Genomic DNA, 51,009 nt, shown 5'->3' with positions numbered 1-51,009 from the left:
TACCGTTTTTCACCGAGAAGGTGGGGGGGGGCGTTTTTTTGTTTGCGGCTGGGCGCGGGGTGGGGGGGGGGGGGGGGGGTTTGGTCCCCCCCCCCCCCCCCCCCCCACGACCCCTTCGCAAAACGCCTAATCGGGCACTGTCATCCCGTGAGCAGTCGAGAAGGCCTTCACGGACTTGAGAGCAAGGCGTGCAGGGCGGGCAGGAGGACGCGGTCGGCGGGCAGCCAGTCGAGCGCGTCGAGTTCGCCGGTGGAGATCCACCGGACGTCCTTGTGTTCCACCGCCCGCGGCTCGTCCCCCGCGCTGACCAGCGAAGCGGCGTAGATCCGCAGCAGCTTCCCGTTCGGGAGCGGAACGTCGTCGCCGACCCGGCCCGCGACCGTCACGGCGACGTCGAGCTCCTCCAGGCATTCCCGCGCCAAGGCGACCTCGTCGCTTTCGCCGTCCTCGACCCGCCCGCCGGGCAGCTCCCATTGCCCGGCGTGGTCGGCGGGCCAGGCCCGCTGCTGTGCCAGCAACTGTCCGTTCCGCACGATGGCGGCACCCACGATCACCACACGCTCACCCTACGACCGCGCGCGAAACCCCGTGTTCGCCCTTCGATCACGCGTGTTCCGCCTCCAATCACGCGTGTCCCGTGCCTGGACACGCGAATCACGCCGTCCTGCCGAAGACCTTCACGCGCTGGGCCGAGCCGCCTGCCAGACGATCTGGAACCGCGCCCCGCCATCGGGTGATTCGCCGACCCGCACCCGGCCCCCACGCCGTCGGACGGCCTCCGCGACCATCGCCAGTCCCAGCCCAGTGCCGCCGGAGGACCGCGCCCGCGAATCGGAGACGCGATAGAACCGGTCGAAGACCCGCTCCCGGTGTTCCGGCGCGATACCCGGCCCGTCGTCGTCGACCACCACCCGCACGGTGGACCGCGCCGCGAGCACCGACACCACGATCTGCCCGCGCGCGTAGCGGCACGCGTTGCGCAGCAGGTTGCTCAGCACCAGTTCGACCTCGGCGTGTGTCGCCAGCGCCCAAGCGCTGCCGACCGTGCCGCTCACCCGGATCTCGGGCGCGTCGGCGGGCATCCGCGCGACCGCCGCGCGCACCTCGCTGACCAGCTCGACCGGTTCCGCGGGCGGGACCTCCCCCGCGTCCGACCTCGCCAGCGCCAGCAGCCCGTCGAGCAGCGCGGAAAGCCGTTCGGCCTCTTCGAGGACGTCGGAGAGTGTCTCCTGGGCGAGTTCGGGATCGGGATTGGTGACGGCGACCTCGGCCTGCACGCGGATCGACGCGACCGGCGAACGCAGCTCGTGCGCGGCGTCCCCGGTGAACCGCCGCAGCCGTTCGGCACCCTCTTCCTGCCTGGCCAGCAGGGCGTTGAACTCTTCGGCGAGCGCGCGGAGTTCGTCGTGCGAATCCGGGAGCGGCAGCCGCGCGCCCGGCGGGAGCGCCCGCACCGAGCCGCGCATCCTGGCCACCGGCCGCAGCGCGAACCGCACCAGCAGCCACGTCGCGATCCCGGCGCCCACCGCACCGACGGACGCGACCACGAAAAGCCACAGCCCGCCGGACCGCACAGCGGTCGCGAAGCCGACCAGACCCGCGCCCGCGACGACGAGCCGTTGCTGCCCGTCGGGTGCGGTGACCACGGTGCCCGCCCAGCGCCGGCTGTGGTCACCGCCGGTCGTGACCGGTTCGCCCGCCTTCAGCGCGCGGACCTCCGAGGGGCCGAGACTCGCGGGCGGCAGACCGTCCACCGGACCGCCTCCGGTGTCGAGGACGCGGATGGTGACCGCCGATCCCGACGGCGTCCGCCCCGCGGCGACGTCGGCCTTCGCGGTGTTCAACTCGGCACTCAGTTCGTCGTCGACCGAGCCGATGAGCAGCGGCTGGAGGTTGTCCCCGGCGACCGCCGCCAGCCCGAGCAGGAAACCGAGCGTGACCGCGGCGGCGAGCAGGGTGATCCGGACCTGGAGCGATCGGCGGCGCCACCAGGACGGCGAACCGATCACCCCTGTCCCGCCGGGGCGATCACTTCGTCGAGCTGCGCGTCCGAGGCCAGATAACCGTGCCCGCGCACGGTCCGGACCAGCGTGCCCGCGCCGACCGCGTCGAGTTTGCGGCGCACGTAACCGACGTAGACCTCGACGACATTGCGGGTCGCGGCCTGCTCGTCACCCCAGACGGCGCGCAGCAGCTCGTCCTTCGTGACCACCGTTCCCGCCCGGCCTGCCAGCACCTCCAGCAGCGCGAACTCGCGCGGGCTGAACGCCACTTCGATACCGTCGTAGCGGACCTGCCGCAGGCTCCGGTCGACTTCGAGCGCGCCGATCCGCAGCGGCCCGCGGATCGCTTCCGGCGTCGCCCGCCGCAGCACCGCGCGCACCTGCGCGACCAGGACGACGAACGAGAACGGCTTCACGAGGTAGCCGTCGGCGCCGAGGTCGAGGCCGTCCGCCTGGTCGACCTCACCGTCCTTCGCGGAGATCATCAGCACCGGCGTGGTGACGCCGAGCGCCCGCAGCCGTTCGAGTACGCGGTAACCGGAAAGACCGGGGAGCATGATGTCGAGCAGGACGACGTCGAAGGAGCCCGTCTGCGCCAGGCGCAGGCCGCTGGGTCCGTCGGCCGCCGTGACCACGTCCATGTCCTCGGCGCGCAGTCCCCGCTGCAACGCCTTGCGCACGCCGGGCTCGTCGTCGACCACCAGTACTCGAGGTTTCACGTCACTCATCATTCACGCTTTCACCAGCTCACGCGCGAGCTCTCAGCGCCATCTCAGCTCTCGCGGCGGAGTCTGAGTGGTATCTCAGCGTTTCCGGGGAAGCGTTGTCGCCAAGACCCGAGCACACTCCGGCTCGGGGAAACAGGGAGAGACAGCATGGATCCGAAGAGGAAAACCATCACCGCGGCGGTGGTGGGGACGGCACTGGGGGTCGGCGGGCTCGCCGTCGTCGCGATGCCTGCCACCGCGGGTGACGCGCCCGTCTTGCCGCAGATCAGCGCGGAAGAACTGGTGCAGTCGACGCTCAACGCGAAGCCGTCGGCGTTCGCCGGGAAGGTCAAGGTCGACAACGATCTCGGCCTGCCGCGGGTCGGCAGCACGCTGCCCGGCGCGTCGGCGCTCAGCATCGATTCGGCGCAGGTGTCGACGGACGGAGCGGGCAAGAGCAAGGTGTCGCTCACCGAGGGCTCGAGCCAGCAGACCATCGTCAAGAACGGTGAGACCGTCTGGGAGTACAACTCCAAGGACAACTCCGCCACCAAGATCACCATCCCCGCCGAACTGGCCAGGGAGCACCAGAACAAGGTCGAGGGCCAGGCCGTCGATCCGGCGACCATCGCCTCGGAACTGCTCGGCAAGGTGCGCGAAAGCAGCACCATCGCCGTCGACGGGACGTCGTCCGTGGCGAACCGTTCGGCGTACGAACTGGTGCTGACCCCGAAGCCGACCGAGCGGACGCTCCTGCGTGAGATCCGCGTCGCGATCGACGAGCAGACCCGGATGCCGCTGCGCCTCACGGTGCTGGCCAACAGCACCTCCTCGCCCGCGTTCGAGGTTTCGTTCAGCGAGATCAACTTCGCGAACCAGCCCGCGTCGAACTTCGAGTTCACCCCGCCGAAGGGCGCGAAGGTGACCGAGAAGGCCGCCGAGGTCGACCCGAAGAGCCGTGAGCTCGCCGAGCAGGCGAAGTCACAGGTCAAGGTCGTCGGAGACGGCTGGGACACCGCGATCACCGGCAAGATCCCGGCCGACGCGCTGGCGAAGGCCGGAAACGCCAAGGACGAGCAAGGCCGTCAGGTCGACCCGAAGGCGCTGCTTTCGCGGTTCGCCAAGCCGGTCAGCGGTGCCTGGGGTAACGGCTGGCTGGTGACCACCAAGGTCGGCAGCGGCGTGCTGACCGACGACGGCCGCTACGCCGTCGGCGCGGTGCCGGAGCAGGTCCTCTTCGAGGCTTTGGCCGCGAAGTGACCACCACGTTCGAAGCCGGGACGGACGCCTCTACGGAGGCGTCCGCTCCGGCGGTACCCATGGCGGCCCGCACCAGGGGCCTGCGCAAGGTCTACGGCCGCACGGTGGCCGTGGACCACGTCGATCTCGACGTTCCCGAAGGCGCCGTGCTGGGGATGCTCGGCCCCAACGGATCGGGCAAGACGACGACCATCCGGATGCTGCTCGGTCTCGTGCGGCCCACCGAGGGCGAGGTCGAACTGTTCGGCAAGCGGATGCCCGACGAGGCGGCGCACGCGCTGCCCGACGTCGGCGCGCTGGTCGAAGGGCCGGGTTTCCACCCTTTTCTTTCCGGGCGGGAGAACCTGCTGCGCGTGGCCGCGGCCGAACCGAGGCTGGCTTCGGCCGGGATCCCCGGCGCGGTCGACGCGGCGCTTGAGCGCGTCGGCCTGACCGACGCCGCGAACCGGCGCTACAAGGGGTATTCGCTGGGGATGAAGCAGCGGATGGGGCTGGCGAGCGCGCTGCTCGTGCCGAGGCGGATGGTCGTGCTCGACGAGCCGACCAACGGCCTCGACCCGGCGGGCACCAGGGAGATCCGCCGGATCATCGGCGAACTGCACGCCGACGGTGTCACCGTGCTCGTGTCGTCGCATCTGCTGGCCGAGGTCGAAGCGACCTGCACGCACGTCGCGGTGCTCCAGTCGGGGAACGTGATCGCGCAGGGCGAGCTCGCGGAACTGCTGGAGTCGGGGAACGCGGCGCTGCTGGTGCGGACACCCGACGCCGAGCTCGCGGTGGAAACGTTGCGGGAGAACAGGATCGGCGCCCGGCTCACGCCGGACGGCGTCCGTGTCGATCTCACCGCGGCCGAGGCTCCCGAAGTGCTGCGCCACCTGGTGACGGCCGGGGTGGCCGTGCACGAGGCGGCGAGGGCGCGCACCGGGCTCGAAGACCTGTTCGCCCGGCTGACCCAGCCGGAGTCCACTGTAGACGGTGAGGGGGAGTCGTGACCCACGCTCTTGCCGCGGCCCCCGCGGCGCGGACCGGCCACGACAGCGTCGGCCTGCTCCGGCTGTATCGTGCCGAACTCCGCTGGATCTTCCGGCGCCCGCGCACGCTGGCCGTGCTGGGCCTGCTCGCGTTGATCCCGGTGATCATCGGGCTCGCGCTGACGTTCGTCGACGCTTCGGAAACGAGCGGCGGACGGGACGGCGCGCTGCTCGCTTCCGCGGTCAACAACGGCTTCATCCTGCCGGTCGCGGCACTGACCATGACGCTGGCGCTGCTGCTCCCGCTCGCTTCGGCGATGGCCGGGGCGGACGCGATCGCCGGCGAGGCGGCCCACGGGACGCTGCGGGGCTGGCTGGTCGCCCCGGTCGGCCGCGGCAGGCTGCTCGCGATCAAGGCGTTCGGCGTCGCCACGGTTTCGGCGGTCGCCGTACTGGCCATGACGTTCACCGGTTTCGTCACCGGTCTGATCCTCAGCGGCACCGACTCGATGTTCACCCTCACCGGGTCCACACTGGGCGTCTGGGACGCGCTGGGCCGCATCCTGCTCGTGGCCGCGTGGGTGATCCTGCAACTGTGGGCGGTCGGCGCGGTCGCGCTCGCGATCTCGGCGTTCACCGAACATCCGATGCTGGTCGTCGCTTCGGTGCTGGCCGGGACGATCGTGTTCACCATCCTCGGGTTCCTGGACGCGGTTTCGTGGCTGCATCCGTTCCTGCTCAACGAGAACTGGGCACAGGCACCGGCTTCGGTGCTGATGGACCCGCTGGACACCGCGATGCTCGGCGAGGGCGCGCTGCGCGCCGCCTGCTACATCGCCATCGGGCTCTCGATCGCCTATGCGCGCCTGACCACCCGGGACGGCTGACCCCTCAAGTCCGTGAAGGCCTCCTTGAGGGACTCTGGGTCCCTCAAGGAGGCCTTCACGGACTCCGAGCGCGGTAAAGCCGGGACATGTCCGAGGTGGGAGCCGTCAGGTGGACCGGCGCGGGCTGCCTCATGGGGCCGCTGCTCCTGCTCGGGCTCATCGTCGGCGTCGTGTTTCCAGGACGTCTGATGGCCCGCATTTCGTCCTCTGAATGCGGTAGTTGGGTATGCGAACTACCGCATTCAGAGGACGAAATGCGGTAGTTGAGCGACGCCGTCGGGGTCCAGAGCGAGCCGGACGCGGTCGCCGGGGCGGAGGTCGGCCGTGACCGGCGCGACGGCGTCCACAGTGGACAGATCGCCGCCGGGCGCGACCACGAGCCGCACGTGCTCCCGCCGGTGCACCACGGCGGTGACCTCGCCCTCGACGCCGTCCTGGGAGACCCGCAGCCCGTGCGGCCGCAGGCCGAGCCGCACCGCGCCGTCCTCGACGTCGGGCAACGTGACGTCCCCGAGCACCGTCCGCACCGTCCCGCCCGTCGCCTCGCCGTCGACGAACGTGGTCACGCCGAGGAACCGTGCCACGTCCTCGTCCACCGGCTGCCGCCAGACGCGGCGCACCGCGCCCTCCTGCCGGATCTCGCCGTCGTCGAGCACGGCGACGCGGTCGGCGAGCGTGAACGCCTCTTCCTGATCGTGCGTGACCAGCAGCGCGGTGATCTTGCTGCGCCGGAGCAGGGCCGCGAGGTCGATCGCCAGCTGTTCCCGCAAGCCGGCGTCCAAACCGGAAAGTGGTTCGTCCAGCAGCAGCAACCGCGGCTCCGGCGCCAGCGCGCGGGCCAAGGCCACCCGCTGCGCCTGCCCGCCGGACAGCTCGGTGACCCTCCGGCGTTCGTAACCGGCCAGCCCGACCAGATCGAGCAGCACACGGACGCGGTCCGCGTGCTCGGCGCGCGGGACGTCGTGCATCCGCAGGCCGAACGCGATGTTCGCGGCGACGTCCTTGTGCGGGAACAGCTGCCCGTCCTGGAACACCAACCCGAACTCCCGCCGGTGCACCGGCACACCGGCGAGGTCCTCGCCGTCCCACCGCACGGTTCCCGACGTCAGCGGCTCCAGTCCGGTGATCGCCCGCAGCAGGGTCGACTTCCCCGAACCGGACGGGCCGAGCAGTGCCAGCACCTCGCCGTCGGCGATGTCCAGCCGGGCGTCCTTCACCGCGGCGAAAGATCCATAGTGGACGGTCAGATCCCGTACCGACAGCGACACTAGAACTCCCCTACCGAATTCTGCCCGCGGACCGCGCCGAACCGGTCGATCAGCACCACCGCCACCACGGTCACGATCATGAGCAGCGCGCAGGCCGCGTAGGCCATCTGGTTGTTCAGCTCCCCCGGCCGCGAGATCAGCGTCGCGACCGCGACCGGCAGCGTTGGCGCGTCCGGCCTGGCCAGAAAGCTCGTCGCGCCGAACTCGCCGAGCGCGACCACGTACCCGAAACCGGCCGCCGCGACCAGCGAACGCGCGGTCAGCAGGAGATCGATCTCCCGCCACACCCGGCCGGGGCTCGCGCCGAGCGTGGACGCGGCCTGGCGCAACCGGACGTCGACCGACCGCAGCACCGGCAGGACCATCCGCACGATCAGCGGGATGATCACCAAGGCCTGCGCGAGCGGCACCAGCAGCGGCGACGTCCGCAGATCGCCCGGCAACACGTCGAGCGTGACGAGATACCCGAAACCGACGGTCACCGCGGACACGCCGAGCGGCAGCATCAGCGCGGCGTCCATCGTTTCGCCCATACCCCGCGCCAGCCTGCCCGGCGTGCGGCGCAACGCCACCAGCACGACCGAGGCCAGCACCCCGACGATCATCGCGAGCGTCGTCGCGTCGAACGCCGTCCGCAGCGACATCGACACCGCGTCCCAGCCCGAAACCTGAAGCGCACCTCGGGAGCCCTGCCCGGCGAGCGCCTCGTACCCGGCTAGGCTGACACCGTCCGAAGTGGACACGGACTCGACGAGCAGCGCCACGATCGGCGTCATCAGGAGTGCGATCACCACGAGGCCCGCGAAGACCGCCCACCACTCGCCACCTCTGGGCCGCCGCGCGGTCTCGCTCCGTGAGCGCAGCCGCACCGCGTTCTCCCGGCGCCGCCTCGCCAGCGCGCCGACGACGAGCGCGGCGACGACGGCGGCGAACTGCACCAGCGACAGCGCGGCCGCGCCGGAGAGGTCGAGCAGTTCGACCGTGCGCAGGTAGATCTCGGTCTCCAGGGTGCGGTACTTCGCCCCGCCGAGAATGAGTACGACCCCGAAGCTGGTGGCGCAGAACAGGAACACCACCGCCGCCGACGACGCGACGGCCGGCGCGAGCGCGGGCAGCGTCACCGAGCGGAAGGCACGCCACGGCGACGCGCCGAGTGCCCGCGCGGCATCCACGGTGCGTGGGTCGAGATGGCTCCACAACCCGGAAACCGTGCGCGCGACGACGGCGACGTTGAAGAAGGCGTTGGCCAGCACCAGCGGCAGCAGCCCGCCGTCGGGCCAGAGCGCGCGGAACGCCAGGCCAACCACGACGGTCGGCAGCACGAACGGCACCAGCACGAGCGTCCGCACCAGCGAGACGCCCGGCAGCCGCACCCGCGCGAGCAGGAACGCCACCGGCAGACCGGCGAGCACCGCGACGATCGTCGAAACCCCCGCGCTCGCCACGGTGAATCCCGCGAGTTTCCAGGTCAGCGGGTCGCCGATGGCCGCGCCGACCCCGCCGGAACCGAAACCCCGGCCGACGATCGCCGCGACCGGCCAGGCGAAGAACACCACGAGGAAACCGAGCGGCAGCACGGCGAGTGCGGCCAGCCCGGCGCCACGGAAGGTCAGCCTGGTGGTGTTCGGCCTGTGCCTCAAAGCGCGCTTTCGGATTCCCGCAGCCGGGCCGCGGCGTCGGCCTGCCACTTCACTCCGCCGTGTCAGCGGCCCGTCTCCGCGAATCCGAGGCCTCCGGCCGAACTGCGACGCGCGCCCGTGTCGTCGCGCGACCTGGCGACGTCAGTCCGGGTGACACGTCCTAGCCCTCCAACAGCGTGCGCCACTGGGCGATCCACTGCTCGCGCCCGGCCTGGATCTTGGCCGGTTCGAGCGTCTTCGGCTGCTGCGGCAGCGGCGCGGCCTGCGCCCAGCCCTGCGGGAGCTCGACGCCCTGGCGGGCCGGGTACACGAACATGTTGCTCGCCACGGTCACCTGGAACTGCTGGGACAGCAGGAAGTCCACGACCTTGCGGGCCTTCTCGACCTGCTTGCCGCCCGCCAGCACGCCCGCGTACTCGACCTGGCGGTAGCAGGTGTCCAGCAGCGCCTTCGTCCGCGGCTTGCCGTCATCGCCGATCTCGGCGGCGGGCGAAGAGGCGTAGGAGACGACGATCGGGCGCGGGCCCTTCCCCGAGGAACCCGAGAATTCCTTGGTGTAGGCCTCTTCCCAGCCGCTGACCGTCTTGAGCCCGTTGGCCTTCAGCTGCGTCCAGTACGCCTGCCACCCCTGCTCGCCGAACTGGGCGACGGTGCCGAGCAGGAACGCCAGCCCCGGCGACGACGTCGCGGGGCTTTCGGCGACCGTCAGGTCCTTGTACTTGGCGTCGGCCAGATCCGCGAACGACTTCGGCTCCGGGATCCCCTTGTCCACGAAGTACCGGGTGTCGATGTTGACGCAGACGTCGCCGAGATCGACCGCGGAGAGCCGGTGCCCGGGATCGACGGAGTAGCGCTGCGGGCCCCGGTCCGCCTCCGGGCTGGTGTACTGCTCGAAAACGCCCTCGGTGAGCGCGCGGGAAGCGAACGTCGAGTCGATGCCGTACGCGACGTCGCCGATCGGGTTCGCCTTGGTCAGCACCAGTTTGTTCGTCAGCGCGCCCGCGTCACCCTGCTTGAGCACGGAGATCTTGATGCCGGACTGCCGCTCGAACGCGTCGAGGACCTCCTGCGGGGCGAGCCACGAGTCGTGTGTCACGAGCGTGACCGTCGCCGGCGCCTGCGGGTCGTTCCCCGTGTTCCCGGAGAGCGAGCAGCCCGCGACGAGGGCGGCCACCGTGCCGGCCGCGACGACCGTGCGGAGGGCGCGTTTCATCTAGCCTCCTGCGTTCTTCAAGGGGGGACCCGTGGCGAAAGTGCAGCGTAGCCGACGGCGTACCACCATGGAGTCATGGCGGAAATCTTGAACGACCGGCAAGCCGACGAAGCCGTGACCAAGCTCTCCGGCTGGACCCGTGACGGCGTCACGATCGAGCGGACGGCGAAGCTGCCGAGCTTCCCGAAAGCCATCGAAGCCGTGGACAGGGTGGCCGAACTGGCGGAGGCGGCCGACCACCATCCCGACATCGACATCCGCTGGCGGACGGTCACGTTCCGGCTCAGCACGCACTCCGCCGGAGGACTGACGGAGAAGGACTTCGCGCTCGCGTCGCAGATCGACGCGGTACTCGGCGACATGTGACGTCCGCGACGATCACGCCACGAACCCGGTTCTCGGACGTCCAGCCAGTACGACCGACGAGATAAAGGACGAGTGATGACACAGGCGATCGTGGTGGGGTTCTCCGCATTCGGCGCGATGGTGGCCGCCGCCGCCGGAGTGCTCTGGTACACCGCGCGCGAACGGCATCACCAGCACGACCAGTGATCTTGATCACAGCAGCCTTCCGCAGGTAACGCGGAGCCTGATCAACGCGCTGTTCCCGGCGGACCTGTCGCTTCTCTTCCCCGGGGAACCGCCGTGAACAACGCCTCGATCACCGCCGCCCAGCGCGCCTGGGTGACCGCCTTCGCCGCCGCCATCACGCTGCTGACGATCGTCGTGCTCGGCCTTCTCGGCTAACCGGCCGAGTATGCGTCGCGGGCGGCGACAAGCTCCGGAAGGTGCTTCGCCGCCCACTCGCGGCATGCCTCCATCGGCTCGAACAACGTCCGGCCGAGCGAAGTGAGCTCGTATTCCACACGCGGCGGCGTCTCGTCGTACGCCGTCCGCGTGATCATGCCGTCGCGCTCCAGCGCCCGGAGGGTCTCCGTGAGGACCTTCGACGTGACTCCCCGCAAGGGCACCCGCAGTTCGGAGAACCGGCGCGGACCTTCTTCGAGGCACAGCACGACCAGACCGGCCCACTTGTCGCCGATCCGGAACGGTGTCAGGTTCGACGGGCACCCTGGGGCGAACATGTCGGCGCTCAACGGCTTCACCCGTCCGAAGTTACCCGTGCGGGGGCCTTCCGGGCCGGTGCTCGGCCAGCAACCGCCGGGTGACCTCGGCCAGCCGTTCCGCCGCCGCGGGTTCGAAACCGGGTCCGGTCGGCGCGATCCGCTGTCCTTCGACGAACGCGCTGAGCGGCTCCGCGGGCGGATCGTCGATCCGGGCGATGATCGGCACGATGCCCTCCTCGACGGGTTTGCCGTACCTCTTCAAGGCTTCGACATGGGCGGCGGTCGCCGTGTCGTAGTCGCCGGAGAAGCTGGTCGCGACACCACCGGGGTTGAGCAGTACGTAAGAGATCCCGCTCCCGGCGTGCTCGGCGGCGAAGGCGACACCGAGCAGGTCGTTGGCCCGTCCGGCCTGTAGTTGCGCGGCGACGCCCCGATAGCCCCGCGTCAGGGAAACGTCGTGCCAGCGAATCTCGGGTTTGGGTGCTCCCGGACCGGACACGTTGACGATGACCGGCCGCTCGGCCCTGCCCAAGGCGGCGGCGAGACCATGGCCGAGCAGGTGACGGCTCAGGTACTCCAACGCGAAAGTGCTCTCGATACCTTCGGCCGTCTCGACCCTGGCCGAACGGAAGTGGCGGGCGCACAGCACCAGCGCGTCGACGACGGGGAAGCGCTCGGCGATCAGCTCGACGACCTCCCGGTTGCGCGCGACGAGGCCGAGATCCGCCTGGATGAACGTCGCGCGGGCGGCTTCGGCGAACACCGCGCCTTTGGCCGGATCACGGCCGAGGACGATGACGCTGTCACCGCGGCCGAGGTACTCCAGCGCGAGGGCTTTGCCCATTCCGTCGGTGCCGCCGGAGATCACGATCGTCTTCACCGGTCGCCCCTTCCCGGCAGCCGCGTGGCGGCGGCGAGCAGGACGAGCAGGGTGCCCGCCACGAACCAGTACACCCCGCGCAGGCCCGCGACCGGGCCGGTCGCGGTGCCGAGAAGCAACGCGACCACGGCGACCCCGATCGAACCGCCGAGCTGGTTGAGCATGTAGAGCACCGAACTTCCCTGCGGCACCAGGGACCCCGGCAGTGTCCGGTACACCGCCCCCATCGCGGGCGGGCCCACGAAACCGAGTCCGGCGCCGAGGGTGAGCCCGGCGAGAACGATGCCCATGTCACCCGTCCCAGTGTCGATTCTCGTGAAGAAGACAGCACTCAAGGTGGCCACGAGACCACCCGCCAGCGCCAGGTTGCGTGAACCGATCCGGTCACTGACGCGTCCCGCCAGCGGGGCGGCGACCGCGGCTCCCACGCCCAGCGGCGCGACGAGCAGCCCGGCCGCGAGCGCGCCGTGTCCCTTGACCTGCTGGAAGTACAGCGGGAGGACGATCAGGCTCGCGAACATCGCCAGCCCGGTCAGCGCCATGACGGTGACGCTCGCGGCGAACCCGCCACGGGCGAACAGGCGGACGTCGACCAAGGGCGCCTCACCGCGCAAGGCGTGAATCACGTAGCCGGTCAGCAACGCGGCGCCCGCCACCAGCGGGACGAGCATCGGAGAAGAGCCGAGGTCCGCTCCGTCGGCGGCATGGGAAAGCACCAGGAGCAGTCCCGCGAAACCCGGCCCGAGCAGGGCGACGCCGAGGACGTCGAGCCGTGTCCCTCGCTCGACAGGGGGATCGGCGGGCATGACGCGCACCGCGAGCAGCACCGCCAGCGCGCCGAGGGGCACGCAGAGCAGGAACATCCACCGCCAGCCGAGACCCTGCAGCACCACGCCGCCGAGTACCGGGCCGAGCACGGGACCGAGCGAGAGCACGGCGGCCATCAGTCCCATCACGCGGCCGGCGCGCCGCGGCCCGGCGGCACGGGCGAGCAGGGTGAGCACGAGTGGATCGAGGATGCCCGCGCCGATCCCCTGCAGTACGCGGAAGGCGATCAGGCTTTCGATGTCCCACGCCAGCCCGCACCCCAGCGAGCCGGCGAGGAAGACGCCGAGCCCGGCTAGCCACATCCGCTTGCCGCCGAAGGCTTCTCCCGCCCAGCCGGTCACGGGGATGGTGACGGTGACCGCGAGCAGGAAGCCGGTCGAAACCCAGCCCACGGTGCCCAGCGAGGCTTCGAAGTCTTCGGCGAGGTCACGGATTCCGACGGCGACCATGGTGCTGTTCAGGATGCCGAGTGCGCCGCCGAGCAGGATCACGCCGATCAGCAGCCGCAGCGAGGAGCCCAGCCGATCGTCCCGGATGGTCGTCATGTTCTTCCCTTCGAATCAGACTCATCAGTCTGGTTTTTCAGACCAGCGGGTTCGAGACTAGCAGGCCTGCTTTAATGGACTGGCAAGTCTGGTTATCCGGCCGTCCGGGTACGCTGACGGTATGAGTGGGACTGGTACGGCCCGAGGCCGGATCGACAAGCGGCAAGCGATCCTCGACGCGGCTTTCACCGTGTTCGCGCGCGAGGGATACGCGCAAGCGGGTGTGGACGTCATCGCGGCCGAAGCGGGCGTCGCCAAAGCCACCGTGTACAGCCACTACGGCGACAAGGAGAGCCTGTTCCGCGAGACCGTCTCCGCGTCGGCGGATCAGGCACTGGCCGAGAACCTGGCCGTGGTCGAGCGGCTCACCGGCGCGGGCGACGATCTCCGGGCCACCCTGGAAACGGTCGGCTCGAAACTGCTCAAGTGCTACTGCGCCGACCGCTCATGGGCACTGCGACGGCTGCTCGCGGCCGAGGCCGGTCAGTTCCCCGACCTGCTCGACGTCATCCACACCCGCGCGGCGGACCGCGTCGCCGAAGCACTGGCCGACCGGCTCGCCCGCCTGACCGTCTCCGGGCACCTTCACACCGTTGACCCGCTCTTGGCCGCGGACCAGTTCTTCGCGCTGCTGTCCGGTCCGGCCGACAAGAGGGCGAGGCTCGGCACCCGTCGTACTCCCGACGCCGAACTTCGCGCCATCGCCGAGGCCGCCGTCGACACCTTCCTGAAGGCCTTCGGCGCCAAAGGCTGAGGGAACGTCACGGAAAAAGGGGACGAACGGAGGTTGTTCTCCGAGCCGCGCGTCTATTGGCTACTCGAACGAAGTTTCTCCGAGAAGTGAGGGGTGTTCCATGGCAGGTCTGCGCAGACGTGAGGTGCTCGCGGGCGCGGTGGCACTGGCGGGTGCGGCGACGGTCGGGCTGAACCCCGGCACCGCCGCCGCGGCCACGCAGCAACGTCCGGGCGCGCAGTTCCCGCCGTCGCTGGAGTTCGGCGATTACCCCGTGGTCGCGCGGGTCCGTTCGCGGCGGGCGCTGGAGCACCTGCGGGTGCTCAGCGACAAGATCGGCCCCCGCATCGCCGGTACCGAAGGCGAACTGCGGGCCAAGGAGTACATCGCGAAGGTGCTGCGCGAGCTGCGCTACCAGGTCACGCTGCAGCCGTTCCCGATCGCCGACAAGTTCCTGGGTGCCCTGTCGATCGGACGCGACAGCTGGCAGACCGGCTCCTCGCCCCAGGGCGCGCAGGACGTCACCCGCGAGGCCGTCGTCGTCGACGCCGGTGACGGCGGCACCCTGCCCGAAGACCTGACCGGCAAGATCGTGCTGATCGCCGCCGTGACGAACAAGGCCGACGCCTACCTGACGGCCGCGCAGCGCGGAGCGGTCGCCGTGCTGCTCGGCCGGGTCGGCGCCGACCCGGCACGCAAGCTGTCCGCGTTCTCGCCGACACTCGCCACCCCGGTCACCGTTCCCGTGCTGGGCCTGGCCCAGGTGCAGGTGGAGAGCCTGCGCGAACGGCTCGCCAAGGGTTCGGTCAAGGTGAAGGCGACGGCCACTCACCACAAGAACCTGACGTCGTACAACGTCATCGCCGAACGGCCAGCCACGTTCCCCGGCAAGGACGACGGCGTCGTCATGGTGACGGCGCACTACGACAGTGTCCCGGGCTCCCCCGGCGCCAACGACGACGGGAGCGGCACCGTGCTGTGCCTCGAACTCGCCCGCGTCCTGCGCTACCTGCCGACGAACAAGACGCTGCGGTTCGCGCTGTGGGGCTCGGAGGAGTACGGGCTGATCGGTTCGCGGCACTACGTCAAGAACCTGTCCGACGCCGAGGCGCGGCGGATCACCGGTTGCTTCCAGAACGACATGGTCGCCACCAGCTGGGACCCGGCGATCACCTACTGGCTGCTTTCGGTCGACGGCGCCGACAACGCCACGACCGCGGCCGTCAACGCCGCCGCCAAGCGGCTCGGCTACGACCCGCGCGTCAAGGGCCCGGTCGCGCGCGGTTCGAGCGACCACGTGCCGTTCTTCGAGCGCGGGATCGCTTCCGGCAACTTCAGCTGGCGCGGCGAGGCCGGTCCGGCGTTGCTGGAGCCGACTTACCACACGCCGGAAGACACCATCAAGGACAACGTTTCCCTTGAACGGCTTCAGGTTTCGCTGGAGCTGATCGGGGCGGCGGCGTACAGCCTGCTGCGCAAGTGAGTGGTGCCGTGTGTCCCCGATGCCTTGCCGGGGACACACGGCCTGCCCTCAACGTGTGTAGTCCACCGGCCCCAAGGCGATCGGGGCCGGATTCTTCGCGACCCAGACGACGGCGAGCTCACTCAAGCGATCGAGGTGGCCGTCCGCGCCGCGGCCCGACCTGACCTGCTTCGCGATCTCCTTGGCTTCTCGGAGTTCTTCTTCGCCGAGGGGCTCACCCCGCACCAGGAAACCCGGGAACGCGTCGGCCATCGCACGATGATCACGGTCCCAGTTCGCTCCGCCGTTCCGGAACATCTCGTCGGAGAACCGGCCGGTGACGCGGATGGCCTCGCACTGCACTGTCGCGCCCGCGCCGGTCGACGGCACGAGAAGTTCCCAAAGCGCTTTGTGCCGCTCCCGCCAGGGTCCGTCGGGCACGACGATCGGCGACACCCCGTCGTGCGTCGTCCGCCGGGCGACCGGCTCGACCCCGAAGATCCGGTACAGCTCACTGAGCGCGGCGTCGGTCTCTTCGAGGAGATCGGGGTTGAAGTTCTCCCGGTGGAACTCGAAACCACTACCGATCCGCTCGACCTTCTGACGCATCCCGGCCGTGCTGCTCGCACCGTGTTCGAGCAGCAGCTTCGCGATCTCGAGGCACTCGCGGATATCGGCGTTTTGCGTCCTGATCAGGCCTCGCGTCAACAACGTGTTGCCGCGCCTGTCGAGCACCTCGGTCGAGGCCCCGTGCTCGATCAGCACGCGCGCCGCCCCGGCCCTCAGTCCGTCCACAGCGGCCTGAAGCGGCGTTTGCCCGGAGCTGTCGGCCGCCTCGATGTCCGCGCCGAGAGAGAGCAACAAAGGAATCTGCGCGATCGGCTTCGGAGCAGCGCGCGAAGCTCTCGCGTGGAGCGGTGTCCTGCCGTAGCTGTCCGGGGAGTCGACGGCGAGGCCCTGCCCGGTCAGCCAGACGATGAGCTCGTCCGGGCACTCCGGGAAGCCGATGGCGGTCCCTTTGGCATAGCCGCCCCGCGCGTCGATTTCGCATTTGCCGAAGACGGCTTTGAGTTCGTCCACCGAGGCCGAGGTCAGCATCTCCTCGAAGTCTTTGGGAAGGGTCTTCCGCTTTCGTGCCAACGTGCTCTCCTCAGCCGAAATCCGGGCGCGGTTGTTCGCGCATCGGTGTCCTCGATACGCGGTGGCTAGACCTAGTCGCCCTTCGCGCGCTGCAGTTCGAGGTACTTCTGCATGACTTCGGAGACCACCGGTTCCTCGTCCGCGGGCGAGATGTCGGCGTCGCCGATGCTGAACCGCCGCAACAGTTCGAGTGCGGCGTCACTGACGAGCAGGTCGACAACGGTTTCGAGCACGAAGTCCTCCCCAGGGTATGGGCGAGCGGTGAGAGGGCGGGGCTCGTCATGCGGTTCGTCCTCGGTCCGTGGCGACATGCTCGAATGGCCGCATGAAGAAGACGAAACGCGGGCCTCTGCGGTTCCTTGTGATCGCACGCACGGCACCCGGTCACCACCCGCACCCCATGGAGGTGGCGCTGCACCCGGCCGGCGCCGCTTCCCGCTTCTCGATCTCGGTGGGACCGCATCCCGTGAACGCGGGTGGGCAGGTCGCCCTCTCGCAGGTGCTCGACGAGTCCCGGACCGGACTCAACCCGAACTGGGCAAAGGAGTTCGACGAGGCGGACCTGCACTGGGTGGTGCCGTACCTGGTCCGTCTCCAGGCCGGGGAGGACACGACGGACGAGATCGTGGCGGCCTACACGGCGCGGCACGGCAAGGCACCCGCGACGATCCATCAAGGCCGCTACGGCGTCTGATCAGATGGTGAAGCGACTTCCGGGCGAGCCCAGTCCGCAAGGCGCTGGGCCGTTTCCTCGTAGACCACAGCCCCGGTCGATGCCGCGATCACCAGCTCGTACGCGTCGTCCTCCGGCGCTTCCAGGTCGACACCGTTGAGACCGTAAAAAACGAACACCGCCATCCAGCCCAGCCGCTTGTTGCCGTCGACGAGCGGGTGGTTGCGGACGAGCGATTCCAGTAGAACCGCCGCTTTTTCATGCAGACCCGGATAAGCGTCGTGCCCCATCAGCGACGACTGCGGCCGATGCGCCGCCGCGTCGAGCAAGCCCACGTCCCGAACCCGGGAAACACCCAGGTCGGACGCGAGAGTGAGCAGGTCGTCCAGGGTCAGGTACTCGATCTTCACTGGGCCAGGCGATCGAGCAACGACGCGTAGCGCGCCCGCCCGTCGCGCGACAGGGCACGCACTCGATCGTCACGGACAGACCGTGCCGCGGCGTCGGTGATCGCCCGCACGATCGCTTCGTGCTTGCTCACCCCGTCGGCCTCGGCGAGCAAGGCCAAAGCGCGCTCCTGCTCGTCGTTCAGCCTCAACGTCATCGCCATGAGCCCATGATACCACTTCGGTATCATGATCAAACGGCTTACTCAGACGTTGAAGCGGAACTCCACCACGTCGCCGTCCGACATGACGTAGTCCTTGCCCTCCATGCGCACCTTGCCCGCGGATCGGGCGGCGGCCATCGAGCCGTGCTCCATCAGGTCGGCGAAGGACACGACCTCGGCCTTGATGAAGCCGCGCTCGAAGTCGGTGTGGATGACGCCGGCGGCCTGCGGGGCGGTCGCGCCCTTCGGGATCGTCCAGGCACGCGATTCCTTGGGGCCCGCGGTCAGGTACGTCTGGAGGCCGAGGGTGTGGAAACCGGCGCGCGCGAGCGAGTAGAGGCCCGGCTCGTGCTGGCCGACGGACTCCAGCAGCTCGCGCACGGACTCCTCGTCGTCCAGTTCGAGCAGTTCGGCTTCGACCTTGGCGTCGAGGAACACCGCGTCGGCCGGGGCGACCAGTTTGGCCAGCTCCTCGCGGCGCGACTCGTCGGTGAGGATGCCTTCGTCGGCGTTGAAGACGTAGAGGAACGGCTTCGTGGTAAGCAGGCTCAGCTCGCGCAGCGCCTCGAAGTCGACTTCCTTCTGCGCCTGGAAGAGGGTGCGCCCGGCGTCGAGGATCTCCTTCGCCTTCTGGGCGTTGTCGAGCGCGGGCTTGTTCTCCTTCTTCGTCCGCGCTTCCTTCTCCAGCCGCGGCAGCGCCTTCTCCAGGGTCTGCAGGTCGGCGAGGATCAGCTCGGTGTTGATCGTCTCGATGTCGCTGGCCGGGTCGACCCGGTCGTCGACGTGGATCACGTCCGGGTCGTCGAAGACGCGGACGACCTGGCAGATCGCATTCGCCTCGCGGATGTTCGCGAGGAACTTGTTGCCGAGGCCGGCACCCTCGGAAGCACCCTTCACGATGCCCGCGATGTCCACAAAGGACACGACGGCGGGCACGGTCCGCTCGGAGACGAAGACCTCGGCGAGCCGATCCAGCCGCGGATCGGGCAGCGGGACGACACCGACGTTGGGCTCGATCGTCGCGAACGGGTAGTTCGCCGCGAGCACATCGTTGCGGGTCAGCGCGTTGAACAGGGTGGACTTGCCGACGTTGGGCAGGCCGACGATGCCGAGGGTGAGACTCACGGGCCAGAAGTCTACGTGCCGCCCGCCGTCCCATCCGCCGAGGCCTTGATCGCCGTGTCGGATTTCCGCCAGCCACGCCCTCGACCTGGTGGCACGATCGATGTCATGACCGAGCAGACCTTGGCAGAGCGGGCCGTGTGGCGCGACACCGAACGGTGTTACCGCGCCGTCGCCGCCCGTGATTCCCGGTTCGACGGCCAGTTCATCATGGCCGTGGCCACCACCGGGATCTACTGCCGCCCGTCCTGTCCCGCGTCGACGCCGAAGCAGCAGAACGTCCGCTTCTACCCGACCTCGGCGGCCGCGCAGGCCAACGGCTTCCGCGCCTGCCGCCGCTGCCTCCCCGACGCCGTTCCCGGCTCGCCCGACTGGGACATCCGGGCCGACCTCGCCGCGCGGGCGATGCGGCTCATCTCGGACGGGGCCGTCGAACGCGACGGCGTCCCGGGGCTCGCGCGGCGGCTCGGCTATTCCGAACGCCAGCTCGGGCGCGTCCTCACCGCGGAACTCGGTGCCGGGCCGTTGGCACTGGCGAGGGCGCACCGGGCGCACTCGGCGCGCCTGTTGATCGAGATGTCCGGGCTCCCGCTGACCGACGTCGCGTTCGCGGCGGGTTTCTCGAGCGTCCGCCAGTTCAACGAGACGATCCGGGAGGTGTTCGCGACGACGCCTTCGCAGCTTCGCGCGGCGAGTCTGCGACGCGGGCGTCGTAAAGCCGAAGAGTTGCCGACCGGGACCCGGCTGAGCCTGCGGCTGCCGTTCCGGAAACCGTTCGACGCGGCCGGGGTGCTGAACTTCCTGGCCGACCGAGTCGTCCCCGGCGTCGAACACGTGACGCGCGACGAGTCCGGGGTGACCGGCTACGGGCGCACGCTGCGGCTCGCGCACGGCTCCGGTGTGGTGTGGCTGACGGCGAAGGACGATCACGTTCGCAGCGACCTGCGGCTCACCGACCTGCGCGACCTGAGCAGCGCCGTGGCCAGGGTGCGGCGACTGCTTGACCTCGACGCCGACCCGGAGGCGGTCGCGCGCGTTCTCGGGGCAGACCCGGCACTCGCGCCGCTGGTCGAGGCGATCCCCGGCATCCGGGTGCCCGGCACTGTCGACGGCGACGAACTCGTGCTGCGCGCGCTGCTGTCCCCCGCCGAGGCGGCGTCGCTCGCCGACGCCCTCGGGGAACGCTTGCCCAGCTGCGACGAGTCGCTGGAAGAGTTGACCACGCTGTTCCCGACGGCGGCCCAGCTCGCCGGACACGGTCCGGAACGGGTGGCCGCCGTGGCCCGCGCGCTGGCGGACGGGGTTTCGGTCCACGTCGGCCGCGATCCCGCGGAGTTGCGCGCGGAGCTGCTGGAAGTCCCCGGAATCGGGCCACGGATCGCGGACTACGTCCTGATGCGCGTACTGGGCGCGCCGGACGTCCTGCTGATCGGCGATCCGGCGTTGCGCCGAGGCGCGGCCGTGCTGGGGATCACCGACGACGAACCGACGCTGGCCGAACGCGGACGGGCTTGGCAGCCCTGGTCCTCGTACGCCGGCATGTACCTGTGGCGTGCCGAAAAGGGAGAATGATGAACATCGCGTATTGGTCCACAATGGACACGAACATCGGCCCGTTCACCGCCGTGGTGACGGGAGACGGGGCCGTGCTCGCCTCGGGCTGGACAGGCGACGTCGCCGAACTGACGCCGCTGATCTCGCCGACGCTGACCCCTGGCGAGGTGAAGGAGCGGCGCGATCTGGGACCGGTGAGCACCGCGATCCGCCGGTACCACGACGGCGACCTGGAAGCGGTCGCCGATGTCGAAGTGCGGCAGCGGTCCGGCGCTTTCCGGGAGCACGCCTGGGAAATCCTGCGGAAGGTCCCCGCGGGCGAGCCGGTGAGCTACGCGGAGTACGCGGCGCTGACGGGGAATCCGGCGGCGGTACGGGCGGCCGCGTCGGCGTGCGCGAAGAACGCGGCGGCGTTGTTCGTGCCGTGCCACCGGGTGGTGCGGACCGGCGGTGGCGTGGGGAACTTCCGGTGGGGTGTCCCCGCGAAGCAGTGGCTGCTGACCCACGAAGCCGCCTGATCCTGCCCCCTCCGAATGCTATGAACGGACCGTTCCTTGCAAAATTTGCCAGGAACGGACCGTTCCTAGCGCGCGAGAGCGGGTCAGGCGGCGTGGATCTCCACCGAGGAGCCCGTACGCGACTTCCGGATCCGCAGCCGCGTCGGGATCCGCTGCCGCAGTTCCTCGACGTGCGAGACCAGCCCGACCACGCGACCGCCGGCGCGAAGCTCGTCGAGGATGTTCATGACGATGTCGAGCGTATCGGCGTCCAGCGTGCCGAAGCCCTCGTCGATGAACAGCGTGTCCAGCAGCGCTCCGCCGGTTTCGGCGGCGACGACGTCGGCGAGGCCCAGCGCCAGCGAGAGCGACGCGAGGAAGGACTCGCCGCCGGAAAGCGTCTTCGCGGGCCGGACGGTGCCGGAGTAGTCGTCGAGCACGTCGAGGCCGAGACCGCCGCGGGTGCCCCGGGCCCCGGCCGCGTCGGAGTGCACGAAGGAGTAGCGGCCCTGGCTCATCGTCCGCAGGCGAGCGGTGGCCGCGACCGCGACCTCCTCCAGTCTCGCGGCGAGGACGTACGAGCGCAGCGACATCTTCCGCGCGTTCTGCCCGCGTCCGTTGACCACCTCGGCCAGCGCCTTCAGTTCGAGGTACCGCTCCTCGACCGGCGCCAGTCCGGCCATCAAGGACGTCATCCGCTCGGCCAACCCGGTCAGGTCGGCGTGCCGCGTCTTCGCCGTCCGCAGTGCCGCGAAGGCCTGCTCGGCCTCACCCCGGGTGTCCCTCGCCGCTTCCTCCGAAGTCGCGACGTCGATCTCGTCCTCCGGTGAGATGCCGAAGAGTTCCGGTTCGGCGAGGGCCTGCCGCTCGGCTTTCTCCATCACGTTGGCGTCGGCGAGACTGTTCTCCAGTTTCGTGATCTGCTCGTCCGGCCGCGACGCGGCACGCATCTCGTCGAGATCCGCGAAACCCTTGGCCCGCAACGCTTCCTTGACCAGTTTCGCCTGCTCGTCGCGGCGTTCACGGGCGCCGGCGACGGCGAGCCGGGCTTCGGCCAGCGCGTCGAGACGGGTCGCGAAGCCGAGCAGGTGCCGACGGTTCGCCCCGACGTCGGCGAACTCGCCACGCGCGATCTCCAACCGCCGCTCGCGTCCGGCCAGCCGCTCCGTCAGACCGCGTACCTCGGTCGTGATTTCGACCGCGCGCCGCTCGGCCACCCCGCGTTGTTCGGTCAGCTGTTCGATCTTCCGTTCCAGTGCGCCGACCTGCGTCTCGAGAGCGGGCTTCCGACGAGCCGCCTCGGACAGCGTGTCGACCAGCTCGCGTGCCTCGCCGAGCCGGTCCCGCAGCGTCTCGGCGGTGTGTTCGCCCAACCGCTCGACCAGGACGGCCAGGCGGTTTTCGGCTTCCTGCAACGCGGCTTTCGCCTTCTCACGCCGCGTATGCGCCTGCTGCTCCGCGACTTCGGCGTGGCGTTCGTCCTCGGGATCGACCAGACCGCCGGTGTGCGTCGCCGGTGACGGATGCTCGGCCGCCCCGCAGACCGGGCAGTTTTCACCCGCGCGGAGACCGGCGGCGAGTTCGGCCGCCATTCCTTCGAGGCGCCGTTCTCGCAGGTCCAGCCGGTGCTGACGGGCCTGTTGGTGGCCGTCCACGGCTTCGCTGACCACTCCACGCGCTCGCGTGACGGCCCGTTCCGCCCGAGGCACCTCGTCGGCGTCTCGGACCAGCGCGGTCAGCTCGTCGACACGGGTGCGGGCGCCGTCGAGTTTCACTTCGGCTTCGGCGGCGGCGGCCGCTTCGGCACGCGACGCCGCGAGCTTCTCCGGCGCGGCACCAAGCTCGGCGGCGAACTCTTCGGCCTGTTTCTTCGCCTTCTCGGCGGCGGCGTTCAGCTGTTCGCGGTGAACCAGATCCCGCTGCTGCTGTTCGCTTTCCGCCACGAGTTCGGCGAGCGCGCCCGCCTCTTCCCGCAGTCCACCGGCGCGAGCGCGAAGCTCGGCGGCGGGGCTGTCTGCGGCGTCAGGCACTTCTTGGGCTCGAAGCGCCTCGGTGGCCTCGGCCTCGGAGAGCTGGTCCGACCTGCGTTCGAGAAGATCCGCCTCCGCGGCCACCCCCGCCGCGCGATGGGCCGCTTCGACCTCTTCGGCCCACTCCGCACGCTGGTCCGCCTGCTCGGCGATCACCGACAGCCGCGTGTACGCGGTGCGCACCCGGCGGATCCGTTCGGCGGTGGACCGGTTCTCCTGCCAAACCGCCTCTGCCTTCTTGGCGGCCGCGCGGGCCTTCGCGTCCCGTTCCTGTGCCTGGTCAACGCGCCGCCTCGACTCCGCGAGCACCTCTTCGACCCACTCGGCCTGGCCTTCTTCGGGCGCCTCCTGCTGGGCGACCTGCGCGAACCGCGCGACCCACTCCCGCAGCGACTGTTGCCGCGCCAGCAACTCACGGCCGCGTTCGGCACGCAGATTCGCGAACCAGTTCTCGACGTCGGAAAACCGCTCGGTGCCGAACAGCCGCTCCAGCAACTCCTCGCGTTCGGCCGTGTTCGCCCGCAGGAACCGCGCGAATTCGCCCTGCGGCAGCAAGACCACCTGGAAGAACTGCTCGTGTGTCATACCGATGAGCCGTTCGACCGTGCGCGCGACCTCGTCGATCCGCGTGATGCCCTCGGCCACGTGCCCGGCGGGCACCGTGCCGACCCAGTTCAGCACCGCCTTCGCCTGCTGGACGGTCATCCCCTCGCCGCGGCGTTTGGGCCGCTGGTACTCGGGATTGCGCGCGATCCGCATCCGCTGGCCCTGCACGGTCAGTTCCAGGACGACCTCGGTGACCTGGTCGGGCTCGGCGAGGTCGCAGCGCAGCCGTTTGACCTCGCCCCGAGCGCCGGGGACGGTGCCGAACAGCGCGAACGCGATGGCGTCGAGCAGGGTCGTCTTCCCCGCACCGGTGTCACCGTGCAGCAGGAACAACCCGTCGGCGCCGAGCACGTCGAAGTCCACCACCTCCCGGGCCGCGTACGGACCGAAAGCGGTGACCTCCAGCCGGTGCAACCTCATACTTCGCGCTCCCTGCCCGCCGCGCCCAGCGCCGCCAGCACCAGCCGCTCCTCGCTCTTCGAAGGCGCGGATCCGCGGCAGTCCTCGAGGAAACTGCGGGTGATCTCGACGTCGGACCGCCCGCGGACGGCTTCGGCGTACTTCAGCGTGGCCCCGTCGTGCCCGCCCTCCGGCCGCCAGTCCATGTGCACGGCGTACGGAAACCGCTCACGCAGTTTGCGCATGGCGTCGATCGGGCGGACCCGGTCGGTCACGGTGAAGGAGAGGAAGTGTTCGGTGAGGCCGTCGTGCCCCGGATCCGCAAGGAGGTCCGCCAGCTCACCGCGCAGCATCGCGAGGTGCCGCGGCACCGGCAGTTCATGACGCCGGACCTCGGCGAGCCCGTCGGCGTCGAGATCCACCAGCCAGACGGATTTCCGTTGGCGTGTCTCGGAAAACGAATACGCCAGCGGACTGCCCGAGTAACGCAGGTGCTCAGCGAGGGTCTGCGGACCGTGCAGGTGGCCGAGCGCGACGTAATCGACGCCGTCGAACACCGAACCCGGCACCTGCTCGACGCCGCCGACCGCGATGGTCCGTTCGGATTCGGTCGGCTCGCCGCCGGTGACGAAGGCGTGCGCGAGCACCACCGACCGTGTCCCGGACGGCCGGGTGGCGAGATCCGCCCGGATCCGCCGCATCGCCTCGGCGAGCACGCCGGTGTGGCCGCGGGCCTCGGGCACGCCGAGGGCGTGGCGCGCGGGCTCCGGTTCGAGGTACGGGATCCCGTAGAGCGCGACTTCGCCGTGTTCGTCGGGCAGCAGCACCGGTTCGGCGAGACCGTCGATCGTGGCGCGCAGGTGCAGACCGCCCGCCGCGGCGAATTCGGCGAACGCGCCCAGCCGCGGCGCGGAATCGTGGTTGCCCGGGGTCATCACCAGTTTCGCCCCGGCCTGCCGGATCCTGCCCAGCGCGGTCGTGGCCACCCGGACGGCTTCCGCCGAGGGCACCGCGCGGTCGTAGATGTCCCCGGACACGAGCACCACGTCGACCGACTCGGCGAGCACGAGATCGGCGACGTGGCCGAGCACGGCTTCCTGTTCGGCGAGCAGATCGGCGCCGTGGAAGGTACGGCCGATATGCCAGTCGGACGTGTGCAGGAGCTTCACGCAGCCCAAGGTAGGGCCGCACACCGGCCGGAGAGGGGAGGCGCGCCCTTGGCGGCACCGCGCTTTCCGACACACCGTGCCGCTGGAGTTTTTGTCGGTGGTTTCCGCCATGATGTCCCCGACTCGGATCCGGAGGGGAGGTACCGGTGGCGACGGTGATCACCACCGCGGCCGTCGTGCTCGCGTTGCTGCTGCTCGTGGCCGTCGCGGTGCTGTGGCGGCTGTACAACGACGGCATGCGGCGGGCCGACGCGGCGGCGAAACTGGTCGCCGCCGAACGGTCGAAGGCCGATCAGCAGCAGCTCGCGCTGCGCCGGTACGAGGTCGCGTTCGCCTCGATCAGCGGCCGCGGCGAACTGGGCGAACAGGTACTCCTGGAGACCGCGCGCGCGCTCGGGCTCCGCGAGGAACTGCACTTCACCCTGCAAACGGATCTGGCGGGCGGCGGCGCCGCGAAACCGGACATGGTGCTGCGGGTCGGCGGCGGCCGGACCGTGCCCGTCGACGCGAAGGCGAGCATGGCCTGCTGGGCCGAGGCCGTCGAAACCGACGATCCCGAGGAACGGCTGGACGCGCTGCGCGTCCACGTGCGGCAGCTCCGGTCACGGGCGGCCGAACTGGCGGGCAAGGGCTACCAGCGCTGGGCCGACGCGATCTACGGGACGATCATGTTCGTCCCGTCCGACGCGGCCGTGGTGGCCGCGCTGGACACCGACCCGGAACTGCTGCGCTGGATGCTGGACCGGCGGGTCTTCGTCTGCGGGCCGACGGGATTCGCCGTACTGGCTTCCGCGGCGCTGTTCGCCGCGACCGAACGGGCATTGGTCGAGGACGTCGAGCAGGTCCGGGCGGGCGCCGCGGCCGCGCACCGGGCGGCGGGCAACGCGGTCGACGCGCTGAACCTGTCGAGCACCCACCTGCAGCGCTTCATCTCGGCCCGGCGGCGGGAGCTGGAAGCGCTCGAGAGCTTCCGCAGCACGGTCTCCCCGCTGACGGACGCCGCGGGCAGCCCGGCGGCGGTGCCCCTGATCAGGAAGGCGGACGAACTCCCCACCTCGTGAGGGCTCGCGCCGAGTACGTGAAGGCCCCCTTCATGTACCCAGGCGCAAGGAAGGAGGCCTTCATGTACTTCCGGCGGCGCGCCAGTGCTTCGGCCGCACCTTTCCTACCTGCGACTTCCGGAATCGGAGGCTCCATTTCACCTCGTCTGACAACCTTGTCGGTCACTTCCTCGTAGTACCTCCCGTAAGCACCCGGACAGTCCGTCCGGGTGGCCCGGAATGACCACTACCAGGCGATAGACACCCCGCCTGTTGGCGGTATGCCCGCAGCTTGGATATACGGTGGGGCCTGTGACCGCGATTCGCGATCGCCAAAGCGATCCTGATGCCGACGACGTTCCCGTTGCCTGGGACGAGCGTCCGCTCGTCGGCGCCAGGCGCGGGCTGCCCTGGTGGGCCGCCGTCCTGGTCGGCTTCGGGCTCGCCATCCTTGGCGCCTTCGTCGACATGATGCTGCAGAAGGACCTGGGCCTGCTGTTCAAGGCCTGCTACGCGCTCGGCGCGGTGGCCGCCGTGGTGGCCGTCCAGCGCCGCGGGCTGTTCGGCCCGATGGTGCAGCCGCCCCTCGTCCTCGCCGTGACCGTCCCGGGAGTCATCCTCCTGACCTCGGACGGCAGCAAGGGCACGGACCTGCTCTCGAGAGCCTTCGACGTCGGAACGCCGCTGATCAACGGCTTCCCGACGATGGCCCTCACCACCGGCCTCACCTTGGCGATCGGTGTCTTCCGGATCTACCGGGAACGTGATCCCGACGCGCCGGTGAAGGTCAAGCCGGGTACCAAACCGGAACGTCGCGACGAGGCCAAGCCCGCCGTCCGTCCCGCGGCCGCCGCGCCGGGCCGTGGCCGCCCCGCGTCCCGGACCGGGCAAACGCCGCCCCCGCCTTCCCGCCGCGGTGCGGCGCGAGACGGTGCGCCACCACGCCCGCGGCCTGTCGACGACGACCGACGCCCCCGCCGCGACGCCGAGCCGGGCGCCCGCAAACCGCCGCCCCCGGGACGTCAGCCTCGGCGCGCGCGGCCGCCTGAGGGCGAACCCCGCCGCGACCCGCGTGGCGAAAGCGCCCCCGGTGCCCCGCGCCGCCGTCCGCCGAGCGCGGACGACCCGCGCCGCGGCGGGCAGCCTCCCCGCCGCCGCCCTTGGGACGACGAGCGGTGAAGCAAGGGACCTTTGCTCCCGCTTGAGCTTCTGACCAGCGAAAAGGGCCGCCCGAGGACTTCCTAGGGTGGCCCTTTTTCGTAGCGCGTCAGGCCTTGCCGACCTTGCGCAGCTCGTGCGGCAGCGCGAACGCGATCTTCTCGTTGGCCGTGGTGACCTCGTCGACGTTGTCCCAGCCGCGCTCGGCCAGCCACGTCAGCAGGTCCATGACCAGCACCTCCGGCACCGAAGCACCGCTCGTGACACCGACGGTCTCGACGCCTTCGAGCCACGCTTCGTCGACTTCGTGGGCGAAGTCGACCAGGTGCGACGCACGCGCCCCCGCCTTCAGCGCGACCTCGACCAGCCGCTTCGAGTTGGACGAGTTCGTCGAACCGACCACCAGCACCAGGTCGCACTCGGCGGCCATGGCCTTGACCGCGACCTGACGGTTCGTGGTGGCGTAGCAGATGTCGTCGCTGGGCGGGTCGGCCAAGCCGGGGAACTTGTCCCGCAGCTGATCGACGCGTTCCATGGTCTCGTCCACCGAAAGGGTGGTCTGCGAGAGCCAGATGACCTTCGACGGGTCGCGGACTTCGACCTTGTCGACGTCCTCGGCGGTGTCGACGAGCTGCACCTTGTCGGGAGCCTCACCGGCGGTGCCTTCGACCTCTTCGTGGCCTTCGTGGCCGATCAGCAGGATGTCGTAGTCGTCCTTCGCGAACCGGTTGACTTCCTTGTGCACCTTCGTCACCAGCGGGCAGGTCGCGTCGATGGTCCGCAGGTTGCGCTCCGCCGCCTCGGCGTGCACCGCGGGCGAGACGCCGTGCGCGGAAAACACCACCAATGCGCCTTCCGGCACCTCGGAGGTCTCGTCGACGAAGATCACGCCGCGTTCACGCAGGGTCTCCACGACGTGCCGGTTGTGCACGATCTCCTTGCGCACGTACACCGGTGCGCCGTAGAGCTCGAGTGCCTTCTCGACGGCGATGACCGCGCGGTCGACCCCCGCGCAGTAGCCGCGGGGCTTGGCGAGCAGGACACGTTTGCCACCGGCCGGCACACCGGACCCGGTGATCGTCGGACTGCCGGCTGGCGTGATTCCGGGACTCGCAGAACTCATGCCCCCAGGGTACGGGCTGCCCCGGGGGCTCCTCGCACTCACGTTCAGGTGACCAGGGATCCCCTCGAAAGGATGTGCGTGGAGTCACGTCCGGTGAGCCCACCCACCCGTTCGGTTGGGCAGGATGGCCCAAATACGGCAGGCTAGACGCATGAAGCCTCTCCCGCTCCCCCTCCGGGTCGCCGCGGGCCTCGCCGTCATCACCGCCGAGCGGGTTCGCGAACTCCCCAAGCAGCTCACCGGGCTCCCCGTCACGGTGGTCAGCCAGGTGCTCCAGTTCTCCATGCGCGTGCAGCAGCACGTCACCGAACTCGCGATCAAGGGCGATGACGCACTGTCCGGTCTTCGCCCGGTCGAGGACACGCCCAGCTGGGCCACCTTCGACGAAGATCTCCCGCCCGACGTCGGCGAACGCCGCTACGAACGCGACTCGTGCGTCGTCCCGCCGCGGGAGGACGCCGAGGTTCCGCGACCGCGTGCCGAGACCAACGGCCGCCTCCACGACCTCGAAGAGCTCACCGAGGACCCGTGGGCCGAGGAGGAGCGCGCGCTCGCCGAGGACCACGCCGACGGCGAGTTCGACAGTTCCGCGGCGCTCGTCGATTCGAGTCCCGCCGGGCTCGACGACTACGACACGCTCACCCTGCCGCAGTTGCGTGCCCGCCTCCGCCGGTTCGACCTCGTACAGCTGGAAGAACTGCTGATCTACGAACGTGCGAACGCCGACAGGCCGTCGTTCGTCGGCATGCTCACGCGCCGCATCGGGAACGTGAAGAAGGCCGAGAGCGACGGCGACAGCGCGGAAGGCCAGTGAGCGCCGAGCCCGCCACCGCTCAAGCCGGTCCGTCCACCACCGCCGAGAACCCGTGGCCGGTCCGCACGGTCGCCCGCAAGGTCGGCGAGTGGATCAACCGGCTCGGCGCGGTCTGGGTCGAGGGCCAGGTCACGCAGATCTCGGCTCGCCAGGGCACCAACACCGCGTTCCTGACACTGCGCGACCCGTCGGCGGACGTCTCGATGTCGGTGACCTGCCCGATGGGCCTGCTGCGCACGATCGAACCGCCGTTGCGCGAGGGCGCGAGCGTCGTGGTGCACGCGAAGCCGACGTTCTTCATGAATCGCGGCTCGCTGAGCCTGCGCGCCAACGAGATCCGCGCGGTCGGCATCGGCGAACTGCTCGCGCGGATCGAGCGGCTGCGGCGACTGCTGGCCGCCGAAGGATTGTTCGCGCCGGAGCGCAAACGCAAGATCCCGTTCCTGCCCAAGGGAATCGGCCTGATCACCGGCCGCGCGTCCGCCGCCGAACGCGACGTGCTGGTGAACGCGCAGTCCCGCTGGCCGCATGTCGCGTTCAAGGTGATCAACACCGCCGTGCAGGGTTCGCTCGCCGTCCCGCAGATCCTCCAGGCACTGTCCAAACTGGACCGTGACCCGGACATCGACGTCATCGTGATCGCGCGCGGCGGCGGCAGCGTGGAAGACCTGCTGCCGTTCTCCGACGAGGCGCTGTGCCGCGCCGTGTCCGCGGCCGGGACCCCGGTGGTCAGCGCGATTGGGCACGAACCCGACACCCCGCTGCTCGACCACGTCGCCGACCTCCGCTGTTCGACGCCGACCGACGCCAGCAAGCGGATCGTGCCGGACGTGCGCGAGGAGACCCAGCGCGTCCATCAGATGCGCGACCGCGGCCGCCGCGCGCTGCACGGCTGGGTGGACACCCAGGTCCGGTTGCTGAACCAGATGCGCAGCCGTCCCGTGCTCGCCGATCCGCTCGGCCCGATCCAGCGCCGCTCCGACGACGTCGAGATCAACCGTGAACGCGGGCGCCGCGCGATGCTCACCCTGCTCGCCAAGGATCAGGCCGAAATCGCCAGCGCCCGCGCGCGGCTGACCGCGCTCGGCCCGGCGGCGACCCTCGAACGCGGCTACGCGGTGGTGCAGTACACCGACGCCGAAGGCAACCTCCAGGTACTCCGGTCCGTCTCCGAAGTCGCGGACGACGCGAAATTGCGCGTCCGCGTGGTCGACGGCGCGCTCGGCGCCGTCGTCACGTCCGAGGCACTCCTTTCCGCCGAGGACGCATCGGTACAGGGAGCGGCGGAGGAGCTTAGTTGACGGCGAGTTTTCTGCCTTTGACCGTTGACGCCGCGAAGCGCGCGGACGCGCCCGAGGTGCTGCGCAACGCGCTCTTGACCGACCACGCCGCGGCGGAATGCTGGACCGTGCTGCTCGCGGGATGCCAGGCCGAGGCGCTCCTTTCCGCCGAAGGCTCATCAGCGCCGTCTTCGACTAAGCGCGGTCTCGACGCCCAGCTGCGCAAACTCTCCGAAGCGACGGCCGAGCACGTCGGCACCCGATGGTGGTTCGCGGACGGCACCGCGCAACGCAAACGGGTGGCGCGGGCCCAGGAAAACCTCGTCGCGGCGATCGCGGAGGGTGACGGACAGGAGTTCGCTCTCGCCTTCGTGGGTTACGACAACGCCATGGCCGGCGCGGTAGTGTGCGCGGGTATCGGCAAGCACCGACGTCCGGTAGAAGGAAGCACAGCGTGAGCAAACCCGGTGGCGAGACCGCCGAACTCGGCTACGAGCAGGCCCGCGACAGACTGGTGGAGGTCGTCCGCGAGCTCGAAGCGGGCGGGCTGTCCCTGGAACAGTCGCTCGCCCTGTGGGAGAAAGGCGAGCAGCTCGCGAAGGTCTGCGAGCACCACCTCGAGGGCGCGCGTGAGCGGATCGAAGCGGCGCTGTCCTCCGTCGAAGACGGCTAGAGCTCATGGGCTCTCAGCGGAGAAGAGTACTTCGAGCCTGGCGACGGTCAGTGACGTTCACCATGCTCCTGCGCCACCGAACCGCCGTGGGTATCTGAGAGACTGGGACCCCGCCGAGTTCCTGACCCGGGAGGCCTCATGCCCACCCCCACCTCGTCCGCCAGCTCTTCCCGACGCCCTGAAGCACCCGATCGCAACCTCGCGATGGAACTGGTCCGAGTGACCGAAGCCGCCGCGATGGCCGCGGGCCGCTGGGTGGGGCGCGGGGACAAGATCGGCGGGGACGGTGCCGCCGTGGACGCGATGCGCCAGCTGGTCTCGACCGTGTCGATGCGCGGTGTCGTCGTCATCGGCGAAGGCGAGAAGGACGAAGCCCCGATGCTGTTCAACGGGGAAGAGGTCGGCAACGGCGACGGGCCGGACTGCGACGTCGCGGTCGACCCGGTCGACGGGACGACCCTGATGGCCAAGGGCATGCCGAACGCGCTGGCCGTGCTCGCGGTCGCCGAACGCGGCGCGATGTTCGACCCGTCCGCGGTGTTCTACATGGAGAAGCTCGCCGTCGGCCCCGACGCCGCGGGCAAGGTCGACCTGGCCGCCCCGGTCGCGGAGAACATCCGCCGGGTCGCGAAGGCCAAGAACTCCAGCGTCTCCGACGTCACCGTGTGCATCCTCGACAGGCCGCGTCACGAGAAGCTGATCGAAGAGGTCCGCGAAGCGGGCGCCCGGATCAGGTTCATCTCCGACGGCGACGTCGCGGGCGCGATCGCCGCGGCCCGGCCGAGCACCGGCGTCGACATGCTGCTCGGCATCGGCGGCACCCCCGAAGGCATCATCGCGGCCTGCGCGATGAAATGCCTCGGCGGCGAACTGCAGGGCCGCCTGTGGCCGAAGGACGACGCGGAGCGCGAGAAGGCGCTGGCCGCGGGCCACGACCTCGACCGCGTGCTCGGCAACGACGACCTCGTCCGCGGCGACAACGTGTTCTTCTGCGCCACCGGCGTCACCGACGGCGACCTGCTGCGTGGCGTGCACTACCGCTCGGGCGGTGCGACCACCCAGTCGATCGTGATGCGCTCGAAGTCGGGCACGGTCCGGATGATCGACGGCTACCACCGGCTGACCAAGCTCCGCTCGTACTCGTCCGTCAACTTCGACGGTCACCTCGACGATTCGCTGGAAGACGATGTGGTTCCCCCGCTCCCCTAAGGAGAATCCGTGCTGAAGCGCGTGCTCGTGGTCCTGCTCGCGGCGATGGTCCTCGCGCCGGCCGGGCAGGCCACGGGCGCGAGCGACCTCGTCGGCGGCAGAGAGGCCGACGAGCCGTATCCGTTCATCGCTTCCCTGCATTCGGCCTCCGGCAAGGCTTTCTGCGCCGGAACGCTGATCGCGGCGGACTGGCTGGTGACTGCCGGGCACTGCGTCGAGGGCAAGAAACCGGCGAACCTGAGCGTGCGGGTCGGCAGTAACGACAACACTCAAGGCGGCGAAATCGCGAAACCCGCCGAGATCGTCGTGAACCCGTCCTACAACCCGACGCCCGAGCGCACGGGCGGTGATCTCGCCTTGGTGCGGCTGGCCGCCCCGGTGAAGACGGCGCCGATCACGATCGGCGCCGTCGTGGTGCCGGGGACGCCGACGCGGCTGCTCGGCTGGGGTCAGACGTGCACCACTTCGGGTTGCGGCACGGGGACGGCGAAACTGCGGCAACTGGACACGAAGATCGTCGAAGGCGTGCGCTGCACCGCGAAGTTCGACGGCGCCGTAGAACTGTGCACCGACAACCCCGGCGGGAATTCCGGCTCGTGCTACGGGGATTCCGGCGGGCCGCAGATCGCCAAGGTCGGCGAAAAGTGGGTCCTGCTGGGCACGATCAGCCGTCCGGGTAACGCCGACCCGGTCTGCGCGACCTCGCCGTCGATCGCGACTTCGGTGGTGGCCTACGCGCAATGGATCGCCGAGAAGATCACGCCACCCGCGCCCGCTCCCCCTGCCTGAAGGTAGTGAAGGAGGGGCAAGGAGACGGTGACCCGCGCTACTCCGCGTTACTGGAGTGCCCCGGGAACAGATGCGCGTCCGGGTCCAGCATGACCGCGATGTTGTTCACCGCCGTCGCCGCTTCCCCGAATCCGGTCGCGATCAGCTTCACCTTCCCCGGATACGCCGCGACGTCACCCGCCGCGTAGACCCGCTCCCGCGGGGTCGCCATGGTCGAGTCGACGGCGATCGCGCGGTGGTCGATCTGGAGTCCCCAGCTTTCGATCGGCCCGAGATCCGCGGTGAAACCGAGCGCCGCGACGACCGTGTCGGCGCGCAGGATCTCGGGTTCGGCGCCCTTGGCCCGGATCTCGACCTCCGCCAGCATGCCGTCGCGGTCGAGGAACCGGGTGACCTCGGCGTCGGTGATGATCCGCACGCCGAGTTCCCGCGCCTGCCGCACGATCGACTCGGCCGCGCGGAATTTCGCGCGCCGGTGCACGAGGGTGACGTTCGCGGCGATCGGGTGCAGCGCGAGCACCCAGTCGAACGCCGAGTCCCCGCCGCCGACGACGACCACGTGCTGTCCTTCGTGCGCCTTGAACGAGGGCACGAAGTGGACCATGCCGCGCCCGAGCCAGCCGTCGCCGGCGGGCAGCGGCCGCGGGGTGAACTCGCCGATCCCGGCGGTGATCAGCACCGCCCCGGCACGCAGGATCTGGCCGCCGTCGAGCATGACGGTGATGCCGCCTTCGACGCTTTCGAGTTTCTCGGCCTTCCGCCCGAGCAGATACGTGGGTTTGAACGGTGCCGCCTGATCGAGCAGGCCCTGCACCAGATCGCGGCCCCGGACCTCGGCGAAACCGCCGACGTCGTAGATCATCTTTTCGGGGTACATCGCGGTGACCTGGCCACCGGCCTCCGGCAGTGAATCCACCACAGCCGTCGAGAGGCCGCGGAATCCCGCGTAGTAGGCGGCGAACAAACCCGTCGGACCTGCCCCGATGATGACGAGGTCGTACGACGTTTCCCCAGCGGACTCGCTCATTCGGCACTCTCCCGGCCGGTGGTGGGCGGCGTGATCGAGAACACATTCGATCCTAGCCCTCGCGTGCCGAAAGACACGGAGCGCGCCGGAGGCCCCTGCGCGAAACTTGAGTCATGGCTGAACAGGAATACCGGATCGAACACGACACCATGGGCGAGGTGCGCGTCCCCGTCGACGCCCTCTACCGCGCGCAGACACAGCGCGCCGTCGAGAACTTCCCGATCTCCGGCCGGGGCCTGGAACGCGCCCAGATCCGCGCGCTCGGCCTGCTGAAGGCCGCGGCGGCACGGGTCAACGCGCGGCTCGGCGTGCTGGACGCCGAGGTCGCCGAGGCCATCGCGAAGGCCGCGGACGAGGTCGCCGAGGGGAAGCACGACGCGCATTTCCCGATCGACGTGTTCCAGACGGGTTCCGGAACCTCGTCGAACATGAACGCCAACGAGGTCATCGCGACGCTCGCGTCGAAGGCGCTGGGCCGCGACGTGCACCCGAACGACCACGTCAACGCTTCGCAGTCCTCCAACGACACCTTCCCGACGACGATCCACGTCGCCGCGACGGAGGCCGTCCTCTCCGACGTGATCCCGGCGCTGGAATACCTGGCCGCCGCGATCGAGACGCGGGCGACCGAATGGGCGGACATCGTGAAGTCCGGCCGTACGCACCTGATGGACGCCGTCCCGATCACCTTCGGCCAGGAGGCGGGCGCGTGGGCGTCACAGGTCCGGTTCGGTGTCGAGCGGCTGAAGTCGGGCCTGCCGCGGCTCGGTGAACTGCCGATCGGCGGGACCGCCGTCGGTTCCGGGCTGAACGCGCCCGAGGGCTTCGGCGCGGCGGTCTCGCAGGAACTGGCCTCGGTGACCGGTCTTCCGCTGACCGAGGCGCGTGACCATTTCGAGGCGCAGGCGACGCAGGACAGCGTCGTCGAGACGTCCGGGCATCTGCGGACGGTCGCGGTGTCGCTGAACAAGATCGCGAACGACTTGCGCTGGCTGGGTTCCGGCCCGCGCACCGGGCTCGCCGAACTGGCGCTGCCGGATCTCCAGCCGGGTTCGTCGATCATGCCGGGCAAGGTGAATCCGGTGATCCCGGAGGCGACGCTGCAGGTGGTAGCCCAGGTGATCGGGAACGACGCGGCGGTGGCCTTCGCGGGCGCGGCGGGCAACTTCCAGCTCAACGTGAACCTGCCGGTGATCGCGCGCAACGTGCTCGAATCGGCGCGGCTGCTCGCGGCGGTCTCGCGGCTGCTGGCGGACAAGGTGTTCGCCGGCGTGACGGTGAACGCCGACCGCGCGCGCGAGTACGCCGAGGGTTCGCCGTCGATCGTGACGCCGCTGAACAAATACATCGGTTACGAAGAGGCCGCCGCCATCGCGAAGCAGGCGCTCAAGGAGCTGAAGACGATCCGCGAGGTCGTGATCGAACGCGGTCACGTCGCGAACGGCAAGCTCACCGAAGCCCAGCTGGACGAAGCCCTCGACGTGCTCCGCATGGCGCGCGGAGGCCGCTAATCGCCCAGAGCGACCAGGGCTGCGTGAAGCGGTGAGGCGAGCGAAGCCGCCAGCCCACCCGAAGGCGGCATCTCGGTGAACAGGTGCAGCCACGTCAGCACCGGGCCGAGCAGGATCGCGTGCACGAGAGCCGGATCGGGCCGTCGCGAGAGTTCCCCTCTCGCGACGGCCCGAACCAGATATCCGCGCTCGCGGCCGAGGAACACCTCGCCGAACCGTTCACGCTCACGTCCCTGACCGAGGCCGACGGCGGGACGGAATTCGTGCAGAAGGTCACTTTCGACAGGCCGCCGCGCCCCGGTCATGGTCGCGATCACCGGCGGCGACCTCGTGAAGCACTTCGACGTCAAATGCGCCAGGCTCAGCGAGCTCGCGGCGGCGCAGGCCGATCACGACGCCTGAGGAGACCAGCGCGACCCCGATCACTTGGGAGAAGCGGAAATCCTGCATACCGAGCAGGAGCGAGACGGCGAGCCCGGAGACCGGCATCAGCCCCACCAGCACCCCGGCCCGATCCACGCCCAGCAGCGAAACCGCCGAGTACCAAAGAAGAAACGCGATCGCCGTGACGACGACCGTCAGGTAGCCGAGCGCGATCAGTTCCCGTCCGTCCGGCCAGGCCCAGGCGCCGGACGGGTCGGCGATCGTGCCGACGACGGCGCCACCGGCGCCCGCGGCGAAACACCCCCAGGTCGCGGTCGCCAACGGCCCGAGCCTGTCGAGCACGCCGACGGCGAGCAGCGTGAAAAGCGCTTCGCACACCATCGCCAGCGCCGCGAGCACCAGACCCTGCCAGCGCGCCGCGCCGCCGCCGGACAGCACGGCGATCCCGAGTCCGGCGAGCACCGCCCCGGTCACCGGCGCCCACGACGGCCGCTTCCCTTTGGCCAGCGGGCCGGCGAGCGCGAGCACGAGCGGCGTGCCGCCGAGGAACGCCGCGACCAGGCCCGGCTCGGCGTAGCGCTGCGCGAACAGCAGGCACGCCTGAAACCCGATCATCCCGGTCGCCGCGAGGGCGAGCAGCGACGGCACGTCACGCGCCCCCGGCAACGGCAACGGACGCCCGCTCAGCCGCGCCCACCCCAGCAGGAGGACGCCCGCCAACGCGTAGCGCAGCGCCTGTCCGGTGATCACCGGGTACCCGTCGAGCATTCCCGTCACCGGCACGGACGCGCCGACGATCAGCACCCCCAGTGCGCCGATCGTCACGCCTCTTCGCTCGTTGTCCATGCCTAGACGATGACGGCTCTTTGGCCCGGACCGAAGAGCCAAATCACTCACACCTGACCGGACCATAGGTCGACCGGAAGTCCGTGAAGGCCTCTGTCACTACCTTCAGGGTCAGGGCCCCGGCAAAGTCGCATAGCCGCTGGTCAAGTGGGTGTTGCGGCGACAAAGGCGGGCTCGTCGTTCTGGCCCTCTTTTTCCCTCACGACCCAGTCGAAAAACGTACATAACCGCGTTAAATGGACATCCAGTGGCCGGATAGTGTCCTTTGTGGACATTTGACGCTCAAGACGCCCTGTCATCCGCCCCCGCCGGAAGTCCAGTTCGAATCACCCAAAGCGCCACCGACCAGCGGCTATACGACCTTGCCGGAACCCTGACCTTCAGGGTAGGGAAGGAGGCCTTCACGGAACTGCGTTCCCGATCAGCCTGGGTCTGTCAGGACCAGGCACCCACCACACCCGTTCCGGGATACTCGACGGCATGACCGAGACGGCCGAACTGGGCGACTTCCTCAAGGCACGCAGGGCCGCGCTGGACCCGGCGGAGCTCGGCCTGCCGACGGGGTTCAGCCAGCGGCGGGTCGCCGGGCTGCGGCGCGAGGAGCTGGCGCAGCTGGCCGGGATCAGCGTCGACTACTACACGCGGCTGGAGCAGGGCCGGGCGCGCAACGTGTCCGATTCCGTCCTCGAATCGCTGAGCCGGGCGTTGCGGCTGCACCGCGACGAGGAGACCTACCTGCGCAACCTGGCGGCCCCGAAACGCAAACGCGTCCCGCGGCCGAAGGCGCGGCGGATCCGGCCGGAACTCCAGCCGATGCTGAACGCGATCCAAACCCCGGCACTCATCTTCGACCGCTACGGAGACGTGCTGGCCTGGAATTCGCTCGGGACCGCGCTTTCCTTCGACTTCGCCGCGCGCCCGGCGGGCGAGCGCAACATCCCGAAGATCTTCTTTCTCGAGGAACACACCCGCGAGCTGCACCCGGAGTGGGAAACCGTGGCGAAAGAGATCGTGGCGAACCTGCGCTCCGAGTGCGGGAAGTATCCGGACGACCCGTACTTCGCCCAGCTGGTCGGCGAACTCTCCCTCGGCAGCGAGGCGTTCCGGAAGTTGTGGGCGAAGCACGCCGTGCGCGAGAAGGCGCACGCGTGGAAGGTCGTGATCAACCCGATCGTGGGTGAGCTGCGGCTGCGCTACGAGACGCTGCGGCTGCCCGACGATCCGGACCAGGCCCTGGTGATCTACACCGCCGAGCCCGGCTCCGACACCGAGCGGGCGCTCCGCCTGCTCGCCAGCTGGGTCGCCGATCCCGCGCACGCCTGAACCCGCTCGGCGCGAAACTGTCGGTGCCTGGGGTCATGATGGACCCATGTTGCTCACCGCGGTGGTGACCGCGTCGGCCGAACTGGCCGCCACGAGGTCCAGGAAGGCGAAGATCGCCATCCTGGCCGCGGTCCTGCGCGCCGCGGGCGAGCTGGAACTGCCCGCGGTCATCGCGTTCCTCACCGGGCAGCCCACACAGGGCCGCGTCGGCGCCGGCTGGCGGACGCTGGCCGAATTGAAGACGACCCCGGCCGCCGAGCCGTCGTTGACCGTCGCCGAGATCGACACGGCACTCGGCACGGTGGGCGCGGCGTCGGGTTCGGGGTCGGTGAAGCTGCGCGCGGAGACCTTGCGGACGTTGTTCGGCAAGATGACCAAGGAGGAGCAGGACTTTCTGGTCCGGCTGCTCACCGGCGAGCTGCGGCAGGGCGCGCTCGAAGGGATCATGGTGGACGCCATCGCGGCGGCGTCCGAGATCCCGGCCGAGGATGTCCGGCGGGCTTTCATGCTGTCCGGGCAGCTCCCGGTGACGGGCCTGGCGGCCATGACAGGCGGCCAGGCGCGGCTGGCGGAGTTCAAGCTGGCCTTGGGCAGACCGATCCGGCCGATGCTGGCGTCCCCGGCGGAGTCTCTGGACGAGGCGGTCACCGAGCATGCCGACGCGCTCGTCGAGTACAAGATGGACGGTGCGCGGATCCAGGTCCACCGTGACGGCGACGAGGTGCAGATCTACACCAGGACACTGCGGGAGATCACCGGCAGCGTCGGCGAACTGGTGGATCTGGTGCGCTCCTTGCCCTGCACGTCGGTGGTGCTCGACGGCGAGACACTGGCCCTGACCGACGACGGCAGGCCGAGGCCGTTCCAAGAGACGATGAGCCGGTTCGGCAGCAGCCGCGAAGAGCAGGTCAAGGCGCTGCTGCTGCGGCCGTACTTCTTCGACTGCCTGCATCTCGACGGCGTCGATTTACTGGACGCGCCCCTGTCCGAACGAAACGTCGCCCTGCGGCGGGTCGCGGGCGAGCACGTCATCCCCGGCGAGATCGCGCCCGCCTCCGCCGAGAGCGTGCTCGATGCGGCGATGGCCGCCGGGCACGAGGGCGTGATGGTCAAGGACCTCGCGTCGCCGTACGCGGCGGGCCGCCGCGGGCGCGCTTGGCTCAAGGTGAAACCGGTGCACACGATCGATCTCGTCGTGCTCGCCGCCGAATGGGGTCATGGCAGGCGCACCGGCACGCTGTCGAACCTTCATCTCGGCGCCCGCGACCCCGACGGCGGGCCGCCGATCATGGTCGGCAAGACCTTCAAGGGCATGACCGACGAATTGCTGGCCTGGCAGACGAAGACGTTCCAGGAGATCGAGACCCACCGCACGGACTGGGTGGTGCACGTACGGCCTGAGCTCGTCGTCGAAATCGAACTCGACGGGGCCCAGGTGAGCACGCGATATCCGGGCGGGCTGGCGCTGCGCTTCGCGCGCGTCGTGCGCTACCGCCCGGACAAGGAAGCCGCCGACGCCGACACCATCGACACCGTGCGCGGCCTTCTCAAGCCCTGAACCCCCGCATTTCGTCCTCTGAATGCGGTCCTTGCGCGTGCAACTACCGCATTCAGAGGACGAAATGCCTCCGCTCGACGTCCATCGGTTCCCCCGATGTGACCCATCGGGCGGGAAGTCCCGGCGGCATTCCGCCCCCCCGATCGAGTGGCGGCGTGCGGTGGTGACGGGACGTCTCCACCCGGTCACCCATAAGGTAGGTGGAATGCAGGCTTCCAAGATCGCGCGTGCCTGGTTCGGCGCGACGGCGCTGGTGGTGATCGCCGGTCTCGCCGCCCAGATCCCGGTGTCCGCGGGCACCACCGGCGGCAGCTTCCACACCCCGGCCGGACGGGTGGCCAACCTGCTGGCCTTCTTCACCATCGACTCGAACATCCTGGTCGGCGTCGGGAGTCTGCTGCTCGCGCTCGGTGTCGCGGACCGGTCGACCCTGTTCGGCGTGCTGCGGCTCACCGGGCTCGTCGGCATCACCGTGACCGGGGTCGTCTTCCAGGTCGCGCTCGCCGATCTCTACGAACTGCGCGGCTGGGCCGTGTTCGCCGACACGATGCTGCACAAGGTGTCGCCGCTGATGTGCGTCGCGGGCTGGCTGCTGTTCGGCCCGCGCGGCCAGCTGTCGTGGCGGATCCTGTCGTGGTCGCTGTTGTTCCCGCTGGCCTGGCTCGCGGTCACGCTGGTGCGTGGCGCGATCATCGGCTTCTACCCGTACCCGTTCGTCGACCCGGGCATCAACAGCTATGGCGGTGTCGCGTTCAACTGCGTGCTCATCGGCGTGCTGTTCATCGGCCTCGCGGCGGCCGCGGTCGGCTTCGACCGCACGTTCAGGCGCAAGGACGAAGTGGACGACTACTTAGCCCCGGACCCGCCGGAAGGCGTTGAGCGGATCCGCGACGCCGGCACGTACTAGCGTCCGGACCGCGCCGAGCCGCCGGTCCACCGGTCTCCCGGCGGCCACCCGACGCATCTGCTGGGTGTGCCACTGGATTTCGAGCAGGCTGTCGGCCAGCCGGATGCCGGTCTTCGGGGCCGTGCGCTGGGCACGGACATCCTCACCGTCCAGCAGGCGGCCGGGCAGGGCCGGGTCGACGATCAGCGGCCTGCCGAGGCCGATGACGTCCAGCGAGCCGGAGCGCAGCGCGTCCGCCATTCCCGCCGGGCTGGTGAAGCCGCCGGTGACCATCAGCGCGACGTCGGTGATCTGCCGCGCTTTCGCGGCGTAGTCGAGGAAATAGGCCTCGCGGCTGACGGTGCTGGTGTCGCTGGTCTTGCTCGCCTTGGCGGAGCCCATCATGGCGGTCTTCTCATAGGTCCCGCCGGAGACTTCCAGCAGGTCGATGCCCGCTTCACCCAGCTCGCGGACGACTTCGAGCGATTCCTCCTCGCCGAACGCCACCTGACCCCTCTTGCATTTAGTCCTCTGAATGCGATCCTTGCGTGTGCAAGTACCGCATTCAGAGGACTAAATGCGGTCAGCGAACCCGCCGCGCTGGAAATCCGCGCTGGTGAGCTTGACCGCGATCGGCATGGCGTCGCCGACCTCGGCGCGCACGCGGGCGACCACTTCCAGCAGGAACCGCCGCCGCCGGAGGGCGTCGCCGCCCCAGCCGTCGGTGCGCCGGTTGGTCAGCGGTGAGAGGAACTGCGAGACGAGGTAGCCGTGCGCGCCGTGGATCTGGACACCGGCGAACCCGGCGTCGACGACGGTCCGCGCGGCCACGCCGAACCGGTCGATGATCGCCTCGATCTCGTCGCCGGTCAGCGCCCGCGGCGTCGCGAACACCGAGCGGATGCCGCGGTCGCCGAACGGCACCGCCGACGGCGCGACAGGCTGCCGGGACAAGAACCGGGGGCTCTGCCTGCCGGGGTGGTTGAGCTGGACCCACAACCGGGTCTCGGTCCCGTCCGCCGATCGTGCCCACGGCTCGAACCCGGTCGCGTCCGGCTCCCGGGGTACCGCGACGTTGCGCGGTTCGCCGAGCGCGGTCGGATCGACCATGACATTGCCGGTGATCAGCGTGCCGGCGCCGCCGCGCGACCATGTCCGGTACAGCTCGGCCAGTTCGGCGGTCGGCCGGTTGCGACGGTCGCCGAGTTGCTCACTCAACGCGGCCTTGGCCAGCCGGTTCGGCAGGATCGCGCCGCAGCTTCAGCGGTTCGGCCAGCAGTTCCTTGGGCTCGCTCATCGCGCCTTCTCCCGCCGTTACCTACTGAGCAGTATCCCTACTCGAAGTAACATACTTGCGGTATGTCGAGTGCTCAAGGTGGACGATCAGCGCTCGCCGCGATCCCGGGCCGTGGGACGACGCTGTGATGGGAGCGACCTGCGCGCGGCTTTGTCCGCGAAGGTGCGGCCGCTGCCGATCGAGCTGTATCGCCCGGGCTCGGCGCTACTGACCTTGCAGGCGCGGCGCGACCGGCTCCACCCGCGCGCGCAGCTTCACCTCTTCCGCCATCTTCCGCGCCCAAGCCTGCAGGCCGGGGATGTCGATCCCGTGCGGCCCGGCCTCGCGGAACGGCTCGATGTTGTCCGCGCCACGCTCCAGCAGCGAGGCCGCGCCGTTCCCGTTCCCCCTGGCCACGTGGGTCAGGCCCACGGCGAGCTGCGCGAGGCCGCGCCACAGCTCCCGTTCCGGCCCGTCGGCGGTTTTCCACGCGTCCTCGAACACCTCGTGCGCGTGAAACGGGCGGCCCGCGTCGAGTAGGCGCTGGGCCTCGGAGATGGTGTCCTCAGGGCTCCGTTCGATGCCCTCGGGCTGGCGCTCGACACCGTCGGCGCCGTACGGGAGCGGCCTGCCGAGCCCGTCTCGCGGGCGCGCGTTACGGGCTCGTCCGGTTTCGTCACGGTCCCGGTCGGTCATGCCGTCATTGTCCCACGCGGGTATCCTGGGGCCTCGTGCGCTTTCTCGACGGGCATCGGCCCGCTCACGACCTGACCTACGACGACGTGTTCCTCCTGCCGAACCGGTCGGACGTGGAGTCCCGCTTCGACGTCGACCTGTCCACTGTGGACGGCACCGGCGCCACGATCCCGATCGTGGTGGCCAACATGACCGCCGTCGCCGGTCGCCGGATGGCCGAAACGGTCGCCCGGCGCGGCGGGCTCGTCGTACTGCCACAGGACGTCGACGTGGCCGCGGTCGCCGACATCGTCACCTGGATCAAGAGCCGTCACCCCGTGTGGGACACCCCGCTCGTGCTGACCGGCGGGGACGCGGTCGCCGACGCGCTGAACCTGGTCGGCAAACGCGCCCACGGCGCCGTCGTCGTGGTGGACGAGGACGGCAAGCCCGTCGGCGTCGTCGATGAAGCGGCCTGCGCCGGCGTCGACCGCTTCGCGCGGCTGGCCGACGTCGCGGAGCCCGCGGTCGTCACGGCGCCGCTGAACACTCCGCCACGTGAGGTGTTCGAGCGTCTGCACGATCACGGCGGCCGTCTCGCGCTCGGCATCGACGAAAACGGCAGGCTCGCCGGCGTCCTGACCGAGATCGCGGCGCTGCGCGCGGAGATCTACACCCCGGCCGTCGACGACGGCGGCAGCCTGCGCGTCGCCGCCGCGATCGGCGTGAACGGCGACGTCGCGGCGAAGGCCGAGGCCGTCCTCGCGGCGGGCGTCGACGTGCTGGTCGTCGACACCGCGCACGGCCACCAGGAGAAGATGATCTCCGCGCTCAAGGCCGTCCGTTCGGTGAACCCGCGGGTTCCGGTGGTCGCCGGGAACGTGGTCACCGCGGAGGGCACCCGCGACCTGATCCACGCGGGCGCGGACGTCGTCAAGGTCGGCGTCGGTCCCGGCGCCATGTGCACCACCCGGATGATGACCGGGGTCGGCCGCCCGCAGTTCTCCGCCGTCGCCGAATGCGCGGCCGCGGCCCGTGAACTGGGCAAACACGTCTGGGCGGACGGCGGCGTGCGGCATCCGCGCGACGTCGCGCTCGCGCTGGCCGCCGGCGCGTCCGCGGCCATGGTCGGCTCGTGGTTCGCCGGCACCCACGAATCCCCCGGCGACCTGCGTCACGACGAGCAGGGCAAGCCGTACAAGGAATCGTTCGGCATGGCGTCGAAGCGCGCCGTCGGCGCCCGCACGCGCACGGACAACGTCTTCGAGCGCGCCAAGAAGGGCCTGTTCGAAGAGGGCATTTCGGCTTCGCGGATGGCGTTGGACCCGGCCCGCCCCGGCGTCGAGGACCTGCTCGACTCCATCGGCTCCGGTGTCCGGTCGGCCTGCACGTACGCGGGCGCGCGGACGCTGGAGGAATTCCACGAGCGCGCGCTGCTCGGGATCCAGTCCGCCGCGGGCTTCGCGGAAGGACGGCCGCTGCCGTCGGGCTGGTGATCCAGGGCACCTGAAGCACTAGGGTGCACCGGGTGAGACGCCTGAGACGGATCGTGGCGGCGGCGCTGGATCGCCGCCACGCGGAAAACGGGGAAATCGCCGCACTACGGTCCGCGCTCGCGGAGCAGGCCGCGGAAATCGAGCGGCTGCGCGCGGTGCTGGAACACCACAACGCCTGGCTCGAGGATCACGGCGGGGCCTTGCGCGACGGCGACGCGCGCACCACCACCGTCGAAGCCAGGCAAGCCGCCCTCGACACGCGGCAGGAAGCGCTCGACAGCTGGCTGAAAAGCCATGACACCGCCTTCGGGGGACTGCATCTCCGGACCGAAAGCCTCGAAGCCGCCCGCGACGTCCGCACGTTCACGCAGTGGCTCGATCAGCACGAACTCCGGGCCACACCGAAGATTTCGATCGTCCTGCCGACGCACGACCGGGCCGCGCTGCTGCCCCGCGCCGTCGCTTCGGTCCAGGCGCAACACTATCCGCACTGGGAACTGGTGATCGTCGACGACGCCAGTTCGGATTCCACCCCCAAGGTGATCGCCGGTTTCGAAGACCCGCGGATCCGGTCGATCCGGGTCGAACACGGCGGCGTCTGCGCCGCCCGCAACGCCGGGCTCGCCGAGGTCACCGGCGACGTCGTCGCCTACCTCGACGACGACAACACCCTGCATCCGTTGTGGCTCAAGGCCTTGGGCTGGACGTTCGGCGAGCATCCGGATATCACGGCGGCCTACGGCGGCTTCGTCATCGACGACATCGGCGGTCTGCCGGAGCTGTTTTTGCGACGCTACGACCGGGAAACGCTGTTGCGGGAGAACCTCGCCGACATCGGCGCCGTCGCGCATCGGGCGGGTCTTCGCGAGGCCCGGTTCGACGAGTCGCTCGTCGAGATGGGCGACTGGGACCTGCTCCTGGCGCTGACCGCGGACCGCGAACCCTTGGTCGTCCCGGCGATCTCCTGCTACTACACGACGACTTCCGGGGACCGGCTCTCCCACGGGCCGACCTACGACGACGACTTCGCCGCCATCCGCCGCAAGCATTCAGGACCGGAGCACCGATCATGACCGAACCCGCCAAGATCCTCGTGGTCGCGCTCGACGCCTGCGACCCCGGCACGATCCGCGATCTCGCCGCGGCGGGCGAAGTGCCGACGTTGGCGCGTCTGCTCGAAACCAGCGCTTCGGCGACCACGCACAATCCCTACGGCCTGTTCGTCGGCTCGCTGTGGAGCAGTTTCTTCACCGCGCGCACCGCCGCGCGGACCGGTTTCCACTGCTGGGAAGAGGTCGACACCAAGACCTACGAACGGCGGCTGACCAGTCCGCTGGAAATCCGGGGCACCCCGTTCTGGGAGACGCTTTCCGACGCCGGGAAACGCGTCGCCGTGCTCGACGTCCCGCATTCCCGTGCGGACAAACCGCTCAACGGCGTCATGGTGAGCGAGTACGCCTGCCACGACCGGCATTTCGGCTTCCACACTTCACCGCCGGAGCTGGCGAAGGAGATCGAAGCCGACATCGGGCTCACTCCCATCCTCACCGCCGAACCCGATCTGGTCCGGGACTGGGCACCGGACGACTACCTTCACCGCGAAGGTCCCCATCGGACACCCGACGAGGAGCGGGCGCTGACCCACGGGCTCGTCGCCGGGATCGAACAGAAGACTCAGGTGTCGACCAAGCTGCTCGCCGAAGGTGACTGGGATCTTTTCCTTTCGGTGTACGGGGAATCCCACAGTATCGGCCATCAGCAGTGGCATCTGCACGATCCCGCGCACCGCGACCACGACGTCACGCTCGCGGCGGAACTGGACCCGGTCCGTGCGGTCTACCGGAGTCTCGATGACGCGATCGGCGGGCATCTCGCGCTGGCCGGACCGGACACGACGGTCTTCGTGCTGCTGAGCCACGGTATGGGGCCGCGGTACGAGGGAAGCCATCTGCTGCACGAAATCCTGCGGCTCCTCGACACGGTGGAGTCCGAAGGCCTGCGCGGCGGTGGCGCGATGACACTGGCCAAACGCGCTTATTCCGCCCTGCCCGGTCCTTTGCGGATGAAGCTGGCGTCGGCCGCGATGCCGTCGCTGCGCAAGCGACTGGCGGCGGCACCGTTGCCGGCGGTGCCGAACTGGGCGACCGCCGAACAGCGATCGAAGCAGCGGTTCTACCTGTCTCCCAACAACTTCGTCTTCGGCGGAGTACGGATCAACCTGGCGGGCCGCGAACCGCACGGCGTCGTGCGGCCCGGCGCGGAGTACGAGGCCGTCTGCGCGCGGCTGACCGAAGACCTGCTCTCACTGGTGAACGTCGCGACCGGGAAACCGGTGGTACGCGAGGTTTCCCGCACGAGCGACCACTACGACCGCGAGGCCGACGACACCCTGCCGGATCTGCTGATCGACTGGGCCCGCACCGGTCCGATCGAGACGGTCTGGTCGCCCAAGACCGGCGTCGTCTATGGCCCGGACGAGCATTGGCGCACGGGCGACCACCGGCCGGACGGGCTCCTCCTCGCCGGCGGGCCCGGTTTCGAACCGGGCGCGAAACTGCCGGATCTGGACGTCGTCGATCTGGGCGCGACGCTTTCGGCCATGCTCGGCGTCGAACTCACCGACGACGTGGACGGCAGGCCGCTCCCCTGGGCGAAGCCGGTCACCTAGCCGTAGAGGTGCCATGAACGGTCCGTTACTGGCGAAATTCGCCAGTAACGGACCGTTCATGGCACGTGCTCAGCCGTGGTCCTCCAGCATCTCGGTGACGAGCGCCGCGATCGGCGACCGCTCGGACCGGGTCAACGTGACATGCGCGAACAGCGGGTGACCCTTGAGTTTCTCGATCACCGCCGAAACGCCGTCGTGCCGCCCGACCCGCAGGTTGTCGCGCTGCGCGACGTCATGCGTGAGCACGACCCGCGAGGCCGTGCCGAGCCGCGAAAGCACGGTCAGGAGCACGTTGCGCTCCAAGGACTGCGCCTCGTCGACGATGACGAACGTGTCGTGCAGCGACCGGCCGCGGATGTGGGTCAGCGGGAGCACCTCGAGCATGCCTCGGTCGAAGATCTCGTCGAGGACGTCCTGGCTGACCAGGCCGCCGAGAGTGTCGAACACCGCCTGCGCCCACGGCTGCATCTTCTCGCTCTCGGAACCGGGCAGGTAGCCCAGATCCTGGCCGCCGACCGCGTACACCGGGCGGAAGACCACGACCTTGCGGTGCTGGCGCCGTTCCATCACCGATTCCAGGCCCGCGCAGAGCGCGAGCGCCGATTTGCCGGTACCGGCGCGTCCGCCCAGCGAGACGATGCCGACGTCGGAGTCCAGCAGGAGATCCAGCGCCACCCGCTGCTCGGCCGAGCGGCCGTGCAGTCCGAACGCCTCCTTATCACCCCGCACGAGCCGGATCCGCTTGTCCGCGGTGACCCGGCCCAGCGCGCTCGAACTGCCGGCGAGCAGCCTCAACCCGGTGTGACAGGGCAGTTCACCGACCTCGGGCATCCCGAATTCCGCCGGATCCACGGAAGACCCGCTGAACAGCGCGTCGACCAGGGTCTGGGGGACGTCCACGTCCGCCATCCCCGTCCAGCCCGAGGGCGTCACCTCCTGCGCGCGGTACTCGTCGGCCTCGAGACCGACGGCGCCCGCCTTGACGCGCAGGGGGATGTCCTTGGTCACCAGCGTGACCGACGCGCGTTCCGCCGCCAGGTTGAGCGCACAGGCGAGGATGCGGTGGTCGTTGGAGTCGGTGCGGAAGCCGACCGGGAGCACCGTGGGATCGGAGTGGTTCAACTCCACCTGCAGGGTGCCGCCGTGCTCACCGACCGGGATCGGCGCGTCGAGCCTGCCGTGCTGACGACGCAGGTCGTCGAGCATGCGAAGCGCTTCGCGGGCGAACCACCCCAGTTCGGGATGGTGACGTTTCGCCTCCAGTTCACTGATGACGACCAGCGGGAGCACGACCGCGTGTTCGGCGAAACGGGTCACCGACCAGGGGTCGGAGAGCAGGACCGACGTGTCGAGCACGTAAGTGGACCGCTGGGATTCGGGCGAGATCGAGGCTTTCTCCGGGCCAGAGGCACCGGTCGAAGAACGGCCAGAGGCCTTGCGGGGTGAACGCTGCGCAGTCACGACGGCATCTCCCTCGTGGGCGTGGCACCACGCCCGCACTCGCTGGGCCGGGCACTTCCCTGGCCGACCGTTCCTTCCGACGCTTTCCGCGTCAGTCGGCACGGCCACGAGGGCCGGGTGCCGGCCCCCTCGTGCATCCACTGGGCGGCTGTGCCGCCCTGTCGACTACCGCCACGACCAGGGCCTCCCGTGAGAGTCCGCATGGGACGCGAACCCTCACTTCCGGAAGGTACCTGCGTCCGGCCGATCGCGCAGGCAGCCACCACGGTGATTCGCCAAACCGTCATCTCACTGTCGGTCGCGTGACATCAACACGTCGTCACCGTCACGAGGAGTAGTGATGATCTCCATTCAGGGACGCTCGTCGACGTGACTCGGAGGGATCAACACGACAGAGGGCGTTCACCTGAAGGGGTCGAAGGTTTTACCACGCTTGGTAGCGGCCCGCCTTCGTGACCGAGCAGAGAACCGGACCGAGTGAACGGGGCCTTTTTCGCCTCACAATGGGCTCACGAGACGGTCGCAACTCCTGAATAGCGAGAAATTTTCCCACCACGGGACACCCCCACCGTATTTCGTATCTCCATCAAGGAGTGTGCGAAGTGCTGAAGAAAGTTGGTTTCGCTTCCGCCGTCGTCGCGGGCATCATGATGGCCGGCGGAACCGCGTTCGCCGCGGCCGGTGACACCACCGGCACGCCGGGCCCGACGTTCGGGCGACGCCTACGACACCTTCGCCTGAGGTGGCGGCGCGCTGGGTTACGGTGCCGCTTCGCTGGTCGCCGGTGCCTACACGGGCATCGCCACCACCCCGGCTCTGATCATCCACTCGCTGGAGCACCACCACCACTGATCTTCAACGTGGACGGGTCAGGAACCGAAGCGCCGGTGCCGCCACGCGTAATCGCGCATGGCGCGCAGGAAATCGACCCGGCGGAACGCGGGCCAATAAGCTTCGGTGAACCAGAATTCCGAATGCGCCGATTGCCAGAGCAAAAATCCGGAAAGCCGCTGCTCACCCGAGGTGCGGATGATCAGATCCGGATCCGGCTGGCCGGAGGTGTACATGTGTTCGGAAATATGGTCGACGTCCAGGATCTTCGCGAGCTCGCGGATCGAGGTTCCCTCGTCGGCGTGCTGGAGCAGCAGTTTGCGGACCGCGTCGGCGATCTCCTGACGCCCTCCGTAACCGACAGCGACGTTGACCTCCATTCCGGAGCGCCCCTCAGTGCGCTCCGCGGCCGCGCTGAGGGCCTTCGCGACCTCCGGGGGCAGCAGGTCGAGGGCTCCCACGATGCGGAGCCGCCATGGCGTGTGCGGTGCGGCGAGTTCGTCGGTGACGTCGGTGATGATCTTCAGCAACGGGCTCAGTTCCTCCGCCGCGCGGCCGAGGTTGTCGGTCGAGAGCAGCCACATGGTGACGACCTCGACGTCGGCCTCGTTGCACCAGCTCAGGAAGTCGGCGATCTTCTTGGCACCCGCGCGGTGCCCGTCGGCGACGTCGGTGAAGCCCGCTTCGCGCGCCCAGCGGCGGTTGCCGTCCAGCATGATGGCGATGTGGCGTGGATGGCGCCCCTTGGCCTGCTGGATCAGGCGCCTGCCGTAGGCGCTGTACACGACGTCTGACAAGAAGGACCGAAGACTCACGCCACCGGAGAGTACGCACCCTTCGCGCCTCAGTGGGACGCGCCACGGACACTGGCGAAAAACCTACGGTGCCGTAATCTGGGAGGAGTGAGCGTAGAGTCCGAGAAGCAGCCGTCCGGCCCCGCGCCCTTGGTGGACACACGTCCTCGTTTGCGTGGCCATCTCCACTTCTGGTCCTTCTTCGTCGCTGTCGCCGGAGCCGCGACTCTGATCAGTCTCGCAGCGACCACCGTGTCGCCCATAGCCGCTTTGTCCACTTCGGTCTATGGGCTGACCGTGCTCGGTCTCTTCGGCGTCAGCGCCCTCTACCACCGTCGCTTCTGGAGCCCGCGAGCTTACGAATGGATGAAGCGCGCCGACCATTCGATGATCTTCCTGTTCATCGCCGGCACCTACACGCCGTTCACCCTTCTGGCGATGTCCCAGCCGACCGGGTACATCGTGCTGGCGATCGTCTGGGGCGGCGCGATCGGCGGCGTCACCCTGAAGATGCTGTGGCCGAACGCCCCCCGCTGGCTGGGCGTGCCGATCTACATCGCACTGGGCTGGGTCGCCGTCTTCGTCCTGCCCGAACTGGGCGCGCACGCCGGCGTCGCGGCACTCGTCCTGCTCTGCGTAGGCGGGCTGTTCTACACCCTCGGCGCGGTGTTCTACGCGGTCAAGTGGCCGAACCACTTCCCGGAGACCTTCGGGTACCACGAGTACTTCCACGCCTGCACGGTTCTCGCGGCGGTGTCCCACTACGTCGCGATCTGGCTGGCGATGTACTCCTAGCTCCGTGATCGGTCGCGCTGGTTGGGGGGGGGGGGGGGGGGGGGGGGGGGGGGGGGGGGGGGGGGGGGGAGAGGGGAAAGGAAGAGGAGAAAAGGGGCTCGCTTCGTACCGACCAAGAACTACACTCT

At 69.7% G+C, this 51,009-nt stretch carries 50 protein-coding genes; 25 read left to right on the top strand and 25 right to left on the bottom strand.

Features of this window, described 5'->3' with window-relative positions; all coding sequences use genetic code 11:
- Nucleotides 1–167: 167 nt before the first annotated feature.
- The 3 genes from ACZ6DT_RS08855 to ACZ6DT_RS08845 form a co-directional block, all read right to left on the bottom strand.
- On the bottom strand, nt 168–557 hold the full coding sequence (locus ACZ6DT_RS08855) for a (deoxy)nucleoside triphosphate pyrophosphohydrolase (protein WP_465590899.1): 390 nt from the start codon (nt 555–557) through the stop codon (nt 168–170).
- A gap of 120 nt (nt 558–677) precedes the next feature.
- Nucleotides 678–2,009, bottom strand: coding sequence for an ATP-binding protein (locus ACZ6DT_RS08850; RefSeq protein WP_465590896.1), 1,332 nt, complete (start codon nt 2,007–2,009; stop codon nt 678–680).
- Entirely contained in the window at nt 2,006–2,734 is a 729-nt protein-coding gene (locus tag ACZ6DT_RS08845; RefSeq protein WP_465590893.1) for a response regulator transcription factor, read from the bottom strand. Before ACZ6DT_RS08845 ends, ACZ6DT_RS08850 begins: the two co-directional genes overlap by 4 nt.
- Before the next feature lie 144 nt (nt 2,735–2,878).
- Between ACZ6DT_RS08845 and ACZ6DT_RS08840 the strand changes: the two genes are divergently transcribed.
- The 3 genes from ACZ6DT_RS08840 to ACZ6DT_RS08830 are packed head-to-tail and all read left to right on the top strand — an operon-like array spanning nt 2,879 to nt 5,828.
- Nucleotides 2,879–3,970: a LolA family protein gene (locus tag ACZ6DT_RS08840; protein WP_465590890.1), complete on the top strand. Its 1,092-nt coding sequence runs from the start codon at nt 2,879–2,881 to the stop codon at nt 3,968–3,970.
- A complete protein-coding gene (locus ACZ6DT_RS08835) occupies nt 3,967–4,962 on the top strand; it encodes an ABC transporter ATP-binding protein (protein WP_465590887.1) in 996 nt (331 codons plus the stop codon). The genes ACZ6DT_RS08840 and ACZ6DT_RS08835 overlap by 4 nt, the downstream gene beginning before the upstream one ends.
- Nucleotides 4,959–5,828, top strand: a complete 870-nt coding sequence (locus tag ACZ6DT_RS08830) for an ABC transporter permease (protein WP_465590884.1) — start codon at nt 4,959–4,961, stop codon at nt 5,826–5,828. The genes ACZ6DT_RS08835 and ACZ6DT_RS08830 overlap by 4 nt, the downstream gene beginning before the upstream one ends.
- Nucleotides 5,829–6,070: 242 nt before the next feature.
- On the opposite strand, the gene ACZ6DT_RS08825 is transcribed toward ACZ6DT_RS08830, so the two are convergent.
- The 3 genes from ACZ6DT_RS08825 to ACZ6DT_RS08815 form a co-directional block, all read right to left on the bottom strand.
- Nucleotides 6,071–7,096, bottom strand: coding sequence for an ABC transporter ATP-binding protein (locus ACZ6DT_RS08825; protein ID WP_465590882.1), 1,026 nt, complete (start codon nt 7,094–7,096; stop codon nt 6,071–6,073).
- Complete coding sequence (locus ACZ6DT_RS08820; RefSeq protein WP_465591820.1) at nt 7,096–8,673, bottom strand: ABC transporter permease; 1,578 nt, start codon at nt 8,671–8,673, stop codon at nt 7,096–7,098. Before ACZ6DT_RS08820 ends, ACZ6DT_RS08825 begins: the two co-directional genes overlap by 1 nt.
- A 223-nt stretch (nt 8,674–8,896) precedes the next feature.
- A complete protein-coding gene (locus tag ACZ6DT_RS08815) occupies nt 8,897–9,949 on the bottom strand; it encodes a thiamine ABC transporter substrate-binding protein (RefSeq protein ID WP_465590879.1) in 1,053 nt (350 codons plus the stop codon).
- 75 nt (nt 9,950–10,024) lie between these two features.
- Between ACZ6DT_RS08815 and ACZ6DT_RS08810 the strand changes: the two genes are divergently transcribed.
- Complete coding sequence (locus ACZ6DT_RS08810) at nt 10,025–10,315, top strand: 4a-hydroxytetrahydrobiopterin dehydratase (RefSeq protein ID WP_465590876.1); 291 nt, start codon at nt 10,025–10,027, stop codon at nt 10,313–10,315.
- Between the two features lie 377 nt (nt 10,316–10,692).
- Here the strand turns inward: ACZ6DT_RS08810 and ACZ6DT_RS08805 are convergent, their stop codons facing one another.
- From ACZ6DT_RS08805 to ACZ6DT_RS08795, 3 genes are read right to left on the bottom strand one after another with little or no spacing between them, the layout of a single operon-like run.
- Nucleotides 10,693–11,034: a winged helix-turn-helix transcriptional regulator gene (locus ACZ6DT_RS08805; RefSeq protein WP_465591817.1), complete on the bottom strand. Its 342-nt coding sequence runs from the start codon at nt 11,032–11,034 to the stop codon at nt 10,693–10,695.
- 31 nt (nt 11,035–11,065) lie between these two features.
- Complete coding sequence (locus tag ACZ6DT_RS08800) at nt 11,066–11,896, bottom strand: SDR family NAD(P)-dependent oxidoreductase (RefSeq protein ID WP_465590873.1); 831 nt, start codon at nt 11,894–11,896, stop codon at nt 11,066–11,068.
- The gene (locus ACZ6DT_RS08795; protein WP_465590870.1) at nt 11,893–13,269 is read right to left on the bottom strand and encodes a DHA2 family efflux MFS transporter permease subunit; all 1,377 of its coding nucleotides are present in this window, start codon (nt 13,267–13,269) and stop codon (nt 11,893–11,895) included. Before ACZ6DT_RS08795 ends, ACZ6DT_RS08800 begins: the two co-directional genes overlap by 4 nt.
- Nucleotides 13,270–13,390: 121 nt before the next feature.
- Between ACZ6DT_RS08795 and ACZ6DT_RS08790 the strand changes: the two genes are divergently transcribed.
- Nucleotides 13,391–14,023 (top strand): TetR/AcrR family transcriptional regulator, encoded by a 633-nt coding sequence (locus tag ACZ6DT_RS08790; RefSeq protein ID WP_465590868.1) that lies wholly within the window; start codon nt 13,391–13,393, stop codon nt 14,021–14,023.
- 100 nt (nt 14,024–14,123) lie between these two features.
- A complete protein-coding gene (locus ACZ6DT_RS08785; RefSeq protein WP_465590865.1) occupies nt 14,124–15,485 on the top strand; it encodes a M20/M25/M40 family metallo-hydrolase in 1,362 nt (453 codons plus the stop codon).
- A 48-nt stretch (nt 15,486–15,533) separates the two neighbouring features.
- Here the strand turns inward: ACZ6DT_RS08785 and ACZ6DT_RS08780 are convergent, their stop codons facing one another.
- Together ACZ6DT_RS08780 and ACZ6DT_RS08775 are read right to left on the bottom strand one after the other, a co-directional pair.
- The gene (locus tag ACZ6DT_RS08780) at nt 15,534–16,604 is read right to left on the bottom strand and encodes an ankyrin repeat domain-containing protein (RefSeq protein WP_465590862.1); all 1,071 of its coding nucleotides are present in this window, start codon (nt 16,602–16,604) and stop codon (nt 15,534–15,536) included.
- A 71-nt stretch (nt 16,605–16,675) separates the two neighbouring features.
- On the bottom strand, nt 16,676–16,837 hold the full coding sequence (locus ACZ6DT_RS08775; protein ID WP_465590859.1) for a hypothetical protein: 162 nt from the start codon (nt 16,835–16,837) through the stop codon (nt 16,676–16,678).
- A 92-nt stretch (nt 16,838–16,929) separates the two neighbouring features.
- On the opposite strand from ACZ6DT_RS08775, the gene ACZ6DT_RS08770 reads away from it, so the two are divergent.
- On the top strand, nt 16,930–17,298 hold the full coding sequence (locus ACZ6DT_RS08770; protein ID WP_465590856.1) for a hypothetical protein: 369 nt from the start codon (nt 16,930–16,932) through the stop codon (nt 17,296–17,298).
- Here ACZ6DT_RS08770 and ACZ6DT_RS08765 read toward each other — a convergent pair.
- From ACZ6DT_RS08765 to ychF, 3 genes are read right to left on the bottom strand one after another with little or no spacing between them, the layout of a single operon-like run.
- Nucleotides 17,286–17,687: a type II toxin-antitoxin system death-on-curing family toxin gene (locus ACZ6DT_RS08765; RefSeq protein WP_465590854.1), complete on the bottom strand. Its 402-nt coding sequence runs from the start codon at nt 17,685–17,687 to the stop codon at nt 17,286–17,288. The two genes, ACZ6DT_RS08770 and ACZ6DT_RS08765, sit on opposite strands and share 13 nt — an antisense overlap.
- Entirely contained in the window at nt 17,684–17,887 is a 204-nt protein-coding gene (locus tag ACZ6DT_RS08760) for a CopG family transcriptional regulator (protein ID WP_125789408.1), read from the bottom strand. Before ACZ6DT_RS08760 ends, ACZ6DT_RS08765 begins: the two co-directional genes overlap by 4 nt.
- Nucleotides 17,888–17,929: 42 nt before the next feature.
- Nucleotides 17,930–19,012: a redox-regulated ATPase YchF gene (gene ychF, locus ACZ6DT_RS08755; protein ID WP_465590851.1), complete on the bottom strand. Its 1,083-nt coding sequence runs from the start codon at nt 19,010–19,012 to the stop codon at nt 17,930–17,932.
- Between the two features lie 105 nt (nt 19,013–19,117).
- On the opposite strand from ychF, the gene ACZ6DT_RS08750 reads away from it, so the two are divergent.
- Entirely contained in the window at nt 19,118–20,581 is a 1,464-nt protein-coding gene (locus tag ACZ6DT_RS08750) for a DNA-3-methyladenine glycosylase 2 family protein (RefSeq protein ID WP_465590848.1), read from the top strand.
- Nucleotides 20,581–21,081, top strand: coding sequence for a methylated-DNA--[protein]-cysteine S-methyltransferase (locus ACZ6DT_RS08745; protein WP_465590845.1), 501 nt, complete (start codon nt 20,581–20,583; stop codon nt 21,079–21,081). The genes ACZ6DT_RS08750 and ACZ6DT_RS08745 overlap by 1 nt, the downstream gene beginning before the upstream one ends.
- Nucleotides 21,082–21,164: 83 nt before the next feature.
- On the opposite strand, the gene ACZ6DT_RS08740 is transcribed toward ACZ6DT_RS08745, so the two are convergent.
- Together ACZ6DT_RS08740 and ACZ6DT_RS08735 are read right to left on the bottom strand one after the other, a co-directional pair.
- Nucleotides 21,165–24,116, bottom strand: a complete 2,952-nt coding sequence (locus tag ACZ6DT_RS08740; RefSeq protein WP_465590842.1) for an AAA family ATPase — start codon at nt 24,114–24,116, stop codon at nt 21,165–21,167.
- Nucleotides 24,113–25,264: an exonuclease SbcCD subunit D gene (locus ACZ6DT_RS08735; RefSeq protein ID WP_465590839.1), complete on the bottom strand. Its 1,152-nt coding sequence runs from the start codon at nt 25,262–25,264 to the stop codon at nt 24,113–24,115. Before ACZ6DT_RS08735 ends, ACZ6DT_RS08740 begins: the two co-directional genes overlap by 4 nt.
- 146 nt (nt 25,265–25,410) lie before the next feature.
- On the opposite strand from ACZ6DT_RS08735, the gene rmuC reads away from it, so the two are divergent.
- Together rmuC and ACZ6DT_RS08725 are read left to right on the top strand one after the other, a co-directional pair.
- Complete coding sequence (gene rmuC, locus ACZ6DT_RS08730) at nt 25,411–26,325, top strand: DNA recombination protein RmuC (RefSeq protein WP_465590836.1); 915 nt, start codon at nt 25,411–25,413, stop codon at nt 26,323–26,325.
- Nucleotides 26,326–26,616: 291 nt separating this feature from the next.
- Nucleotides 26,617–27,483, top strand: coding sequence for a DUF6542 domain-containing protein (locus ACZ6DT_RS08725; RefSeq protein ID WP_465590833.1), 867 nt, complete (start codon nt 26,617–26,619; stop codon nt 27,481–27,483).
- A gap of 88 nt (nt 27,484–27,571) precedes the next feature.
- On the opposite strand, the gene ACZ6DT_RS08720 is transcribed toward ACZ6DT_RS08725, so the two are convergent.
- Nucleotides 27,572–28,585: a 4-hydroxy-3-methylbut-2-enyl diphosphate reductase gene (locus tag ACZ6DT_RS08720; RefSeq protein WP_465590830.1), complete on the bottom strand. Its 1,014-nt coding sequence runs from the start codon at nt 28,583–28,585 to the stop codon at nt 27,572–27,574.
- A gap of 151 nt (nt 28,586–28,736) precedes the next feature.
- Between ACZ6DT_RS08720 and ACZ6DT_RS08715 the strand changes: the two genes are divergently transcribed.
- The 6 genes from ACZ6DT_RS08715 (at nt 28,737) to ACZ6DT_RS08690 (ending at nt 33,350) form a co-directional block, all read left to right on the top strand.
- Nucleotides 28,737–29,399, top strand: coding sequence for a lipid droplet-associated protein (locus tag ACZ6DT_RS08715; RefSeq protein ID WP_465590827.1), 663 nt, complete (start codon nt 28,737–28,739; stop codon nt 29,397–29,399).
- Nucleotides 29,396–30,700 (top strand): exodeoxyribonuclease VII large subunit, encoded by a 1,305-nt coding sequence (xseA, locus tag ACZ6DT_RS08710; RefSeq protein WP_465590825.1) that lies wholly within the window; start codon nt 29,396–29,398, stop codon nt 30,698–30,700. The genes ACZ6DT_RS08715 and xseA overlap by 4 nt, the downstream gene beginning before the upstream one ends.
- Nucleotides 30,697–31,137, top strand: a complete 441-nt coding sequence (locus ACZ6DT_RS08705) for a hypothetical protein (RefSeq protein ID WP_465590822.1) — start codon at nt 30,697–30,699, stop codon at nt 31,135–31,137. Before xseA ends, ACZ6DT_RS08705 begins: the two co-directional genes overlap by 4 nt.
- On the top strand, nt 31,134–31,352 hold the full coding sequence (locus tag ACZ6DT_RS08700) for an exodeoxyribonuclease VII small subunit (protein WP_181776612.1): 219 nt from the start codon (nt 31,134–31,136) through the stop codon (nt 31,350–31,352). The genes ACZ6DT_RS08705 and ACZ6DT_RS08700 overlap by 4 nt, the downstream gene beginning before the upstream one ends.
- A gap of 138 nt (nt 31,353–31,490) precedes the next feature.
- Nucleotides 31,491–32,561 carry a class II fructose-bisphosphatase gene (gene glpX, locus ACZ6DT_RS08695; RefSeq protein WP_465590819.1) on the top strand — a complete coding sequence of 357 codons (1,071 nt, stop codon included), beginning with the start codon at nt 31,491–31,493 and terminating at the stop codon, nt 32,559–32,561.
- Nucleotides 32,562–32,570: 9 nt separating this feature from the next.
- Nucleotides 32,571–33,350 (top strand): S1 family peptidase, encoded by a 780-nt coding sequence (locus ACZ6DT_RS08690; protein WP_465590816.1) that lies wholly within the window; start codon nt 32,571–32,573, stop codon nt 33,348–33,350.
- A gap of 37 nt (nt 33,351–33,387) precedes the next feature.
- On the opposite strand, the gene ACZ6DT_RS08685 is transcribed toward ACZ6DT_RS08690, so the two are convergent.
- Nucleotides 33,388–34,377: an NAD(P)/FAD-dependent oxidoreductase gene (locus ACZ6DT_RS08685; protein ID WP_465590813.1), complete on the bottom strand. Its 990-nt coding sequence runs from the start codon at nt 34,375–34,377 to the stop codon at nt 33,388–33,390.
- 113 nt (nt 34,378–34,490) lie between these two features.
- Here ACZ6DT_RS08685 and ACZ6DT_RS08680 point away from each other — a divergent pair, with 113 nt between their 5' ends.
- Nucleotides 34,491–35,888 (top strand): class II fumarate hydratase, encoded by a 1,398-nt coding sequence (locus tag ACZ6DT_RS08680; protein ID WP_465590811.1) that lies wholly within the window; start codon nt 34,491–34,493, stop codon nt 35,886–35,888.
- On the opposite strand, the gene ACZ6DT_RS08675 is transcribed toward ACZ6DT_RS08680, so the two are convergent.
- The gene (locus ACZ6DT_RS08675; RefSeq protein WP_465590808.1) at nt 35,885–36,205 is read right to left on the bottom strand and encodes a TetR family transcriptional regulator C-terminal domain-containing protein; all 321 of its coding nucleotides are present in this window, start codon (nt 36,203–36,205) and stop codon (nt 35,885–35,887) included. The genes ACZ6DT_RS08680 and ACZ6DT_RS08675 overlap by 4 nt on opposite strands.
- Nucleotides 36,162–37,118, bottom strand: coding sequence for a DMT family transporter (locus ACZ6DT_RS08670; RefSeq protein WP_465590805.1), 957 nt, complete (start codon nt 37,116–37,118; stop codon nt 36,162–36,164). Before ACZ6DT_RS08670 ends, ACZ6DT_RS08675 begins: the two co-directional genes overlap by 44 nt.
- A 480-nt stretch (nt 37,119–37,598) precedes the next feature.
- On the opposite strand from ACZ6DT_RS08670, the gene ACZ6DT_RS08665 reads away from it, so the two are divergent.
- The 3 genes from ACZ6DT_RS08665 to ACZ6DT_RS08655 all read left to right on the top strand — a co-directional run bounded on the left by ACZ6DT_RS08665 (nt 37,599) and on the right by ACZ6DT_RS08655 (nt 40,906).
- Complete coding sequence (locus tag ACZ6DT_RS08665) at nt 37,599–38,441, top strand: helix-turn-helix transcriptional regulator (RefSeq protein ID WP_465590802.1); 843 nt, start codon at nt 37,599–37,601, stop codon at nt 38,439–38,441.
- Between the two features lie 46 nt (nt 38,442–38,487).
- On the top strand, nt 38,488–39,999 hold the full coding sequence (locus ACZ6DT_RS08660; protein WP_465590799.1) for an ATP-dependent DNA ligase: 1,512 nt from the start codon (nt 38,488–38,490) through the stop codon (nt 39,997–39,999).
- 205 nt (nt 40,000–40,204) lie between these two features.
- A complete protein-coding gene (locus tag ACZ6DT_RS08655; RefSeq protein ID WP_465590796.1) occupies nt 40,205–40,906 on the top strand; it encodes a Pr6Pr family membrane protein in 702 nt (233 codons plus the stop codon).
- Here ACZ6DT_RS08655 and ACZ6DT_RS08650 read toward each other — a convergent pair.
- The 3 genes from ACZ6DT_RS08650 to ACZ6DT_RS08640 form a co-directional block, all read right to left on the bottom strand.
- Entirely contained in the window at nt 40,850–41,392 is a 543-nt protein-coding gene (locus ACZ6DT_RS08650; protein ID WP_465590793.1) for an oxidoreductase, read from the bottom strand. The genes ACZ6DT_RS08655 and ACZ6DT_RS08650 overlap by 57 nt on opposite strands.
- Nucleotides 41,393–41,458: 66 nt before the next feature.
- Nucleotides 41,459–42,103: an oxidoreductase gene (locus ACZ6DT_RS08645; RefSeq protein ID WP_465590791.1), complete on the bottom strand. Its 645-nt coding sequence runs from the start codon at nt 42,101–42,103 to the stop codon at nt 41,459–41,461.
- A 283-nt stretch (nt 42,104–42,386) separates the two neighbouring features.
- On the bottom strand, nt 42,387–42,857 hold the full coding sequence (locus tag ACZ6DT_RS08640; protein WP_465590789.1) for a DUF309 domain-containing protein: 471 nt from the start codon (nt 42,855–42,857) through the stop codon (nt 42,387–42,389).
- 35 nt (nt 42,858–42,892) lie between these two features.
- Between ACZ6DT_RS08640 and guaB1 the strand changes: the two genes are divergently transcribed.
- The 3 genes from guaB1 to ACZ6DT_RS08625 are packed head-to-tail and all read left to right on the top strand — an operon-like array spanning nt 42,893 to nt 47,000.
- Complete coding sequence (guaB1, locus tag ACZ6DT_RS08635) at nt 42,893–44,332, top strand: GMP reductase (protein ID WP_465590787.1); 1,440 nt, start codon at nt 42,893–42,895, stop codon at nt 44,330–44,332.
- A gap of 32 nt (nt 44,333–44,364) precedes the next feature.
- Nucleotides 44,365–45,405: a glycosyltransferase family 2 protein gene (locus tag ACZ6DT_RS08630; RefSeq protein WP_465590784.1), complete on the top strand. Its 1,041-nt coding sequence runs from the start codon at nt 44,365–44,367 to the stop codon at nt 45,403–45,405.
- Complete coding sequence (locus ACZ6DT_RS08625; protein ID WP_465590782.1) at nt 45,402–47,000, top strand: alkaline phosphatase family protein; 1,599 nt, start codon at nt 45,402–45,404, stop codon at nt 46,998–47,000. The genes ACZ6DT_RS08630 and ACZ6DT_RS08625 overlap by 4 nt, the downstream gene beginning before the upstream one ends.
- 69 nt (nt 47,001–47,069) lie before the next feature.
- Here the strand turns inward: ACZ6DT_RS08625 and ACZ6DT_RS08620 are convergent, their stop codons facing one another.
- On the bottom strand, nt 47,070–48,356 hold the full coding sequence (locus ACZ6DT_RS08620) for a PhoH family protein (RefSeq protein WP_465591814.1): 1,287 nt from the start codon (nt 48,354–48,356) through the stop codon (nt 47,070–47,072).
- Between the two features lie 974 nt (nt 48,357–49,330).
- The gene (locus ACZ6DT_RS08615) at nt 49,331–50,107 is read right to left on the bottom strand and encodes an isoprenyl transferase (protein WP_037306485.1); all 777 of its coding nucleotides are present in this window, start codon (nt 50,105–50,107) and stop codon (nt 49,331–49,333) included.
- 132 nt (nt 50,108–50,239) lie between these two features.
- Here ACZ6DT_RS08615 and trhA point away from each other — a divergent pair, with 132 nt between their 5' ends.
- Nucleotides 50,240–50,881: a PAQR family membrane homeostasis protein TrhA gene (gene trhA, locus ACZ6DT_RS08610; RefSeq protein ID WP_465591811.1), complete on the top strand. Its 642-nt coding sequence runs from the start codon at nt 50,240–50,242 to the stop codon at nt 50,879–50,881.
- Nucleotides 50,882–51,009: the final 128 nt, after the last annotated feature.

The organism is Amycolatopsis sp. NPDC041971 (assembly GCF_055588925.1).
The sequence above is the reverse complement of the archived record's forward strand: the minus strand, read 5'-3'. Positions and strand labels throughout refer to the sequence as shown.

What these genes read in the sequence shown, in the direction of transcription:
- ACZ6DT_RS08810 (WP_465590876.1), top strand. Translation starts at nt 10,025, where the DNA reads ATGGCGGAAATCTTGAACGACCGGCAAGCCGACGAAGCCGTGACCAAG.
- ACZ6DT_RS08770 (WP_465590856.1), top strand. Translation starts at nt 16,930, where the DNA reads ATGAAGAAGACGAAACGCGGGCCTCTGCGGTTCCTTGTGATCGCACGC.
- ACZ6DT_RS08640 (WP_465590789.1), bottom strand. Translation starts at nt 42,857, where the DNA reads ATGACCGACCGGGACCGTGACGAAACCGGACGAGCCCGTAACGCGCGC.
- ACZ6DT_RS08840 (WP_465590890.1), top strand. Translation starts at nt 2,879, where the DNA reads ATGGATCCGAAGAGGAAAACCATCACCGCGGCGGTGGTGGGGACGGCA.
- ACZ6DT_RS08815 (WP_465590879.1), bottom strand. Translation starts at nt 9,949, where the DNA reads ATGAAACGCGCCCTCCGCACGGTCGTCGCGGCCGGCACGGTGGCCGCC.
- ACZ6DT_RS08785 (WP_465590865.1), top strand. Translation starts at nt 14,124, where the DNA reads ATGGCAGGTCTGCGCAGACGTGAGGTGCTCGCGGGCGCGGTGGCACTG.
- ACZ6DT_RS08790 (WP_465590868.1), top strand. Translation starts at nt 13,391, where the DNA reads ATGAGTGGGACTGGTACGGCCCGAGGCCGGATCGACAAGCGGCAAGCG.
- ACZ6DT_RS08845 (WP_465590893.1), bottom strand. Translation starts at nt 2,734, where the DNA reads ATGATGAGTGACGTGAAACCTCGAGTACTGGTGGTCGACGACGAGCCC.
- ACZ6DT_RS08680 (WP_465590811.1), top strand. Translation starts at nt 34,491, where the DNA reads ATGGCTGAACAGGAATACCGGATCGAACACGACACCATGGGCGAGGTG.
- ACZ6DT_RS08625 (WP_465590782.1), top strand. Translation starts at nt 45,402, where the DNA reads ATGACCGAACCCGCCAAGATCCTCGTGGTCGCGCTCGACGCCTGCGAC.
- ACZ6DT_RS08685 (WP_465590813.1), bottom strand. Translation starts at nt 34,377, where the DNA reads ATGAGCGAGTCCGCTGGGGAAACGTCGTACGACCTCGTCATCATCGGG.
- ACZ6DT_RS08745 (WP_465590845.1), top strand. Translation starts at nt 20,581, where the DNA reads ATGAACATCGCGTATTGGTCCACAATGGACACGAACATCGGCCCGTTC.
- ACZ6DT_RS08715 (WP_465590827.1), top strand. Translation starts at nt 28,737, where the DNA reads ATGAAGCCTCTCCCGCTCCCCCTCCGGGTCGCCGCGGGCCTCGCCGTC.
- ACZ6DT_RS08760 (WP_125789408.1), bottom strand. Translation starts at nt 17,887, where the DNA reads ATGGCGATGACGTTGAGGCTGAACGACGAGCAGGAGCGCGCTTTGGCC.
- glpX (WP_465590819.1), top strand. Translation starts at nt 31,491, where the DNA reads ATGCCCACCCCCACCTCGTCCGCCAGCTCTTCCCGACGCCCTGAAGCA.
- ACZ6DT_RS08670 (WP_465590805.1), bottom strand. Translation starts at nt 37,118, where the DNA reads ATGGACAACGAGCGAAGAGGCGTGACGATCGGCGCACTGGGGGTGCTG.
- ACZ6DT_RS08665 (WP_465590802.1), top strand. Translation starts at nt 37,599, where the DNA reads ATGACCGAGACGGCCGAACTGGGCGACTTCCTCAAGGCACGCAGGGCC.
- ACZ6DT_RS08795 (WP_465590870.1), bottom strand. Translation starts at nt 13,269, where the DNA reads ATGACGACCATCCGGGACGATCGGCTGGGCTCCTCGCTGCGGCTGCTG.
- ACZ6DT_RS08750 (WP_465590848.1), top strand. Translation starts at nt 19,118, where the DNA reads ATGACCGAGCAGACCTTGGCAGAGCGGGCCGTGTGGCGCGACACCGAA.
- ACZ6DT_RS08720 (WP_465590830.1), bottom strand. Translation starts at nt 28,585, where the DNA reads ATGAGTTCTGCGAGTCCCGGAATCACGCCAGCCGGCAGTCCGACGATC.
- ACZ6DT_RS08805 (WP_465591817.1), bottom strand. Translation starts at nt 11,034, where the DNA reads ATGTTCGCCCCAGGGTGCCCGTCGAACCTGACACCGTTCCGGATCGGC.
- ACZ6DT_RS08740 (WP_465590842.1), bottom strand. Translation starts at nt 24,116, where the DNA reads ATGAGGTTGCACCGGCTGGAGGTCACCGCTTTCGGTCCGTACGCGGCC.
- ACZ6DT_RS08660 (WP_465590799.1), top strand. Translation starts at nt 38,488, where the DNA reads ATGTTGCTCACCGCGGTGGTGACCGCGTCGGCCGAACTGGCCGCCACG.
- ACZ6DT_RS08655 (WP_465590796.1), top strand. Translation starts at nt 40,205, where the DNA reads ATGCAGGCTTCCAAGATCGCGCGTGCCTGGTTCGGCGCGACGGCGCTG.